Source organism: Streptomyces sp. 549 (genome assembly GCF_030124175.1).
GTDB lineage: Bacteria > Actinomycetota > Actinomycetes > Streptomycetales > Streptomycetaceae > Streptomyces.
This window is the reverse complement of the sequence record NZ_JASKMT010000031.1, coordinates 1-56,273: the sequence shown is the minus strand read 5'-3', so window position 1 is coordinate 56,273 and position 56,273 is coordinate 1. Positions and strand designations below refer to the sequence as shown.

The 56,273-nt window shown below is 71.7% G+C and carries 51 protein-coding genes, 1 tRNA gene and 3 pseudogenes (1 of these 55 running past the window's edge); 26 read left to right on the top strand and 29 right to left on the bottom strand.

Annotated features, from left to right (window positions below):
• On the top strand, positions 1–203 hold the end of the coding sequence (locus tag QNO07_RS24410; RefSeq protein WP_283994522.1) for a hypothetical protein. The gene continues 259 nt to the left of window position 1, outside the view; 203 of the gene's 462 nt are visible here — the last part of the coding sequence; the start codon falls outside the window, past its left edge; it ends in the stop codon at positions 201–203.
• A gap of 146 nt (positions 204–349) precedes the next feature.
• Here QNO07_RS24410 and QNO07_RS24405 read toward each other — a convergent pair whose 3' ends face one another.
• From QNO07_RS24405 to QNO07_RS24385, 5 genes are all read right to left on the bottom strand, one after another.
• A complete protein-coding gene (locus QNO07_RS24405; protein WP_502961925.1) occupies positions 350–1,438 on the bottom strand; it encodes an RNA polymerase sigma factor SigF in 1,089 nt (362 codons plus the stop codon).
• The gene (locus QNO07_RS24400) at positions 1,327–1,734 is read right to left on the bottom strand and encodes an ATP-binding protein (RefSeq protein WP_283994521.1); all 408 of its coding nucleotides are present in this window, start codon (positions 1,732–1,734) and stop codon (positions 1,327–1,329) included. Before QNO07_RS24400 ends, QNO07_RS24405 begins: the two co-directional genes overlap by 112 nt.
• Positions 1,735–1,971: 237 nt before the next feature.
• Complete coding sequence (locus QNO07_RS24395) at positions 1,972–2,463, bottom strand: GNAT family N-acetyltransferase (RefSeq protein WP_283994520.1); 492 nt, start codon at positions 2,461–2,463, stop codon at positions 1,972–1,974.
• A 9-nt stretch (positions 2,464–2,472) separates the two neighbouring features.
• The gene (locus tag QNO07_RS24390) at positions 2,473–3,435 is read right to left on the bottom strand and encodes a 1-aminocyclopropane-1-carboxylate deaminase/D-cysteine desulfhydrase (RefSeq protein ID WP_283994519.1); all 963 of its coding nucleotides are present in this window, start codon (positions 3,433–3,435) and stop codon (positions 2,473–2,475) included.
• Between the two features lie 10 nt (positions 3,436–3,445).
• On the bottom strand, positions 3,446–4,036 hold the full coding sequence (locus QNO07_RS24385) for an N-acetylmuramoyl-L-alanine amidase (protein WP_283994517.1): 591 nt from the start codon (positions 4,034–4,036) through the stop codon (positions 3,446–3,448).
• 180 nt (positions 4,037–4,216) lie between these two features.
• On the opposite strand from QNO07_RS24385, the gene QNO07_RS24380 reads away from it, so the two are divergent.
• Positions 4,217–5,341, top strand: coding sequence for a 50S ribosomal protein L11 methyltransferase (locus QNO07_RS24380; RefSeq protein WP_283994516.1), 1,125 nt, complete (start codon positions 4,217–4,219; stop codon positions 5,339–5,341).
• Positions 5,342–5,445: 104 nt separating this feature from the next.
• On the opposite strand, the gene QNO07_RS24375 is transcribed toward QNO07_RS24380, so the two are convergent.
• Positions 5,446–5,910 carry an NUDIX domain-containing protein gene (locus QNO07_RS24375; RefSeq protein WP_283994515.1) on the bottom strand — a complete coding sequence of 155 codons (465 nt, stop codon included), beginning with the start codon at positions 5,908–5,910 and terminating at the stop codon, positions 5,446–5,448.
• 113 nt (positions 5,911–6,023) lie between these two features.
• Positions 6,024–6,746 (bottom strand): snapalysin family zinc-dependent metalloprotease, encoded by a 723-nt coding sequence (locus QNO07_RS24370; RefSeq protein WP_283994514.1) that lies wholly within the window; start codon positions 6,744–6,746, stop codon positions 6,024–6,026.
• Between the two features lie 270 nt (positions 6,747–7,016).
• Between QNO07_RS24370 and QNO07_RS24365 the strand changes: the two genes are divergently transcribed.
• Positions 7,017–7,979, top strand: coding sequence for a LysR family transcriptional regulator (locus QNO07_RS24365; protein WP_283994513.1), 963 nt, complete (start codon positions 7,017–7,019; stop codon positions 7,977–7,979).
• Between the two features lie 108 nt (positions 7,980–8,087).
• Here QNO07_RS24365 and QNO07_RS24360 read toward each other — a convergent pair whose 3' ends face one another.
• Positions 8,088–8,579, bottom strand: coding sequence for an SRPBCC family protein (locus QNO07_RS24360; protein WP_283994511.1), 492 nt, complete (start codon positions 8,577–8,579; stop codon positions 8,088–8,090).
• A 361-nt stretch (positions 8,580–8,940) separates the two neighbouring features.
• Here QNO07_RS24360 and QNO07_RS24355 point away from each other — a divergent pair, with 361 nt between their 5' ends.
• Together QNO07_RS24355 and QNO07_RS27615 are read left to right on the top strand one after the other, a co-directional pair.
• Positions 8,941–10,335, top strand: coding sequence for an amidohydrolase family protein (locus QNO07_RS24355; protein WP_283994509.1), 1,395 nt, complete (start codon positions 8,941–8,943; stop codon positions 10,333–10,335).
• A 97-nt stretch (positions 10,336–10,432) separates the two neighbouring features.
• A pseudogene (locus tag QNO07_RS27615) lies at positions 10,433–10,639 on the top strand (tyrosine-type recombinase/integrase); the annotation flags it as partial.
• 10 nt (positions 10,640–10,649) lie between these two features.
• Here QNO07_RS27615 and sodN read toward each other — a convergent pair.
• Positions 10,650–11,045: a superoxide dismutase, Ni gene (gene sodN / locus QNO07_RS24350; RefSeq protein ID WP_283994507.1), complete on the bottom strand. Its 396-nt coding sequence runs from the start codon at positions 11,043–11,045 to the stop codon at positions 10,650–10,652.
• A gap of 141 nt (positions 11,046–11,186) precedes the next feature.
• On the opposite strand from sodN, the gene sodX reads away from it, so the two are divergent.
• Positions 11,187–11,567, top strand: coding sequence for a nickel-type superoxide dismutase maturation protease (sodX, locus tag QNO07_RS24345; RefSeq protein ID WP_349636875.1), 381 nt, complete (start codon positions 11,187–11,189; stop codon positions 11,565–11,567).
• On the opposite strand, the gene QNO07_RS24340 is transcribed toward sodX, so the two are convergent.
• The gene (locus QNO07_RS24340) at positions 11,489–12,100 is read right to left on the bottom strand and encodes a CGNR zinc finger domain-containing protein (protein ID WP_283994506.1); all 612 of its coding nucleotides are present in this window, start codon (positions 12,098–12,100) and stop codon (positions 11,489–11,491) included. The genes sodX and QNO07_RS24340 overlap by 79 nt on opposite strands.
• Positions 12,101–12,190: 90 nt before the next feature.
• Here QNO07_RS24340 and QNO07_RS24335 point away from each other — a divergent pair, with 90 nt between their 5' ends.
• Complete coding sequence (locus tag QNO07_RS24335; RefSeq protein ID WP_283994505.1) at positions 12,191–12,967, top strand: class I SAM-dependent methyltransferase; 777 nt, start codon at positions 12,191–12,193, stop codon at positions 12,965–12,967.
• A 102-nt stretch (positions 12,968–13,069) separates the two neighbouring features.
• Here QNO07_RS24335 and QNO07_RS24330 read toward each other — a convergent pair whose 3' ends face one another.
• Positions 13,070–14,266 carry an NAD(P)-dependent malic enzyme gene (locus QNO07_RS24330; protein WP_283994503.1) on the bottom strand — a complete coding sequence of 399 codons (1,197 nt, stop codon included), beginning with the start codon at positions 14,264–14,266 and terminating at the stop codon, positions 13,070–13,072.
• A 533-nt stretch (positions 14,267–14,799) separates the two neighbouring features.
• Here QNO07_RS24330 and QNO07_RS24325 point away from each other — a divergent pair.
• From QNO07_RS24325 to QNO07_RS24295, 7 genes are all read left to right on the top strand, one after another.
• On the top strand, positions 14,800–15,750 hold the full coding sequence (locus QNO07_RS24325) for an ABC transporter substrate-binding protein (RefSeq protein WP_283994501.1): 951 nt from the start codon (positions 14,800–14,802) through the stop codon (positions 15,748–15,750).
• A gap of 44 nt (positions 15,751–15,794) precedes the next feature.
• Positions 15,795–16,775, top strand: a complete 981-nt coding sequence (locus tag QNO07_RS24320; RefSeq protein WP_502961923.1) for an amino acid ABC transporter permease — start codon at positions 15,795–15,797, stop codon at positions 16,773–16,775.
• Entirely contained in the window at positions 16,772–17,533 is a 762-nt protein-coding gene (locus tag QNO07_RS24315; protein WP_283994499.1) for an amino acid ABC transporter ATP-binding protein, read from the top strand. Before QNO07_RS24320 ends, QNO07_RS24315 begins: the two co-directional genes overlap by 4 nt.
• A gap of 281 nt (positions 17,534–17,814) precedes the next feature.
• Entirely contained in the window at positions 17,815–18,384 is a 570-nt protein-coding gene (locus QNO07_RS24310) for a phosphoesterase (protein WP_283994497.1), read from the top strand.
• The gene (locus tag QNO07_RS24305) at positions 18,381–19,940 is read left to right on the top strand and encodes an alkaline phosphatase D family protein (protein ID WP_283994496.1); all 1,560 of its coding nucleotides are present in this window, start codon (positions 18,381–18,383) and stop codon (positions 19,938–19,940) included. Before QNO07_RS24310 ends, QNO07_RS24305 begins: the two co-directional genes overlap by 4 nt.
• A 119-nt stretch (positions 19,941–20,059) precedes the next feature.
• The gene (locus QNO07_RS24300) at positions 20,060–21,022 is read left to right on the top strand and encodes a zinc-binding dehydrogenase (protein ID WP_283994494.1); all 963 of its coding nucleotides are present in this window, start codon (positions 20,060–20,062) and stop codon (positions 21,020–21,022) included.
• 177 nt (positions 21,023–21,199) lie between these two features.
• Positions 21,200–23,902, top strand: a complete 2,703-nt coding sequence (locus QNO07_RS24295; RefSeq protein ID WP_283994493.1) for a type 1 periplasmic-binding domain-containing protein — start codon at positions 21,200–21,202, stop codon at positions 23,900–23,902.
• 114 nt (positions 23,903–24,016) lie between these two features.
• Here the strand turns inward: QNO07_RS24295 and QNO07_RS27610 are convergent, their stop codons facing one another.
• The gene (locus QNO07_RS27610; RefSeq protein ID WP_349636874.1) at positions 24,017–24,238 is read right to left on the bottom strand and encodes a hypothetical protein; all 222 of its coding nucleotides are present in this window, start codon (positions 24,236–24,238) and stop codon (positions 24,017–24,019) included.
• Positions 24,238–24,390 (bottom strand): hypothetical protein, encoded by a 153-nt coding sequence (locus tag QNO07_RS27605; protein WP_349636873.1) that lies wholly within the window; start codon positions 24,388–24,390, stop codon positions 24,238–24,240. The genes QNO07_RS27610 and QNO07_RS27605 overlap by 1 nt, the downstream gene beginning before the upstream one ends.
• Before the next feature lie 279 nt (positions 24,391–24,669).
• On the opposite strand from QNO07_RS27605, the gene QNO07_RS24285 reads away from it, so the two are divergent.
• Positions 24,670–25,161 carry a GNAT family N-acetyltransferase gene (locus tag QNO07_RS24285; protein ID WP_283994492.1) on the top strand — a complete coding sequence of 164 codons (492 nt, stop codon included), beginning with the start codon at positions 24,670–24,672 and terminating at the stop codon, positions 25,159–25,161.
• 189 nt (positions 25,162–25,350) lie between these two features.
• Here the strand turns inward: QNO07_RS24285 and QNO07_RS24280 are convergent, their stop codons facing one another.
• The 7 genes from QNO07_RS24280 to QNO07_RS24250 all read right to left on the bottom strand — a co-directional run bounded on the left by QNO07_RS24280 (position 25,351) and on the right by QNO07_RS24250 (position 34,920).
• Positions 25,351–26,523 (bottom strand): PadR family transcriptional regulator, encoded by a 1,173-nt coding sequence (locus QNO07_RS24280; protein WP_283994491.1) that lies wholly within the window; start codon positions 26,521–26,523, stop codon positions 25,351–25,353.
• A gap of 1 nt (position 26,524) precedes the next feature.
• Positions 26,525–27,520: a DUF4097 family beta strand repeat-containing protein gene (locus QNO07_RS24275; RefSeq protein WP_283994490.1), complete on the bottom strand. Its 996-nt coding sequence runs from the start codon at positions 27,518–27,520 to the stop codon at positions 26,525–26,527.
• Between the two features lie 145 nt (positions 27,521–27,665).
• Positions 27,666–27,851 carry a DUF6104 family protein gene (locus QNO07_RS24270; RefSeq protein ID WP_283994489.1) on the bottom strand — a complete coding sequence of 62 codons (186 nt, stop codon included), beginning with the start codon at positions 27,849–27,851 and terminating at the stop codon, positions 27,666–27,668.
• A gap of 240 nt (positions 27,852–28,091) precedes the next feature.
• A complete protein-coding gene (locus QNO07_RS24265; RefSeq protein ID WP_283994488.1) occupies positions 28,092–31,907 on the bottom strand; it encodes a multifunctional oxoglutarate decarboxylase/oxoglutarate dehydrogenase thiamine pyrophosphate-binding subunit/dihydrolipoyllysine-residue succinyltransferase subunit in 3,816 nt (1,271 codons plus the stop codon).
• 280 nt (positions 31,908–32,187) lie between these two features.
• Positions 32,188–33,288 (bottom strand): sensor histidine kinase, encoded by a 1,101-nt coding sequence (locus QNO07_RS24260; protein WP_502961922.1) that lies wholly within the window; start codon positions 33,286–33,288, stop codon positions 32,188–32,190.
• On the bottom strand, positions 33,285–34,046 hold the full coding sequence (locus QNO07_RS24255) for a response regulator transcription factor (RefSeq protein ID WP_283994486.1): 762 nt from the start codon (positions 34,044–34,046) through the stop codon (positions 33,285–33,287). Before QNO07_RS24255 ends, QNO07_RS24260 begins: the two co-directional genes overlap by 4 nt.
• 187 nt (positions 34,047–34,233) lie before the next feature.
• Entirely contained in the window at positions 34,234–34,920 is a 687-nt protein-coding gene (locus QNO07_RS24250; protein WP_283994485.1) for a spermidine synthase family protein, read from the bottom strand.
• A 162-nt stretch (positions 34,921–35,082) separates the two neighbouring features.
• Between QNO07_RS24250 and QNO07_RS24245 the strand changes: the two genes are divergently transcribed.
• The gene (locus tag QNO07_RS24245; RefSeq protein WP_283994484.1) at positions 35,083–35,862 is read left to right on the top strand and encodes a rhomboid-like protein; all 780 of its coding nucleotides are present in this window, start codon (positions 35,083–35,085) and stop codon (positions 35,860–35,862) included.
• A gap of 124 nt (positions 35,863–35,986) precedes the next feature.
• On the opposite strand, the gene QNO07_RS24240 is transcribed toward QNO07_RS24245, so the two are convergent.
• Positions 35,987–36,733 (bottom strand): SAM-dependent methyltransferase, encoded by a 747-nt coding sequence (locus QNO07_RS24240; RefSeq protein ID WP_283994482.1) that lies wholly within the window; start codon positions 36,731–36,733, stop codon positions 35,987–35,989.
• A 213-nt stretch (positions 36,734–36,946) separates the two neighbouring features.
• Between QNO07_RS24240 and lon the strand changes: the two genes are divergently transcribed.
• Together lon and QNO07_RS24230 are read left to right on the top strand one after the other, a co-directional pair.
• Positions 36,947–39,388: an endopeptidase La gene (lon, locus tag QNO07_RS24235; RefSeq protein WP_283994480.1), complete on the top strand. Its 2,442-nt coding sequence runs from the start codon at positions 36,947–36,949 to the stop codon at positions 39,386–39,388.
• A gap of 365 nt (positions 39,389–39,753) precedes the next feature.
• The gene (locus tag QNO07_RS24230; protein WP_283994526.1) at positions 39,754–40,194 is read left to right on the top strand and encodes a MarR family winged helix-turn-helix transcriptional regulator; all 441 of its coding nucleotides are present in this window, start codon (positions 39,754–39,756) and stop codon (positions 40,192–40,194) included.
• A gap of 288 nt (positions 40,195–40,482) precedes the next feature.
• On the opposite strand, the gene QNO07_RS24225 is transcribed toward QNO07_RS24230, so the two are convergent.
• On the bottom strand, positions 40,483–41,286 hold the full coding sequence (locus tag QNO07_RS24225) for a protein phosphatase 2C domain-containing protein (RefSeq protein ID WP_283994479.1): 804 nt from the start codon (positions 41,284–41,286) through the stop codon (positions 40,483–40,485).
• A gap of 419 nt (positions 41,287–41,705) precedes the next feature.
• Here QNO07_RS24225 and QNO07_RS24220 point away from each other — a divergent pair, with 419 nt between their 5' ends.
• The 5 genes from QNO07_RS24220 (at position 41,706) to QNO07_RS24200 (ending at position 47,579) form a co-directional block, all read left to right on the top strand.
• Positions 41,706–44,717, top strand: a complete 3,012-nt coding sequence (locus QNO07_RS24220) for a nitrate- and nitrite sensing domain-containing protein (RefSeq protein ID WP_283994477.1) — start codon at positions 41,706–41,708, stop codon at positions 44,715–44,717.
• Positions 44,714–45,196 carry a roadblock/LC7 domain-containing protein gene (locus QNO07_RS24215; protein WP_283994476.1) on the top strand — a complete coding sequence of 161 codons (483 nt, stop codon included), beginning with the start codon at positions 44,714–44,716 and terminating at the stop codon, positions 45,194–45,196. The genes QNO07_RS24220 and QNO07_RS24215 overlap by 4 nt, the downstream gene beginning before the upstream one ends.
• Positions 45,193–45,621: a DUF742 domain-containing protein gene (locus tag QNO07_RS24210; RefSeq protein ID WP_283994474.1), complete on the top strand. Its 429-nt coding sequence runs from the start codon at positions 45,193–45,195 to the stop codon at positions 45,619–45,621. Before QNO07_RS24215 ends, QNO07_RS24210 begins: the two co-directional genes overlap by 4 nt.
• A complete protein-coding gene (locus tag QNO07_RS24205) occupies positions 45,602–46,237 on the top strand; it encodes a GTP-binding protein (RefSeq protein WP_502961921.1) in 636 nt (211 codons plus the stop codon). The genes QNO07_RS24210 and QNO07_RS24205 overlap by 20 nt, the downstream gene beginning before the upstream one ends.
• Before the next feature lie 106 nt (positions 46,238–46,343).
• A complete protein-coding gene (locus QNO07_RS24200) occupies positions 46,344–47,579 on the top strand; it encodes a styrene monooxygenase/indole monooxygenase family protein (RefSeq protein ID WP_283994473.1) in 1,236 nt (411 codons plus the stop codon).
• 45 nt (positions 47,580–47,624) lie between these two features.
• On the opposite strand, the gene QNO07_RS24195 is transcribed toward QNO07_RS24200, so the two are convergent.
• The 4 genes from QNO07_RS24195 to QNO07_RS24180 form a co-directional block, all read right to left on the bottom strand.
• Positions 47,625–48,827, bottom strand: a complete 1,203-nt coding sequence (locus QNO07_RS24195) for a C40 family peptidase (protein ID WP_283994472.1) — start codon at positions 48,825–48,827, stop codon at positions 47,625–47,627.
• 750 nt (positions 48,828–49,577) lie between these two features.
• A complete protein-coding gene (locus tag QNO07_RS24190; RefSeq protein ID WP_283994471.1) occupies positions 49,578–49,841 on the bottom strand; it encodes a DUF8847 domain-containing protein in 264 nt (87 codons plus the stop codon).
• A 22-nt stretch (positions 49,842–49,863) separates the two neighbouring features.
• Entirely contained in the window at positions 49,864–50,586 is a 723-nt protein-coding gene (locus QNO07_RS24185) for a TetR/AcrR family transcriptional regulator (protein WP_283994470.1), read from the bottom strand.
• Positions 50,587–50,698: 112 nt separating this feature from the next.
• A complete protein-coding gene (locus QNO07_RS24180) occupies positions 50,699–51,652 on the bottom strand; it encodes an AurF N-oxygenase family protein (RefSeq protein WP_283994469.1) in 954 nt (317 codons plus the stop codon).
• 211 nt (positions 51,653–51,863) lie between these two features.
• Between QNO07_RS24180 and QNO07_RS24175 the strand changes: the two genes are divergently transcribed.
• Together QNO07_RS24175 and QNO07_RS24170 are read left to right on the top strand one after the other, a co-directional pair.
• A complete protein-coding gene (locus QNO07_RS24175) occupies positions 51,864–52,982 on the top strand; it encodes a ferritin-like domain-containing protein (RefSeq protein ID WP_283994467.1) in 1,119 nt (372 codons plus the stop codon).
• 216 nt (positions 52,983–53,198) lie between these two features.
• Positions 53,199–53,270, top strand: a tRNA-Arg gene (locus QNO07_RS24170).
• A gap of 376 nt (positions 53,271–53,646) precedes the next feature.
• Here QNO07_RS24170 and QNO07_RS24165 read toward each other — a convergent pair.
• Positions 53,647–54,123, bottom strand: coding sequence for a hypothetical protein (locus QNO07_RS24165; RefSeq protein ID WP_283994465.1), 477 nt, complete (start codon positions 54,121–54,123; stop codon positions 53,647–53,649).
• 25 nt (positions 54,124–54,148) lie between these two features.
• On the bottom strand, positions 54,149–54,883 hold the full coding sequence (locus tag QNO07_RS27765; RefSeq protein WP_502961924.1) for a helix-turn-helix domain-containing protein: 735 nt from the start codon (positions 54,881–54,883) through the stop codon (positions 54,149–54,151).
• 509 nt (positions 54,884–55,392) lie between these two features.
• On the opposite strand from QNO07_RS27765, the pseudogene QNO07_RS24155 reads away from it, so the two are divergent.
• A pseudogene (locus tag QNO07_RS24155) lies at positions 55,393–55,764 on the top strand (transposase family protein); the annotation flags it as partial.
• Between the two features lie 33 nt (positions 55,765–55,797).
• On the opposite strand, the pseudogene QNO07_RS24150 reads toward QNO07_RS24155, so the two are convergent.
• Positions 55,798–56,208 (bottom strand): annotated as a pseudogene (locus tag QNO07_RS24150) (transposase); the annotation flags it as partial.
• Between the last annotated feature and the right edge of the window lie 65 nt (positions 56,209–56,273).

The following is a 56,273-nucleotide window of genomic DNA, read 5'->3' as shown; positions in this document are numbered from 1 at the left end:
GGCGGCTGCGCCGCTGGAGCCGCAGCCCGGCGGTCTTCGTGCAGCTGCTGGCACTGCCGGTGGGTTGGACGATGGGCAACGGCCAGGGCGCCTGGGTCGCGGGCGGGCTCGCGCTGGCCGCCGTGGCCATCACCGTGCTGGTGTGCCTCTTCCACCCGCGCAGCAACGCGGCACTCGGCGCGACCGGCGCCCCGGACGCCTGACGTCCCCTTGCGGGGCGCAGTCCCTCTGCCGGAGGCGGGAGGAGGGGGCCGGAGGCGGGAGGACGGGGGCCGGAGGGGGACGTGGGAACGAGGGCGGCCGCAGGCTCCGGAAGGGGGCCTGCGGCCGGTGTCTCACTCCCGGTGTCTCACTCCTCGACGAGCAGCCGGTCGCGCAGCTGCGCCAGGGTGCGGGCGAGCAGCCGGGAGACGTGCATCTGCGAGATGCCGACCTCCTGGGCGATCTGCGACTGGGTCATGTTGCCGAAGAAGCGCAGAAGAAGGATCTTCTTCTCACGCGGGGGCAGCTCCTCCAGCAGAGGCTTCAGCGACTCGCGGTACTCCACGCCCTCCAGGGCGTCGTCCTCCGCGCCGAGGGTGTCGGCGACGGCCGGGGACTCGTCGTCGGTGTCCGGCACGTCCAGCGAGAGGGTGCTGTAGGCGTTGGCCGACTCCAGCCCCTCCAGCACGTCCTCGTCGGAGATGGCCAGCCGCTCGGCCAGCTCGTGCACGGTCGGGGCCCGGCCGTGCTGCTGGGACAGCTCGGCCGTCGCCGTGGACAGTGACAGCCGCAGCTCCTGCAGCCTGCGCGGGACCCGGACCGCCCAGCCCTTGTCCCTGAAGTGACGTTTGATCTCACCGACCACGGTGGGGGTGGCGTAGGTGGAGAACTCCACGCCCCGGTCCGGGTCGAAGCGGTCCACCGACTTGATCAGGCCGATGGTGGCCACCTGGGTCAGGTCGTCCAGCGGCTCGCCGCGGTTTCGGAAGCGCCGGGCCAGGTGCTCCACGAGGGGTAGGTGCATGCGCACCAGGGTGTTGCGCAGCTCGGCCCGCTCCACCGAGCCGACGGGCAGGTCGCGCAGCTCGTAGAAGAGGGCCCGCGCCCCGCTGCGGTCCTGCGGGTCGGCGGGGTGCCGGCCGTTCCGGTTCTGCGTGGGGTGCTGGTCCATTGCCTCCGCCCGCTCCGGCTGCTCCACTCGCTGACTGGGGTCGGCCGGGTGCGGCCGGGCATTCTGCTCCGGGATCGCCGAGTCCGCCGCCATCTCGTGACGGCCGACCGGCGCCTCGTGCCCCAGGTCGTTCATACCGGCCCCCTCGTCCCGTGCCGGCCCCTCGGCATCCGTCACGATGCCCCGGGGCCAGCGCCGCGCTTCTTGTGCAGGCTGATGCTGACCGTGCGGTCCTCGGCGACCGTGGAGTCGACCTCCCCCGCGAGGGCGGAGAGCACCGTCCAGGCGAACGTGTCACGCTCGGGCGCGCGGCCATCTGTGGTCGGTGCCGAAACGGTCACTCTCAGTGAGTCTCCGACCAGTTTGAAGACGCAGCTGAGCACACTGCCCGGCACCGCTTGCTGGAGCAGGATCGCGCAGGCCTCGTCGACCGCGATGCGCAGATCCTCGATCTCGTCGAGGGTGAAGTCCAAGCGGGCCGCGAGACCGGCCGTGGCCGTTCGCAGCACCGAAAGATAGGCACCCGCCGCGGGCAGCCGAACCTCGACGAAGTCCTGCTCCCCACCTACGATCTGGGACACCCTCACCTCCAAGGTGGCACAATCTGGTTGAGCTGCCACGAATACCGGATCACCACCCCCCTGAGTGCCGGGGGCGGCCGTCCGAAAGCGGCAGACGTTTCGCCTGCGACGCTATCGCGATCCGTGGCATGCTGTCGCCTGGACGGAAGCACGCCACCTCATACCGTGAGCGTCACCCATAGTAAACATACGAGTACTGTGTGTGGCTACCCTTTTCGGGTACCAATTCCGGCAGTATCACGCAGCGTTGCCGTCGGCGTCCGCCGCGAGTCTGCGCAGCGGCTCACCCGTCATCCGGAACACCGTCCACTCGTCCATCGGCTCCGCCCCGAGCGAGCGGTAGAAGTCGATCGACGGCTTGTTCCAGTCCAGCACCCACCACTCGAAGCGCTCGTAGCCGCGCTCCACGCACAGCGCGGCGAGCGCCGCCAGCAGCGCCCGGCCGTGGCCGGCGCCCCGGGCCGCGGGCCGCACGTACAGGTCTTCCAGGTACACGCCGTGCGTGCCCGTCCAGGTGGAGAAGTTGCGGAACCAGCAGGCAAAACCCACCGGCTCGCCCGCCTCGTCCTCCGCGACCAGGGCGTAGACGGCCGGCTCCGATCCGAACAGCGCGTCGTGCAGCTGCTGCTCGCCGGCCCTGGCGTGCTCCACCGCACGCTCGTACTCCGCGAGTTCGCGGATCATCTGCCGGATGACCGGGACGTCGGCTGGCGTGGCTGCTCTGATCATGGCAGGAGGCTATCCGGTGACGACGGCGGCGATCGTGCCGCCCGGCGGAAGGGCCCCCTCCTCGGCCAGCGCGGTCAGACCGAACAGCATCTTCGCCACGTACACGGGCTCGGCCGCCAGCCCGTGGCGGCGGTGGAAGTCCACTGTGAACTCCTCCAGCTCCGGAGTGCCGCGCGCGTAACCACCGCAGTGGAAGCGCTCGTCCAGCCGCCACTGACCGCGGACCCCGCCGAAAGCCGCCCGCTGCAGTGCGGTCACCTCGGTGGCGAGGAAACCGCCCCGCAGCACGGGGAAGCCCACCGCGGGCGGGCCGCCCGCGGCCAGCCCGGCCAGCGTGCCGCCGGTGCCGCAGGCCACCGCCACGAGATCGGCCCGGCCCAGCAGCTCCGCGCCCAGCTCCGCGCAGCCGTGCACCGCGGCGGCGTTGCTGCCGCCCTCGGGGACCAGGTGGAAGGCGCCGAACAGCCGGTGCAGCTCCTCGGCGAGCCCGGGGTCGGCACGGCGCCGGTACTGGGCGCGGGAGACGAAGTGCAGCCGCATCCCGTCGGCCCGGCAGCGGGCCAGGGACGGGTTCAGCGGCCGGTCGGCCAGCTCGTCGCCGCGGACCACGCCGACGGTGTCGAACCCCAGCAGCCGTCCGGCGGCGGCGGTGGCCCGCAGGTGGTTGGAGTACGCGCCGCCGAAGGTGAGCAGCGTGCGGTGGCCCGCGCGCACGGCGGCGTACAGGTTGGGCACCAGCTTGCGCCACTTGTTGCCCGGCAGCGCCGGATGCACCAGGTCGTCCCGCTTCAGCAGCAGCCGCAGGCCGCGCCGAGCGAAGCGCTCGTCCCTGACCTCCTCCAGCGGGGAGGGCAGCCGCGCGCCCAGGCCGTCCAGCACGGACGCGAGCGCCGACTCGGGCCCGGTGGCCGGCTCGGGGCTGGTGGCCGGCTCGGGCCCGGGACTCGGCTCGTGGCGGCGGGCGGCGGTCATGCCCCGATTGTCACCGCAACCGCTTCCCGATGCGCTCCCGCATGGCGTCCATGGTGAAGCCGCGCGGGTCGATCTTCTGGTTCGTCCACTCCAGGTGCCCGATCACGGACCGCTCGTTCCAGCCGTGGCGCCGGCAGATGGCCGCCGAGGCCCGTTCGATCGCCTCCAGCTGCGCCGCCGGCCACGGGTCGCGGCCGTCGCCGAGGTTCTCGCACTCGAAGCCGTAGAAGCGGCTGTTCCCGTCGGTGTCCCGCCGGGCCGGCGGCGGGGTGCGGCGCTCGGCGATGACCGCGCGCAGCACGTCGGAGTCGCCCAGGCCGGCGTGGTTGGCCCGGCCGTGGCCGACGAGGTGCACGCGCCCGTCCTTGGTGATGACGCCGTGGCACAGCGGCCCCGGCAGCCCCGGGTGACCGTCCCGGCAGAGCTGCACGGTGCGCTGCGCGCCGCTGGTGACGGTGTGGTGGATCATGACGCCGTGGACCGGGCCCCAGGCGCCCTTGTGGTTGCGGTGGTGGGTGCGCCAGTTCCCGGACTCGACCACGTGCAGGCCGCTCGCCCGCAGGATCGTCAGCATGGTGTTCGCGGTGATGGGGGTAGCCATGTTCTGCTTGTACCGAAACGTCTGATCTCTCGCCAGGTCCGCACCGCGGACGGCACGCGCGGGGCGCGTGAGCCGGTACGCACCGGGCCGGACGTTTCCGGCCGCCGTGCCACGCGTCCACGCAGGCCGGAGCGGGCTCGGTGGCGCCGGGCCGCCCGCCGGGTGACTAGAGTCGTCCGTATGGACGTGCTTCCCCTTGACCCTTCGGTGCCACCGCTGCACTGGCGTTCGGTGTCGAAGAACCCGGTGCCCAAGCGGGTGGTCGAGGCCGACGACCGGATGACCGCCGACGCCGCCTTCAAGAGCGTGTGCGAGGGCACCGCGCTGCTCTGGCGCGGCGACTACCCCGGCGCCCGGCAACTGCTGGCGGCCATGGGCCGCCGCGCGGACCGCAGCACCCCGGTCGCCGCCGACGACGCCCGGGAGGCGTTCCACCTGCACCGGCGTGCCCAGGGCCGCCGGGCCAGGCTGCTCGGCATGCTGCTGGTCCCCGTCGACGCGGACCACCGCGTGCCGCTGAAGCGGGCCCCCGACGTGCGCGCGGCGTGCGCCGACGCCTACGGCCCGCCGGACGCGGACGACCCGGCCTTCGCGGTGTCGCTGCGCGAACTGCTCGGGGTGGTCGGCGCCCACGAGTGGCGCCGCAAGGGTGTGCCGGTACACGCCCTGGGCGACGACCGGGTCCACCCGCACTACGGCGTCTTCGCGCCCGTCCGCGACGAGTACGTGGACCTGGTGGCCCGCGCCCCGCTTCCCGACGACCACTCCGCGGCCTACGACGTCGGCACCGGCACCGGCGTGCTCGCCGTGCTGCTGGCGCGGCGCGGCGTGCGGCACGTCATCGCCACGGACCTGGACGAGCGGGCGCTGGCCTGCGCACGGGAGAACGTCGAGCGGCTCGGCGCGGCGGACCGGGTATCGGTGGTCGAGGCCGACCTGTTCCCCGAGGGACGGGCCCCGCTGGTGGTGTGCAACCCGCCATGGCTGCCGGCCAAACCCGCGTCCGCCGTCGACCACGCCGTGTACGACCCCGGCAGCCGCATGCTGCGCGGCTTCCTCGGCGGCCTGGCCGGGCGGCTGGCACCCGGCGGCGAGGGCTGGCTGGTGCTCTCCGACCTCGCCGAGCACCTGGGGCTGCGCACCCGTCAGGAACTGCTCGACCTGGTCGACGCGGCCGGACTTCGGGTGCTGGACCGGCTGGACGCCCGTCCCACACACCCGCGCGCCACCGACATCGCGGACCCGCTGCACGCCGCGCGGGCAGCCGAGACCACCTCCCTGTGGCGCCTCGCGGCCGCACACTGACCCGTCGGCGGACTGACCCCGCCCGCACACCCCGCCCCGCTCACCCCGCCGCGCACCCGCCCGACGTGCCCGGGCTCGCGGGCGTGCGGCGGGGCCGGGCCGCCTCACCAGCCGGTCAGCAGCACCTCCTGCCGCCCGGCCCGGTAGCCGGCGACGGCCTCGGCGGTCGGGGCGACGGCGTCGGCCGGGACCGCGTCCAGCGGTACCCAGGCCACCCGGGCGTGCTTCTGCGGTTCCGCGTTGTGCGGCTCGCCCGTCCACCGGTCGGCGGCGAACACCACGGTCAGGTAGCCGCCGGGTGCCTCGACGCCCCGCGCGCCGTGCACCACGTGGGCGAGCCGCAGGTCCGCCGGATCGACCCGCACACCGGTCTCCTCCAGCAGCTCGCGCACCGCGGCGTCCGTCACCGCTTCACCGGGCTCGCACTTGCCGACCGGCAGGTCCCAGCGGCCCTGGGCGAACTTCGCCCGCGGTCCGCGCTGCAGGAGCAGCACCCGGTCGGTCGCGCGGTCGTGCAGCAGCACCGCCGCGACCAGCAGGGACAGCGAGCGGTCAGTGGGCGTCGGCATGGCGGGCCTCTCCAGGCGGTCTCACGGGGATCTGCGGCGGACCCACCCTGCCACCCCGACGCCAGGCGCCGCCGCCGGTTCTCCACTGGTGCGGCCCCCGGCGAACGCCCGGCTCAGTGGGCCGTGCCGAGCGTGCCCGCCAGGTCGAGGACGCTCGGCTCACTCGCCCACAGCCGGTCGACCCGGGCGATCTCCGCCCTGTCGGGGACGGCGTTGGTGCAGGAGGTGCCGGCGCCGCCCCCGGACATCAACTCCGAGCAGGGCCCCCCGTAGTTGTCCGTCAGCCCGAGCACATGGCCGGTCTCGTGCGCGGTGATCCGGGTCGCGTCGTAGCGCCGCGTCTGCCGGTGGTCGAGGAGGATCCAGCCGGTGCCCCGGCCGTCGGTGTAGGCGTACGAGCCGCGCGCACTGTCGCCCTGGCGGTACCGGAAGTCGGCGTTGCCGCCCTCCTGGAGCCGCACGCTGCTCACCGAGGAGTTCCAGATCCGGGCGCTCGCCGCGATCTGCGAGCGGTAGCGCGGCGCGAGGGCGGTGTCGTAGGTGACGGTGACGACCGGCGTCCGCGGGCGGGCCGCGTGCTTCTCCCGCGCCGAGTCCATCACGGTTTCGAAGAACGCCCGGTTGGCGGACCGGTCCTCGGCGTCCGGCCCCGCGAACCGGGCGTGGCCGTCAGCGCCGGGAGCCGCCGCGGCGCTGTTGGGCGGGACGGCCGAGCGGGCGGGCGCGGAGGCGGAGCGGTGCTCCGGCCCCGGGGCGGCCGTCGCGGGCGCGATGGCCGCGCTCGCCACCAGGACCAGGCCCAGCACGGCCGAGAGGGCCGTTCCGGCGTAGGGCATGGGGGATCTCCTTCCTCCGGCGGCCGCCGCCGGACGCCCTGAGGTGGGGGCGGCGGCCGTGGAGGCACCGGACGGGCGTGTGGTCCGAGCCGGGCGCCGGACAGGCCCGGGGCCCGGCGGACGACGTCGGTCGGCGGTGGCTTGCGGCTATACCCCGCGGAGGCCTCCCGGTAATCAGCGGTCCGCGGGTAATGCCCCTGGCAGGCGCCCGTTCGGCGCAACCCCGCCGCACTCTGGTGTACATGTCAGGACGCCGCTTATGCTCCCGGCGTGGAGCTCGAGGTCAGGCATCTCCGGGCGCTGTGCGCCATCGCCGACGCCGGCAGTGTGCGCAAGGCCGCCCGCCGGCTCGGTATGAGCCAGCCCTCCCTCACCACCCAGCTGCGGCGGATCGAGAACGCGCTCGGCGGCCAGCTGTTCGTCCGGGAGCGCACCGGCTGCCGCCCCACGCCGCTGGGGCGGTCGGTGCTCAGCCGGGCCCGGCCGATCCTCGCCGACATGACGGCGCTGGTCGCCGAGGCCAGGGACGACGCGGGGCACGGCGGCGGGCAGCGGCTGCGGATCGGCAGCACGGGAACCACCGGCAGCCGTGCCGTCGCGGGCTGGCTCCGCCTGCTGCACGACCGGTGCCCCGAATGGGACACCACGATCCACATCGACGTCTCCGCCAACACACTGCTGGGCATGGTCGCGGCCGGTCAGCTCGACGCCGCCTTCGTGCACGAGGTCGAGGGCTGCCCGCTGCGGGTGCCACCGGGGGTCGCCAACCGGGTGCTCGTGGAACGCGAACCGCAGTTCGTCGCCCTTCCCGTGGACCATCCGGCAGCCGCCAAGCGCGAGCTGCGGCTCGCCGACCTGGCGCAGGACCGGTGGATGGTCGACCCGACGGCCGACGGCGAATGGGACGGCCTACGGCGGATCTTCGCCGCCGCAGGCGTCAACCCGCGGGTGGAACTGGGCGACTACCTGACCGCGGGCGACCTCGTCGCGGCCGGGCAGGTGGTCATCGCCTGCCAGCCGACGGCCCGCGCGCGGCCCGGCATGGCCATCCGGCCGCTGCTCGGCGACCCGCTGGCGGTGCGCCTGCTGATGGCCGTGCGCAGCGGCCCCACGCAGAGCAACCGGCTCGACGTGGTCTTCGCCGCGCTGCGGGACGCCTACATCGAGGTGGCGCGGGCCAACGACGCCTACAGCGGCTGGCTGGAGCGCCACGCCAGCCCGCTGGTGGCCTGAGCCCGGCACCGGTCGTAGTCCGGCAGCCGGTCGCAGTCCGGCAGTGGCGGCCCGACGCGTCCCGGGCACGCCCCCGCCGCTGCCCTGGGACCGCCCGGCCCGGCGCGTTCAGTCCTTGCCGAACTGCACGGCGTACTCCTTCAGCAGCTGCGTCTGCCGCCTGCCCACCTGCGTCTTCGGCTGCTCGCCGGCCAGCGCCGACTTCAGCATGTCCAGGCAGATGTGCCATCCGGCGGCGTTGCGCACGGCCCAGTCGGCGTCGGTGAAGCTGTTGGTGAAGACGAGCCGGCAGCGGTCCTCGTGCTCCTCGTCCACGGACAGCTCGATGCGGATCGGGTCGCCGTCCCAGGTGAACGCGAACACCTGCTCCGGCACCACCTCGGTGATCGTGCCGGTGGTGGGCGGGTCCTCGTCACCCTCGAAGGTGAACGTCAGGCCCTGACCGGGTGCCAGCTCCTCGTACGCCACCCGGGCCGGGAACCAGCCGGCCAGCCTGTCGGGGTGCGACACCGCCTCCCAGACGTCCGCCACGGAATGGCGGTAACCGCGCTCGAAACGCAGTGTGTGCAGGTCCCCTTCGGTGTGCAGCGTTGTCGCCACGTGCTCTGTCCCGCCCTCTTCGTCGCCTTGTCCTACCGGATCGGCCAGCCTATCCGCCACCCGTTGCCCGTCCACTCGCCCACCTGCGGCCCACCCGATCGAGGGTCCACCGCGGCCGTCGGCGGACGTGCCGCAGCACCCGGCTCCGGACACGGCGGGTCGCCGTTCGGGCCGGACCAGGCCTTCTTGGTCTCCTGGTGCTCGGCCGGGTCCGCCAGGTCGACCCGGACCGAGCGTGAGCCGGGGTGTGCTGTACCTGGGCGAACGGGGGCCTGGTTGCCGCTGCCGGACGGGCCGAGGCTGGGGGCACCACCTACCCGCCCGGGCGCGTCGCCCGGGCCCGAGGAACAGGACCTCTCCGTTGATCCCCTACGACACCACCAGTCCGGTTGCGCTCGAACAGCTCCGGCGGCGGGCCGACGACCCGAAGCGGCGAGTCCTCCTCACCGCCGCGACCATCGTCACCATGGACCCCGAGCTGGGTGTTCTTCCCGGCGCAGATCTGCTCGTGGAGGGAGACACGATCACCGCGATCGGCTCCGACCTCAGCCGGGACGGCGCGGTGGTCATAGAGGCTGCCGGCACGATCCTCGCGCCGGGCTTCGTCGACACGCACCGGCACGCCTGGGAGACGCAGCTGCGCCGCATCATGCCGGACGTCGACGACCTCGGCGCCTACGTGATGTCCACCCTTGCCGGCCATGCCACCGTCTACCGGCCCCACGACATGTACGTGGGCACCAGGCTGGCCGCCCTGACGGCGATCGACAGCGGCATCACGACCATGCTCGACTTCTCGCACAACTCCCGCACCGCCGAGCACTGCGACGCCGCGGTCCAGGGCCTCATCGACACCGGAATCCGCGGGGTGCACGCCTCCATGGGCCCGCACTTCGGCGACTGGGACAGGCAGTGGCCCGCTGACCTGGCGCGTCTCAAGGACAACTACTTCACCGGCGGCGACCGGCTGCTGACCCTGCGCCTGGCAGCCCTGGCCACCGACGAGATCGCCGGGCCTGCCCTCGCCTACGGCGTCGAACTCGCCCGTACGGCCGAGGAGCTGGGCATCGGTGTCAGCGTCGACGCCGTCTTCGGCGCCTCCTCCTCCCGGGCCGTTCTGGACTGGGCGAAGGACGGCATCCTCGGTCCGGACCTCACCCTGATCCACGCCACCGGCCTGACCCCAGAGGCATGGAAGGCGATCGGGGAGAGCGGCACCACCATCGCCCTGGCCCCCACCTCCGATGCCCAGATCGGGCTGGAGACCGCCATCCCCGCGATCGACGAGGCCCTGTCCGTCGGGGTCCGGCCCGGTTTGAGCATCGACGTCGAGGTGGCACTGGCCAGCGACATGTTCACCCAGATGCGGGCCCTGCTCGCCATCCAGCGGATGCGCGCGGTCAACGCCGCCCACGGCACCGACCGGCAGCCGTCGCGCATCACCACCCACGACGTCCTGGACTTCGCCACCCTTCAGGGCGCCCGAACCAACGGCCTTGCAGACGTCACCGGTTCACTCACCCCTGGCAAGAAAGCCGACCTGCTGGTCATCCAGGCCGAGGACCTCAACAACATGCCGCTCAACGATGCCGTCGGCACCGTCGTCCTCGGCTCCGACACCCGCAACATCAGTGCCGTTCTCATCAACGGCAAGCCCCGCAAATGGAACGGCAAGGTCCTCGATGTCGACCTGGCCGTCCTGCGCGAAGAGGTCCACGCCTCCCGCGAACACATCCTCAACGCTCCCGCCGCCTGACCCCGGCCGCCTTCCCGCTCCCGAAGTGGCGAGCCCCCTCCCGCTCCCGAGGTGGCGCAGCCGTTCCGGCGAACCTGCGGCACCTCCACGTCACTGCGCGCTCATCGCCCGCGGTGCGAGCGCCAGGCAGGTCCAGCTCGTGGTCGGCCAGGCGTCCGCCGTCATCACGCTGCGGATCCACGCGCATCTGTGGCCGGGCGAAGAAGACCGCACCCGGTCCGTGATGGACGCCGTTCTCGGCGGCCTGCGGACCGGGTGCGGACAGATAGCCGACATGACCAGCGAAACCGCAGGTCAGACGGCCCAATCGAAGATCAGGCCTTCTTCGTCTCCCAGAAGATCTTGTCGATCTGGGCGATGTAGTCCAGCGCCTTCTGGCCGGTCGCCGGGTCGGTGCTGCCCTTGGCGGCGGACAGCGCCTTGAGCGCGTCGTTCACCAGCTGGTGCAGCTCCGGGTACTTCTCGAAGTGCGGCGGCTTGAAGTAGTCGCTCCACAGCACCGACACGTGGTGCTTGGCGAGCTCCGCGCGCTCCTCCTTGATGACCGTGGCACGGGCCCGGAAGTGCGGGTCGTCGTTGGCCTGGTACTTCTCCTGGACGGCCTTGACCGACTCCGCCTCGATGCGGGCCTGCGCCGGGTCGTAGACACCGCACGGAAGGTCGCAGTGCGCGCTGACCTTCACCGTGGGCGCGAACAAGCGGGAAAGCATAGGGCTGTCCTTCCTCGTGATCGTCTTCTCCCGTGCGACATTACTCCTTACGGTGGCGGTTTTTGCGGTGGGCCCCGGGGGACCAGGACCAAAGTCGGAGGCCGTTCGCACGGACGGTGGAGCGAACAGAGGGGGCTGAGCGTGCTGCGGCGAATCGGGCTGGCCGAGGTCTACAACCCGTCGATGCTGCCGACCCTGCGACCGGGCGACCGCCTGGTGCTGCGCTACGGCGGCCGGGTGCGCTCGGGGCGCGTGGTGGTGCTCAGGCACCCCTTCCAGCACGACCTGCTGGTGGTGAAGCGCGTGGTGGGCCGCCGTTCCGCCGGCTGGTGGGTCCAGGGCGACAACCCGGCGGTGGTCAATGACAGCCGTGAGTTCGGTGCGGTGCCGGACGACCTGGTGGTCGCCACCGCGCTGGTGCGGTTCCGTCCGCCGGCGGGGCTTCAGCGAACGCCGGGCTCACTCGCGGGCTGGTTGCTGTCCGCGGTGCGTCCGCTCCCGCGCCGCTTGCGGGCGCGGTAGGCCGCGACGTTCGCGCGGGTCGCGCAGCGGTCCGAGCAGTACCGCCTCGACCGGTTGGTGGACGTGTCCAGGTAGGCGTTCCGGCAGGGTTCGGCCTCGCAGACGCCCAGACGGTCGACGCCCAGGTCGGTGAGGCTGAACGCGAGTCCCATACAGGCGATGGCGGCGTAGCCCGCGCCGGCGTTGGCCGGGCTCTCGGCGAGGTGCATGTGCCACTTCGGGTTGCCCTCGTCGTCGCGGTACTCGTGCCCGGCGATCTGCGGGCTCGCCGGGTACTCCATGAGCAGCGCGTTCAGCAGGTCCACCGCGCGGATCTCGTCGCCCTCGGCCGCCGCCGTGAAGACGGCCCGCAGCCGGGTGCGGACCGCGCGCAGCCGCGCCACGTCGGAGTCGGTGGCGCGGCGGGCGGCCTGCCGGCTCTCGCCGAACAGGTCCCGTACGGACTCGACGTCGGTCAGGTGCTCCTCGCCGCGCTGCGGCTGCTCGGAGTTCACCAACCGCACGGCGAAGTCCGCGTAATGGGTCAGCTCCACTTGTGATCCTTACGGCCTGCTACTAGGGTCGGGCGAAAGACTGAGTAAGGGTCGTTCTTCAGTCCAGCCTATTACGCATCGGAGAATCTGATGACGGACACCGTCGCACACCCCGACTGGGCGGCATGGCAGAACAGCTGGGACCGCCAGCAGGAGTGGTACATGCCCGACCGCGAGCAGCGGTTCATCACCATGCTCGACGCGGTCGAGGCGCTGGTCGGCCCCGAGCCGCGGATCCTCGACCTCGCCTGCGGCACCGGCAGCATCACCGGCCGGACGCTGTCCCGCTTCCCCGGGGCCCGCAGCACCGGGGTGGACCTGGACCCAGCGCTGCTGGCCATGGCCCGCGGCCACCACTCCGGCGACGAGCGCGCCACGTTTGTCACCGCCGATCTGCGCGACCCCGACTGGCCGCAGCGGCTGCCGCACCGCGACTACGACGCCGTGCTCACCGCCACCGCGCTGCACTGGCTGCGTACCGACGAGCTGGCCGTGCTGTACGGGCAGCTCGCCGGGGTGGTGCGGGAGGGCGGGGTCTTCCTGAACGCGGACAGCATGCCCGACCCCGACACGCCGCTCATCAACAAGGCCGTGCACGCCTACGACAAGGCCCGCAGGACCCGGGAGAAGGAGGCCGGGGCCGAGGACTGGACGGACTGGTGGCAGCGGGCCGCAGCCGACCCGCACCTGGCGCGGGCCGTCGCCGAGCGGTTCGCCCTCTTCGGCGACCCGGCCGACGGCGACCACGCCGACGGGCAGATGCAGCCACCCCGGTGGCACGCGCGCACGCTGGTGGCGTCCGGCTTCAGCGAGGCCCGCACGGTCTGGGCCTCGCCGCGCGACTCCATGGTCCTGGCCCTGCGCTGAGCGCCCCGCGCTGACTGCCCTGCGAGCTGCTGCGGACGCACGAAGGCGGTGCGCGGCCCCCGGGGGCCGCGCACCGCCTTCGTCATGCCTGGAGACCGGCCGTCAGCGGCGGGCGACGCCCTCCGCGCGGGCGGCGGCGGCCACCGCCGCGGTCACCGCCGGGGCGACCCGCTCGTCGAACGGCGACGGGATGACCCGGTCCGCGCTGAGCTCGTCCGCGACGACCGCGGCCAGCGCCTCGGCGGCGGCGATCTTCATGCCCTCCGTGATGCGGGAGGCCCGCACCTGGAGGGCGCCGGCGAAGATGCCGGGGAAGGCCAGCACGTTGTTGATCTGGTTGGGGTAGTCGCTGCGCCCGGTGGCCACCACGGAGGCGTACTTGCGAGCCACGTCGGGGTGGATCTCCGGCGTCGGGTTGGCCATGGCGAAGATGAACGACCCCGGCGCCATCCTGGCGACGGCCTCCTCGGGCACGGTGCCGCCGCTGACCCCGATGAACACGTCGGCGCCGTCCATCGCGGACTCCAGCGACCCGGTCCGGCCGCCCTTGTTGGTGAAGCCGGCCAGTCGGCGCTTGACGTCGGTGAGGTCCTCGCGGTCCGCGGAGACGATGCCCTTGCGGTCGCACACCGCGACGTCGCCGATACCGGCCTCGACCAGGATCTTGGCGATGGCGACACCCGCGGCACCCGCTCCGGAGATCACCGCACGCAGCTCGCCCAGCGGGCGTCCGCTCAGCAGCGAGGCGTTGCGCAGCGCGGCCAGCGTCACCACGGCCGTGCCGTGCTGGTCGTCGTGGAAGACGGGGATGTCCAGCCGCTCCTGGAGCCGCTGCTCGATCTCGAAGCAGCGCGGTGCCGAGATGTCCTCCAGGTTCACCCCACCGAAGGAGGGCGCCATCCGGACCACGGTGTCGATGATCTCGTCGGTGTCCTGCGTGGCGAGCGCGATGGGGACCGCGTCCACGCCGCCGAACTGCTTGAAGAGGATCGCCTTGCCCTCCATCACCGGCAGGGACGCCTCCGGGCCGATGTCGCCCAGTCCGAGCACCGCGCTGCCGTCCGTGACGACCGCGACGACCTGGGACTTCCAGGTGTAGTCGTGCACGAGTTCGGGCTGTTCGGCGATGGCGGTGCACACCTTGGCGACGCCGGGTGTGTAGGCCAGGGACAGGTCGTCCGCGTCACGCACGGGCACTGTCGCCTGGACCGCCATCTTGCCGCCACGATGCAGAGCGAAAGCCGGATCAATGGCCTCCTCGTCCAGATCACTCTGCGGATTGACGATCTCCGCTGCCACTTTTTGACCCCTTTTATGTCGAAATGCCGAGGGTACCGCTGCCTGGTTGGGGAGCGGGCGGGCACTGCGTCCGCTGCCTGTCCGGCGGATATCCACCGTCAAGGGGGAGGTGCGAACGCCGGGCGCGCCGCACACGCGCCCTGTGTCCCCGGGTGAGGGGTGTAACTGACCTTTGTACCGGATGCCCACCGCTGCGGACGAGTGACTTCCAGGACTCCGTCCGGGGAGCGGCCGACGTGCCGCCGCCGACGCATCGGGCAATGCTGCACATAGCCCCTACAGGTCGGTCGAGTATCCACTCTGTGACACTCTGGAACGTGATGAAGCTCTCATTACGGTCACGGAGGGCCAGGAAAGGGCCGCTCATGACCGTCCGCTGTCCGATGCCCGATCTCCGTTATCCGATTTTGACATCTTCTACCCCCTGAGGTGCGGTGTCCGGATGGCAAGATTCCCCCCATTACGCAGGGTCGCGACGTTCGCTCGTGTGCCCCGGCCCACCGGCCGCCCCTCGTTCCGCAGGAGGACCCACCATGACCGCACGTACCACCCGCCGCCCGTCCGCTCGCCGCAGGCTCGGTGCGGCCGGAGCCATCGCGGTCACGGGCGCTCTGCTGCTGACCGGCTGCGGCGACCAGACCGAGGGCGGCGGTAGCGGCGACGGCGGCAAGACGGAGACCAAGGCCTCCGACGCCCCGCTGTTCGACAAGCTGCCGAAGAAGATCCAGGACGCGGGCGTCATCAAGGTCGGCTCCGACATCGCCTACGCGCCGATGGAGTTCGACGACGGCGGCGAGGCCGTCGGCGTGGACGTCGACATCGCCAAGGCGCTCGGTGAGCAGCTCGGCGTCGAGGTGAAGTTCCAGAACAGCACCTTCGACAACCTCATCCCGGCCACCCAGACCGGCCGCTTCGACATGATCATGTCGGCCATGACGGACACCAAGGACCGCCAGGAGGGTCTGGACGACGGCAAGAAGGTCAGCGACGGACTGGACTTCGTCGACTACTTCAACGCCGGTGTCTCCATCCTCGTCCAGAAGGGCAACCCCAAGGGCGTCGAGAAGCTCGACGACCTCTGCGGTCAGACGGTCGCCATGCAGCGCGGCACGGTCAGCGAGGCCATCGCGGAGGAGCAGAACAAGAGCTGCGACAAGCCGATGAAGGTCCTCAAGTTCGACAAGGACACCGAGGCGCTGCTCCAGGTCAAGCAGGGCCGTGCGGTGGCGGACCTCAACGACTTCCCCGTGGCGGCCTACAACGCCAAGACCGCCGGCGGCGGCAACGACTTCGAGGTCGTCGGCGAGCAGATCGACGAGGCCCCCTACGGCATCGCCGTCACCAAGAAGAACACCGAGCTGCGCGACGCACTCAAGGAAGCCCTCGACGCCATCATCGAGAACGGCGAGTACGAGAAGGTCCTCAAGGAGTGGGAGGTCGAGCAGGGCGCAGTCGACAAGGCCGTCATCAACGGCGGCAAGTGACCCTCCGCCCCCTCCACCCGTACCCGCAGCAAAGGTAGTCTCCCGTGCCCGACCCTCACGACAAGCGCCCAAAGGCGGTGTCCGTCCGCAAGTCCGGCGGCGCCGCGGCGGACCAGGGCGGCGGCTCCGTCCCGCCCGAAGCGATCAAAGCCATCCCGATCCGCCACTACGGGCGCTGGGTCAGCGGAGTCGTCGTCCTGGGCCTGCTCGGCCTGATCGGGGTGGCGTTCTCCAACGCCCAGATCAACTGGAGCATCATCCCGGACTACGTCTTCGCCGAGCGCTTCGTGGAGGGCGCCGGCAAGACCCTGGGCCTCACGGTGCTCTCGATGGTCATCGGCGTGGTGCTCGGCATCGTGCTCGCGATCATGCGGATGTCGAAGAACCCCGTCACCTCGGCCGTGGCCAACGGTTACATCTGGATCTTCCGCGGCACGCCCGTGCTGCTGCAGCTCCTGCTCTGGTACAACCTCGCCCTGATCTTCCCGATCATCAACCTCGGGTTCTACCGGGACGAGATGACCGACTTCATGACGCCGTTCATGGCGGCCCTGCTCGGTCTCGCGCTGAACGAGGCCGCCTACATGGCCGAGATCGTGCGAGCGGGCATCCAGTCGGTCGACGAGGGCCAGACCGAGGCCTCCCAGGCGCTCGGTATGAGCCGGGCGCGGACGCTGCGGCGGATCATCCTGCCGCAGGCCATGCGGGTGATCATCCCGCCGACGGGCAACGAGTTCATCAACATGCTGAAGACCTCGTCGCTCGCCTACGTGATCACCTTCGGTGAGGTGACCCGGGTGGCCATCGACGTCTCGTCCTCCTCGCTGGCCGTGATGGAGATGCTGTTCGTGGCGGCGATCTGGTACCTGATCATGACCACGGTGTTCAGCATCGTCCAGTTCTACATCGAGCGGCACTACGCGAAGGGCTCCCTCCGCCAGCTGCCACCGACCCCGTTGCAGAAAGTCAGAGCGCAGCTTCTCTCGCTGCGCGCTCCTAACCAGGTTGGAGGGACCGGCGCATGAATCCGATGGTGAAGGCGGAGAGCGTCCACAAGTCCTTCGGCCCGGTCGAGGTGCTCAAGGGCATCGACCTGGAGGTGGCGCCGCGTGAGGTCTTCTGCCTGGTCGGCCCCTCCGGCTCCGGAAAGTCGACCTTCCTGCGGTGCATCAACCACCTGGAGCAGGTCAACGCCGGCCGCCTGTACGTCGACGGCACGCTGGTCGGCTACCGGCAGAAGGGCGACAAGCTCTACGAGCTGAAGGACCGCGAGGTCGCCGCGCAGCGCAAGGACATCGGCATGGTGTTCCAGCGCTTCAACCTGTTCCCGCACATGACGGCGCTGGAGAACGTCATGGAGGCGCCGATCCAGGTCAAGCGCGAGTCGAAGGCCGTCGCCCGGGAGCGGGCGCGCAAGCTCCTCGACCGGGTCGGCCTCGGCGACAAGACGGGCAACTACCCGACGCAGCTCTCCGGCGGCCAGCAGCAGCGTGTCGCCATCGCCCGCGCGCTGGCGATGGAGCCGAAGCTGATGCTCTTCGACGAGCCCACCTCGGCGCTCGACCCGGAGCTCGTCGGTGAGGTGCTCGACGTGATGCGCGACCTCGCCGAGTCCGGCATGACGATGATCGTCGTCACCCACGAGATGGGCTTCGCCCGCGAGGTCGGCGACTCGCTGGTGTTCATGGACGACGGCGTGGTCGTCGAGTACGGCAACCCGCGTGACGTGCTCGGCAACCCGCAGCACGAGCGGACCAAGAGCTTCCTCTCCAAGGTGCTCTGACCCCGGGCGCAGAAGCGCGGCGTTTCGAGACGCGGAAGTCGAGGCGTGGCATTCGAGGCGCGCCAAGGGGCGGTACCCGGCGGACAGCCGGGTACCGCCCCTTACCGCTGCCGGTTCCGGTATCCGCAAGCGCTGCCGGGCCCGTAAGTTGTCTGTACAAGTGAGGCTGGTCCTCCGAACTTCACCCCGCGTTCAAGGGGTTCTGCTGTGCTGAGCCGCGCACAGGTGACACGTTCGTGTCACTCGGCTCACTCCCTTGGGGGCTCGACACAGTGAACCTCGTGGTCAACGGAGACGCAGAACAGGGACCCGGCGGGACGGCACAGCCCGTCACGTCCGTAGCGGGCTGGACCCTCGCCGAGGGCGCACCCGCGCTGCTCGGATACGACCTCGGCCAGGGCTACCCCACCCGGACCGACCCCGGCCCGCCGCAGCGCGGCAGCCGCTTCTTCGGCGGGGGCGATTCGCCGCGCACCGTGCTGCTGCAGGACGTCGCGCTGCCCGAGCGGGGCGCGACCGGCAGGCAGGCCGTAGACGCCGGACGGGTGCGGTTCGCCGTCGAGGCGTGGCTCGGCGGCTACGCGCCGCAGCAGGACGGTGCCCGGCTGTCCGTGGAGTTCCGCGACGGGCAGGGCACCCCGCTGGCACTGGCCGTGCTCGGCCCGGTCACCGCCCAGGAGCGTTCCCACACCACGGGGTTGTTCCGCCGCACGGCCGAGGCGGCCCTCCCGCCGCGGTCCCGCACCGCCCGGCTGCAACTCGTGCTGACCCGCGCCGGCGGCGGCACGTCCAACGACGGTTACGCCGACGCACTCTCCCTCACCCTGCGCCAGGCAGGAGGCCGGGCATGAAGCTGAACCGCCGCGACCTGCTCAAGGCCGCCGGGGCCGCCGGAGCCCTCAACGCGGCCTGGCCGCTGAGCGCCGGCCTGTCCCCGGCGGCAGCCCGCAGCGCCGCCGAGGCGCTCGGCGCCGACTGGGACCCGGCGCCCTTCACCCTCGGCGTCGCCTCCGGCGACCCGCTGCCGCACGGCGTCGTGCTGTGGACGCGGCTGGCCCCGGAACCGCTCGCCGCCGAACAGGCACTGCCGGACGTGGTGGAGGTCGGCTGGGTGGTCGCCGAGGATTCCGCGCTGCGGCGGGTGGTGGCCCGCGGTACCACGTCGGCGTCGTCCACCCTCGGGCACAGCGTGCACGTCCCCGTCAGCGGGCTCCAGGCCGGGCGCCACTACTGGTACGCCTTCACCGCACGCGGCCGGACCAGCCGCACCGGCCGCACCAGGACGGCCGCCACCGGCGGCACGGCCGTGCGTTTCGCCGCGGCCAACTGCCAGGCCTTCCACGACGGCTACTACGCCGCGTTCCGCGGCATCGCCCGCGAGCAGCTGGACTTCGTCGTCCACCTGGGCGACTACATCTACGAGCACGGTCCCGTCGGCGGTGACCACGTTCGCGACCACGACGGCCCGCAGACCCTCACGCTGGCCGACTACCGCAGGCGGCACGCCCTCTACAAGGGCGACGCCTCGCTGCGCGACGCCCACGCCGCCCACCCCTGGTTCCTGACCTGGGACGACCACGAGGTCGTCAACGACTACAGCGGCACCGGTGGCGGAGCACCGTTCCTCCAGCGCCGCGCCGCCGCGTACCAGGCCTGGTACGAGCACATGCCGCACCGCGACGACCGGGACGGCCCGGCCGCCGCGCTGCCCGACCCCGTGATCCACCGCACCAGGCGCTTCGGCTCGCTGCTGGAACTGACCGTGCTGGACCTGCGGTCCCACCGGTCCGCGCAGAACCTGCCCGACGGCACGATCCTCGGCGCCCAGCAGAAGGACTGGCTGGTGCGCGGCGTGGAGCGCGCGCCCGACACCTGGCACTGCTGGGCCAACTCGATCATGCTCAGCCAGCTGCGGGGCCGGCCGGGCGGCCCGTTCATGTTCACCGACCAGTGGGACGGCTTCCTGAACGAGCGCCGGGAGGTGCTCGGCCGGGTGCACGACGCCGGCCTGGAGGACCTGGTCGTCGTCACCGGCGACTGGCACTCCGCGTTCGTCGACGACGTCCGGGTGGACTTCGACGACCCGGACTCGCCCGTACTGGGCACCGAGTTCACCGCTCACTCCGTCTCCTCCTCCGCCTACAGCCCGACGTGGAACGCCGCCAACGGGCCGTTGATGGGACGTGCCAACCCGCACCTGCAGTACTTCGAGGGCAACCGCTACGGCTACGACGTGCACGAGGTGACCGCGGCGCACTGGACCACGCGGATGCGGGTCGTCGCCGACCGGCGCGACCCGCACTCGCCCGTCACCACGCTCACCTCCTTCCGGGTGCGGCGCGGCACCGCAGGAGCGGTGGAGGACCCGGCGACGGCCGGGTCACCCGCCCAGTACCGAAGGGACTGAGCCCCGCCGGTGCCCACCGGTGGTGCGTGCCGCGCCCGCCCGGCGGCCGGGCCGGGCGCGGCGCGTGTCACACGGGTGCCTGGTTCCGTCGCGCGGACGGGCGGCGTAGCTTGAGGATCATGTTTGCTGCCTACGCCGCCCGCATCGACCCGCACGAGCCGCTGAACGGCCTGGAGCTGGGGGAGCGGCCGGAACCTGACGTGCCGCCGGGCTGGACCACCGTGAACGTGAAGGCCGCCTCACTCAACCATCACGACCTGTGGTCGCTGCGCGGGGTCGGGCTGGGCGAGGAGTCGCTGCCGATGATCCTCGGCTGCGACGCCGCCGGGGTGGACGCCGATGGCAACGAGGTCGTCCTGCACTCGGTCATCGGGCAGACGGGCCACGGCGTGGGACCGCGCGAACCGCGTTCCATCCTGACCGAGAAGTACCAGGGCACGTTCGCCGAGCGGGTCGCCGTGCCGCAGTGGAACGTGCTGCCGAAGCCGAAGGAGCTGTCCTTCGCCGAGGCCGCCTGCCTGCCGACGGCCTGGCTCACCGCCTACCGCATGCTCTTCACCAACGCCGGGGTGCGTCCGGGGGACAGTGTGCTGGTACAGGGCGCCGGCGGCGGTGTCGCCACGGCGGCGATCGTGCTGGGCGCGGCGGCCGGTCTGCGGGTGTTCGCCACCAGCCGCGACAAGGCGAAGCGCGCCCGGGCCGAGGAACTCGGCGCGGAGGCCGCGTTCGAGAGCGGCGCCCGGCTTCCGCAGCGGGTGGACGCCGTCATCGAGACGGTCGGAGCCGCGACCTGGTCCCACTCGGTGAAGTCGCTCAAGCCCGGCGGCACCCTCGTCATCTCCGGTGCGACCAGCGGACCCAACCCGCCGGCGGCCGAGCTGAACCGGGTGTTCTTCCTGGAACTGAAGATCGTCGGCTCCACGATGGGAGACAAGGACGAACTGGCCGGGCTGCTGAGCTTCTGCGCGGCCAAGGGCGTGCGGCCGATCATCGACTCCACCCTGCCGCTGGACCGGGCACCGGAGGGCTTCGCGAAGATGGCCGCCGGGGACCTCTTCGGCAAGGTGGTGCTCACGGTCTGAGCACGGCCCGACTCCTCCCGTCTTCTGTGTCACCAGTGTGCAACAGGTGATGACTCTGCGCTTGGTGGTCATGAGCAGAGGGTAAAAAGGGTGAACCGCGGCGCTCCTGGGGGCAGGTGAGGCGCCCACGGCTTACCGGTGGACGCACCCGTGTGGTGGTCGTCCGCCACGGGGGAGATGACCATCGACGTGAGAGCCACGCCCGAAAACGCGATTCCGCCGCTACGGCAACTGGACGCCCTGCTGGACGCGTTCGACTCGCTGGTGGTCGAACCGCCCAGGAGCCGCACCGCCGCCGTCCTGCTGCTGCTCGCCCAGCAGGACCAGGGGGACGCCGCCCGCTCGGTGGTGCAGGGCCTCAGGGACCGGTGCATCGACAGCGCGTCCCGGCCGCTCGCACCCGTCGCGCTGTGGCCGCCGGACCACGTGCCGTCCGCCGCCGACCGGGTCCAGTTCTACGACGACCTGGCAGCCGGACTGCGGGAGACCCGCCCGGCCGACACCGGACGGCTGGCCTTCCGCGACTACGACGTGATGCGTGTCGTGGTCGAGGCGTCGCTGCCCGGCCGCGGCGGCGACGCCAAAGCCGTCGAACTGCGCCGCCAGTTGCACCGCGCCCGCTACCCCGGGCACCCCGGCGGGCCGCCTCCCCTGGTGGACGTGCTGCCGTGGTTCGGTGGGCTGCTTCTGTGGCTGTGGGGAGTACTGGTGCAGCCGCTGTACGGCTGGCGGTTGGAACGGCGCATGATGCGCGGATGGTTCGCCGGCTGGGCTCAGGTCGCCCTCCGCGCCCGCCAGAACGGGTTCCTGGAGTGTGCGGTGCACCTGGCCGGCAGCGGCCGGCTGCACACCCCCGAACACATCGACGCGGTCCTCACCCGGGCGCTGCTCGCGGACCTGGAACGGGCGTTCCGCGGACGCTGGTGGTCGCCCTGGCGGCGTCGCCGCACCACCCGTTTCGTCATCCTGCTGTCGGAGGCCGCCGAACCCGGGCCCCCTGGCGGCCGGCGGCCGGGTCGCCCGGCCGCCGCCGCGGGCGATCCGGTGCCCGGCTTCCTGGCCGCCTACCTCTCGGCGGTCGAGCACCTCGCCACCACCGGGACCGTGGTGGTGGCCGCGACCGGCCCCGGCCGGCCGGACGCCCTCCGGATCGGCATCGCGACGTCGCCCGCGGCGGCGGCCCACACCCTCACCGAGGACGGCGGGCCGCTGCGCGCGGCGGCCGTCCAGGTCAGCGATCCGGGCGCCACCCCCGCGGACGGGGTGCCCGAGTGGCTCGACGAGCACCCGAAGATCCCCGACCGGCAGGGCCCGACCGGTTCGCCGCGCATCGCCGCCGCGCTGCAGTCCGTCACCGTGGTGGTGGCGCTGGGTCTGGTGTACAGCGGCCTCGGTGCCGCCGGGGTACCACTTCCGACGTTCGCGGGCGGCGCGCAGCAGTGCCCCGCGATGCAGTTCCCCTCCCGCAACGGCCATGGCTGCCTGGGTCTGAGCGACGGAACGGAACCGTTCTCCGGCATGGCTGAGCAGTACGAGCCGCTGTTGGCGATGATCGCCCGCAACAACGCGGACGTGGACACACTCGCCGCCCACGGGCACGAGGTGCGGACGGTCGTCCACCTGGCGCCGTTCACCGCGGGGGCGACGTTCTCGGAGCTGGTCGAGGGCGGGGTGCTGCCCGAACTGCGCGGTGTCGCGCTGCAGCAGCGTGAGCTGATCAAGGAAGCCCGCAACAACAGCCGCAAGGTCGGCATCCGGGTACTGCTGGCCAACGCCGGACCGCTCTTCGGGTACGCCGAGGAGGTCGCCGAGCACATCCGGGACCGCGCGGCGGACGAGAAGATCGTCGGTGTCATCGGCCTCGGCCAGAGCCGGCCCGGCACCAAGAAGGCCATCAAGGCCCTCGACGGCGCGAGCCTGCCGATGGTCGGCACCTCGGCCACGGCTGACGAGATGATCGAGCAGTCGCCGCAGTACTACCAGGTCGCACCGATCAACCGCCGTGCGGCACAGGCGGCGGTCTCCTTCCTCCGCCACGAGGACTCCGTGGCGCTGCCGGACGGCCGCCTCGGCACGGCGAAGTCGGTGGTCGTGGTCAACGACCCGGACGACCCCTACAGCAGCAACCTCGGCGAGGACTTCGTCGCCGCGTTCCGGCAGGAGATCGGCGACTCGGTCAGCGTGCTGGGCTACTCGCCGGAGGGCGGCCGGATACCCGTCAGCGCCAACGACCTGGCGACGCAGGCCTGTGCGGCCCTGGCGAAGGAACCGGCCACCGTGGTCTTCTGGGCCGCGCGGGCACGGGAGATGCTCGCCTTCCTCGACGAGTTCCGGAAGGTACCGGCCTGCGGGGGAAGGATCACCGTGCTAGGTGGCGACGACCTCACCAACTCGCTGATCCAGGAGGAGAACCCGGTCGCCCGCTACCCCGGGCTGACCCTGCACCACGTCGCTCACGCCGTGCCCGGCATCGACCGTCCCACCCTGGAGGTCGAGACGTTCGTGTCCCGCTACCAGGACGCTTTCGGCCGCGACGACATCATGCTCAACGACGGCCACCCGGCACTGGGCTGGGACGCGTTGAAGGTCCTGGCACACGCCGTCAACCTGGCCCGGGGAACCTCGAACAACCCCGACTTCGACCGGGCCACCGTCTCGGCCAAGCTCCGCAGTTCCGACAACAGCGTGCAGGGCAGCACCGGCGTGCTGGACTTCACGCGCGACAAGCGCCCGGTGGCGGTTCCGGTGGACAAGCCGGTCTACGTGATCAAGGACGAGGTGTCGGGGCCGGTGGTCGTTCTCAAGTGCGGCAACTTCGGCGCCGGGCAGTACCGCAAGCGGTGGGGTGACGCGGACGCTCACCGCTGCCCGTCGGACTGACGGACTCGCGGGCTGACGGCGGCCAGGGGAGAAGAGGCGGCGGCTGCCGGCCGGCGGGCGAAGGCGGCCGGCAGCCGGGTCCTCAGGCGGCGCGGCTCGGTGCGGCGACGGGCGTCAGCACTCGCCGCGCCACCGGGCGCTCTTGATGACCACGCCGGACGTGAAGTTGATCTTGTACTGGCCCGGTCCGGGGTTGTAGTGCAGGCACCGCGTCCAGGTGCTGCCGTTGTAGGTCCAGGTCAGCTGGATGTGGTCCGCGCCCGGGTAGGGCACGCCGTTGTTGAACACGGAGCCGACAGCGGCGCTGCCGGACCAGCCGCCCGCCGATCGGACCATCAGCGTCCGGTCTGGTTCTGGCCCGTGTAGGCGCAGAAGTTGCCCTTGCCACAGCCGGGCGGGTTGGGCTCGGCGGCAGCCGTGGGCGCGGTCGCCACAACGGTCGCGAATGCGGCGGCGGACGCGAGGACCGCGAACGTGCGTGTGCGCATGGGTGGTTCCCTCTTGTCAGCCCGTGCTTGGTCGACGCCCGGTGAGTGCCCGTTGGCGCTTGGTCGGTGCGGCAGCAACGTAGTACCGGGAACGGCTGAATGCGAGCATTCCGTAAGATCATCCGTGGAACGACCGAAAAGGTGCGGCTCGGGTGATCCGGAACGTGGTCCCGCCCCGCCTCTGCGGCGTCCCTGCGTCCGAGGTCACCGGGCATCCTCTGGCCCAGGCAGCTGCGCGCGCCGGGAAAAGGCGCTTGCGTCCCTCGCGACAATGGCCGGATGGAATGGAACGTGCACTCTGCACCTGTCGACGGGTCGGCGGCCGTCTCGCTGCTGCGCGCCTACTACACGGAGATCGTCGGTCGCTACCACGGTCGACCGGCCGAACCGCACGAGGTGAGCGCGGCGATGGCCGACGAGCCCAGTACGGATCTGGCACCACCGCAGGGGGAGTTCCTGGTGGCGTACCGGGGTGAGCAACCGGTCGGCTGTGCCGGGGTGCGGCGGCTGGAACCCGGAGTGGTGGAACTGGCCCGTCTGTTCGTCCGCCCCGAACATCGCGGATGCGGCGGCGGCGCGGTACTGCTGGCCGCCGTGGAACGTGCCGCTCACCGGTTCGGTGCGCGGGCGGTACGGCTCGACACACGACGGGACCTGGTGGAGGCCCGTGCGCTCTACGCCCGGAACGGATACGTGGAGATCCCGGCCTACCACCACGGCCCCTACGCGGACCACTGGTTCGAGAAGCGCCTTGAGGCGCAAGCGCCCTGAGGTGGCTCCCGGGGTGGTCGGGCATGCGGCGGTGGGGCCTTGGGGTGGTCGGGGCCGAGGTGGCTGGGACCGCCATTCCCGCCTCTGACCCCGCCCGTGACTCTGCCCGTGACCCCTCGCTCACCGCTTCCTTTCGGGACTGCGAGAGAGCGGGCGGGTGGGCGGTGGGGCGAGCGGGAGTGGGCGGCCTCAGTGGGCGTGCGGTGGGCGCAGCACCACGCCGATGTGGGCGGCGGCGGTGGAGAGGTGGCGACGGGCCTCCCGCAACTGCTCCTGGTCGACGCCGTGATCGCGGGAGGCGTCCCGGATGTCGTCCCGGAACCGGTCAAGCAGGCGGGTCAGCTCGCGTGCCGGGTCGGACACCCCGGCGGCGGGCTCCGCCGCCCAGTCCGGAGCGGCGTAGACACCGGCCGGGCCAGAATGCCACTCGGCCTGTGCGCCTGCCGTGGTTCCGCTCCCAGCCGCCGGGTGCTCGGGCGCGGTGTGCTCGGTCGTGCCGTGTTCCGAGGGCGCGTGCTCGGCCGGATCCGCGGTGCCGGCGGCGCCGGCCGGACCCGAGGCGTCGGCAGCGTCGTCGGACGGGCGCGTGTCGGTGCCGGTGCGGCCGTACGGCGGCCAGCTCCCGGTGAGTCGGCCCAGGGTGCCCATCTCCTTGCTGAGTTCGGCCATGCCCTCCCGCACCGCCCGCTGCCAGTCGCCCTCCTGGGCGTACGACTGGACGTGGTCCTGCACCTGCCGGGCGATCCGCCGCACCTCCTCCTGGGCGTCGCGCTGGGCGTCCCTGCGGGCCTGTGCCGCGTCCTCCTTGGCCTTGCGGCTCTCCGCCCGGGCCCGGCGCGCCTGTTCCTTCCACTCGTGTGTGGCGCGGCGCATCTCCTCCTTCGCCTGCCGCCACGCGTCGCTGTCCCCCCAGGCGCCCCCGGACGCACCCTCCTGCGGGTCCGTGCCCTCGCCGCCGGCGTGCTCGCCGGCGGCCCGGGCCTCACGTGCGGCCTCGCGCATCTCGCGGCGCACGTCGTTCGCGGTACCGCGAACGTCCTCGCGGATCTCACGGGCCAGTGCGGCCAGCGACTCGTGGATCTCCATCTCCAACTCGGCGAGTTCGGCCTGCCGGTCCGCGAGTTCGCGGCGGCCGGTGTCGGTGATGGAGTACACCTTCCGTCCGCCCTCGGTGGCGTGGCTGACCAGCCCTTCGGCGGACAGCTTGGCCAGCCGGGGGTAGACCGTGCCGGCGGAGGGCGCGTAGAGGCCCTCGAAGCGCTCCTCCAGGAGGCGGATGACCTCGTAGCCGTGCCGGGGCGCTTCGTCGAGCAGCTTCAGCAGGTACAGGCGCAGGCGGCCGTGGGCGAAGACGGGAGGCATGTCAGACGTCCTTACGCAGGGAGGCGGCACCGGTCGGGGGCTTGGACTCGTCGTCCGCGGGCGGACGCCGCAGCAGGGCGACCGCACCGGAGACGGTGGCGGCCTTGAGGGTGCCGCGGCCGGAGCCGAGGGTTCCGCTCACCCGTCTGGCACCCCACTGGCCGTCCACCCGCAGGTTGTCGAACGCGCAGGAGACCGTGCCGCCCTTGGTGCTGGCGTCCACCACGGCGTCGGCGGGGTCGGGCAGCCGGACGGCGATGTCACCGGAGACGGTGTTCAGGGTGAGGTCGGCCTCCGGATACGGCCCGGCGGTGGGATCGGGGGCGGTGGGATCAGGGGCGGCGAGATCCACCACGACGTCGCCGCTGACGGAGTCCGCCCGCACCGCGGCGGCGCCGCCGTCGATCACCGTGAGGTCACCGGAGACGGAGGTGAAGCGGAGGCGCCCGGTGAGGGCCTGGGCCGCCACGTTCCCGGAGACCGTGTCGGCCCGCACGTAGTTGCCGAGCCCGACGAGTGTGGTGTCGCCCGTCACGCCGCGGATCTCGGTGCTGCCCTCCACGCCGGAGACCACGGCCGCCGCGTCCACCACACCGACGCGGACGTCGGCGCCGACGGGCACCGCCAGGGTGATGTCGGCGCTGCGGCGCTGCTCGGGGCCTTCCAGCCACTTGAGCAGGTTGTGCCAGGTGATGTCCTCGTACGCCACGGTCAGCGTGCCGTCCTCGAACGTGACGATCAGCGGGGGACCCTTGATCGCCGAGACCTCCACAGTGGCCGACGTCAAACCGGACCCGGACGAAGTACCCGTCGCAGCCTCGAACTCGGCCGCCGCCGGGGCCTTCTCCGAAGGCCCCGGCCCCGGTCCTGCTCCCGGGGTGTCGGTACCGACGATGTTCACCGTCCCGGCGGAGACGCGCACTCTGACCCGTTCGACGGGTTCGCCGAAGGTGAGCTTCTGCGGTGTGCCGACGGACCACTCGGACCGGTGGGACATGCGGCCTCCCAGGCTGGCGCACGACGCAACATATCGCGTCTCGTAGAGAACACGATACATCGCGTCTGCGGTCCGTCAAGGCCCGCCTGTCGACGCGACGGTGAGCGGCCGCCCGGTGGCGCGCCGGGCAGGCGTCCGGCGCGGCCTACTCGTCCTCGGCGTCCTCGTCGTCCAGGCGGGCCAGCCAGGTGGCGAGGCGCTCCACGGGTACCTCGAAGTCCGGGTGCAGGTCGACGAAGGTGCGCAGCTGCTCGGCGAGCCAGGCAAGGGAGACCTCCTCCTCGCCGCGACGGCTCTCCAGCTCCTCGATACCGCGGTCGGTGAAGTACAACGTGCTCTCCAGAAACGTGTCAGTGACGTGCCAGCGACGTGCCAGTGACGTGCCGGCGATGTGCCGGCGACGTGTCGGGCCGGTGGGCCGGTGCGGTGCGGCGGCCCGCGCAGCGCGGTGCCCGTGCGGACCCGGCTGCCGCCGGCCCCACGGGGACGGGGACCCCGCCGCGGCGCGGCAGGGTCCCCGTGAGGTGCCGCGCCGCCACCGGGCGGGCCCGGTGGCGGCGCGGCGTCCGCCCTACAGGTCGAAGACCTGGTTGACGAGCTCCTGCTGCTCCTGCTGGTGGCGCTTGGCCGAGCCCACCGCCGGGGACGACGACGACGGGCGCGACACCCGCCGCAGCCGGTCGGCGTTCGGCACCGGCTCCGAACCGATGATCAGGTCCAGGTGGTCCACCAGGTTCAGCGCGATGAACGGCCACGCGCCCTGGTTCGCCGGCTCCTCCTGGGCCCACACGAACTTCTCGGCACCGCTGTACTTGGCCATCTCGGCCTGGATCTCCGTGCTGGGCAGCGGGTACAGCCGCTCCAGGCGGACGATGGCGGTGTCCTTGACGCCGCGCTTCTTCCGCTCGGCGTCCAGGTCGTAGTAGACCTTGCCGGAGCAGAAGACGACCTTGCGGATCTGCGCGGCGTCCACCTCGCCGGACTCCACGGGCAGGTCGCCGATGACCGGGCGGAAGCCGCCGGTGGTGAACTCCTCCGTCTTGGAGGCCGCCGCCTTGAGCCGCAGCATCGACTTCGGGGTGAAGACGACCAGCGGCTTGTGGTGCGGGTTGTGCACCTGCCAGCGCAGCAGGTGGAAGTAGTTCGACGGCAGCGACGGCGCGGCGACGGTCATGCTGTTCTGCGCGCACAGCGCGAGGAACCGCTCGATCCGGGCCGAGGAGTGGTCCGGGCCCTGGCCCTCGTAGCCGTGCGGCAGCAGCAGCGTGACGCCGGAGGTCTGGGCCCACTTCTGCTCGGCCGAGGTGATGAACTCGTCCACCACGATCTGAGCGCCGTTGACGAAGTCGCCGAACTGCGCCTCCCACATCACCAGTGCCTCGGGGCGGGCCAGCGAGTAGCCGTACTCGAAGCCCATCGCCGCGTACTCGCTGAGCAGCGAGTCGTAGACGTTGTAGCGGGCCTGGTCGTCGGAGAGGTACAGCAGGGGCGTGTAGTCGTCACCGGTGTTCTGGTCCAGCAGCACCGCGTGCCGCTGGCCGAACGTGCCGCGCCGCGAGTCCTGGCCGGCGAGGCGCACCGGGGTGCCCTCCATCAGCAGCGAACCGATGGCCAGCGTCTCGCCCATGCCCCAGTCGATGGTGCCGTCCTCGACCATCGCCATGCGGCGCTGGAGCTGCGGCATCAGCCGCGGGTGCACTGCGACGCGGTCGGGGATGTTGACCTGCGACTCGGCGATCCGCTTGATCACCTCGGTGCTGACGGCCGTCTCCACGGCCACCGGGAACTCCGCGGTGGGCGGCGGCATCTCGACCGGGGTCTGCTCCACCGTGGCCTCGCGGACCTCGGTGAAGACCTTCTCCAGCTGCCCCTGGAAGTCCTGGAGCGCCTGCTCCGCCTCCTCCATGGTGATGTCGCCCCGGCCGATCAGCGACTCGGTGTACAGCTTGCGCACCGAGCGCTTCTTGTCGATCAGGTTGTACATCAGCGGCTGCGTGAAGTGCGGGTTGTCACCCTCGTTGTGACCGCGGCGGCGGTAGCAGATGAGGTCGATGACCACGTCCTTGTTGAACGCCTGGCGGTACTCGAAGGCGAGCCGCGCCACCCGCACGACGGCCTCGGGGTCGTCGCCGTTCACGTGGAAGATCGGTGCCTCGATCATCCGTGCCACGTCGGTGGAGTACATCGACGAGCGCGCCGACTCGGGCGCCGCGGTGAACCCGACCTGGTTGTTGATGACGATGTGCACGGTGCCGCCGGTGCGGTAGCCGCGCAGCTGCGACATGTTGAGCGTCTCCGCGACGACGCCCTGCCCGGCGAAGGCCGCGTCACCGTGGAGCTGCACGGGCAGCACGGTGAAGTCGGTGCCGCCCTTGCCGATGATGTCCTGCTTGGCGCGCGCCACACCCTCGACGACCGGGTCGACGGCCTCCAGGTGCGAGGGGTTGGCGGTGAGCGAGACCTTGACCTGCTCGCCGTCCAGACCCGTGAACGTGCCCTCGGCGCCCAGGTGGTACTTCACGTCGCCGGAGCCGTGCATCGACTTCGGGTCGAGGTTGCCCTCGAACTCGCGGAAGATCTGCGCGTAGGACTTGCCGACGATGTTCGCCAGCACGTTCAGCCGGCCCCGGTGGGCCATGCCGATGACGACCTCGTCCAGCCGCGACTCGGCCGCGGAGTCCAGCACCGCGTCCAGCAGCGGGATGACGGACTCGCCGCCCTCCAGCGAGAAGCGCTTCTGGCCGACGTACTTCGTCTGCAGGAAGATCTCGAACGCCTCGGCGGCGTTGACGCGGCGCAGGATGCGCAGCTGCTCCTCGCGCTCCGGCTTGGAGTGCGGGCGCTCGACCCGGTCCTGGATCCAGCGGCGCTGCTTGGGGTCCTGGATGTGCATGTACTCGATGCCGGTGGTGCGGCAGTACGAGTCGCGCAGCACGCCGAGGATGTCGCGCAGCTTGAGCATGGACTTGCCGGCGAAGCCGCCGACCGCGAACTCCCGCTCCAGGTCCCACAGGGTGAGGCCGTGCGAGGCGATGTCCAGGTCGGGGTGCTTGCGCTGCTTGTACTCCAGCGGGTCGGTGTCGGCCATGACGTGGCCGCGGACCCGGTAGGAGTGGATCAGGTCGAAGACCCGGGCGGCCTTGGTGACCTCGTCGTCGTGGCTGACGTCGATGTCCCGGTTCCAGCGCACCGGCTCGTACGGGATGCGCAGCGCTTCGAAGACGTCGTCGTAGAAGTTGTTCTCACCCAGCATCAGCTGGTGCATCTGGCGCAGGAACTCGCCGGACGCCGCACCCTGGATGACCCGGTGGTCGTAGGTGCTGGTGAGCGTCATGATCTTCGAGACGCCGAGCTTGTTCAGGGCGTCCTGCGAGGTGCCCTGGAACTCCGCCGGGTACTCCATGGCACCGACACCGACGATGAGGCCCTGACCGGGCATCAGCCGCGGCACCGAGTGCACGGTGCCGATACCGCCGGGGTTGGTCAGCGACGCGGTGACGCCGGTGAAGTCGTCCATCGTCAGCTTGCCGTTGCGGGCGCGGCGCACGATGTCCTCGTAGGCCTGCCAGAACTCGAAGAACGTGAGTTCCTCGGCCTTCTTGATGGCCGCGACGACCAGCTGGCGGTCGCCGTTGGACTTCACCAGGTCGATGGCGAGGCCCAGGTTGACGTGGTCGGGCTTGACCAGCGTCGGCTTGCCGTCCTTCTCGGTGAACGAGTGGTTCATCGAGGGCATGGCCTTGAGCGCCTGCACCATCGCGTAGCCGATGAGGTGCGTGAAGGAGACCTTGCCGCCCCGGGCCCGCTTGAGGTGGTTGTTGATGACGATGCGGTTGTCGAACAGCAGCTTCACCGGCACGGCACGGACCGACGTGGCGGTCGGCAGTTCCAGCGAGGCGTTCATGTTCTTGACGACCGCCGCGGACGGGCCGCGCAGCGTCACGTACTCGGGGCCGTCCTGCTTCTCGGCAGGCTCCTCGCTCCGGCTCGCGGCGGGCTTGGGAGCCGCCTTCGGCTGCTCCTTCTGCTCCGCCTTGGGCGCCTTCGCCGGAGCCGCCGCAGGGGTGACCTTCGGCTGGGCCTGCGGGGCGGCCTCGGGCGCTGCGGCCTTCGGCTGCACCGGGGTCCCGGCGGGCTTCTCGGCCTGCTCCGGTCCGGCCGGCGACTCAGCGGCGGGCTTCGGCGGCGCGGCGCTCGTCGTCTTCCCGGGCTTGTAGTCGGCGAAGAAGTCCCACCAGGCCCGGTCTACCGAGTTCGGGTCCTGGAGGTACTGCTGGTAGATCTCGTCGACGAGCCACTCGTTGGGACCGAAGCCGGCCACGGGATTCTTCCCTTGGCCGTCCTGGTCGGTCGAGATGCTCGAGGTATTCGGGGACTGAGACGACACGGCGGCAACCGCCCTCTTCCGCTTCACATCGTGGTGGACAGCGGGAATCAAGGCTACGCCCCCGAGGGCCTTCGGTGCAGTCCGCACCCGCTTCTCGTCGCGCAAGTCACATTCACGGGTGTGTTTGTGCGCTCACACAGACGGGAAACAAACGAGGTTCCGAGTCATCTGGACATGGCGGGGTACACGACGTCGCGGCTGCGGCGGCCTACTGCCGCAGCCGTCCGCGGTTCACCGGGAGGTCACCCGGCGGACCGGTGGCGTGCGCAACGAGCCTACGTCAATCACCCGTCTTGCCCGGACCCGGGAGAGTGACACGCATACGGCACCCGCGAGTGGACTCCGCCACCACGATGCGCCCCCCGTGCAGGTCGACCGCCCAGCTCGCGATCGCCAGCCCGAGACCCGTGCCGCCGTCCTGTGCGGAGTCCGCACCGGAGACCCGGCTGAACCGCTCGAAGACCCGGTCACGGTCACCCTGCGGTATGCCGGGGCCCTCGTCGTGCACCTCCAGTTCCAGCGACTGCGGCTGCTCGCCGGGCCGGGCCCGGACCGTCACCCGGCCGTGCGGCGGGCTGTGCTTCACCGCGTTGTCGATCAGGTTCGCCACCACCTGGTGCAGCCGCTCCACGTCGGCGTGCGCCACCAGCTCCGGCGGCGACACGTCCAGGTGCAGATGCACATCGGTACGGCTGTGTCCGGGGCCCTTGCTCATGTTGGCCTCCTTGAGCACGTTCGCCAGGTACGGCCACACCTCGAACCGGCGGGCCCGCAGCGGCACCACCCCGTGGTCCAGCCGTGACAGGTCCAGCAGATGCGTCACCAGCCCGGAGAGCCGCTCGGTCTGCCGCAGGGCGGTGCGCATCGTCTCCGGGTCGGGATCGGACACGCCGTCCACTACGTTCTCCAACACCGCCCGCAGGCCGGCGATGGGGGTGCGCAGCTCGTGGGAGACGTTGGCGACCAGCTCCTTGCGGTGCCGATCGACCGACTCCAGGTCCGCCGCCATCCGGTTGAACGTCGTCCCCAGCTGGCCCAGCTCGTCCCGCCGGTCGAAGCGCACCCGCCGCGAGTAGTCGCCGCCGGCCATGCCGCGTGCCGCGTCCGTCAGCTCGTCCAGCGGCGCCACCAGCCCGTGCGCCACGAACTGCGCGACGAGTAGCGAGGCGATCACCGCGAACACCGCGATCACCCGCAGCTCGATCGCCGAATGGAACGCCACGAAGATCAGAAAGGTGGTGATCGCCACCGAGGCGATCACCAGTGCGCCCAGCGCCGCCTTCACCGAGCGGTACGGGTCGACCGGCCGCAGCCACGACCACAGGCGGGCCCGCCACGACGGCCGGATGGGCCCGGCGCGTCCCGCGTCCAGCGCCCTCACCCGCCGTCGGTCGCCGGCGCGGGCGTCTCCAACGCGTACCCCACGCCGTGCACGGTCCTGATCCGCTCGGCGCCGATCTTGCGGCGCAGCGCCTTGATGTGGCTGTCCACGGTCCGGGTCCCCGAGGCGTCGGCCCAGTCCCAGACCTCCGCCAGCAACTGCTCCCGGGACAGCACCGCACGCGGCGAGTGCGCCAGGCACACCAGCAGGTCGAACTCGGTCGGCGTCAGGTGCACGTCCTGCCCCGAGACCCGCACCCGCCGCTGCGCGTGGTCGATCTCCAGCTCGCCGAAGCGCAGGATGCCCGACTGCGGGGACACGGCCGCCTGCGCCGCACGCTCCACCCGCCGCAACAGCACGTGCACCCGGGCCACCACCTCACGCATGGAGAACGGCTTCGTGATGTAGTCGTCGGCGCCCACGCCGAGCCCCACCAGCATGTCCGTCTCGTCGTCCCTGGCGGTCAGCATCAGCACCGGCACCGGCCGGCGTGCCTGCACCCGGCGGCACACCTCCAGACCGTCGAAGCCCGGCAGCATCACGTCCAGCACGAGCAGGTCCGGCTGCCACACCTCGGCCGTCTCCACCGCGGTCGGCCCGTCCCCGGCGGTCTCCACCAGGAAGCCCTCCGCGCGCAGCCGCGCCGCCAGCGCGTCGACGATCGTCGTGTCGTCCTCCACGACCAGCACCCGTCGCTGTGCGCCCGGTGTCGTCGCTGCCGGCGCGCCCTGCTGCTGCGCCGCGTCCCTCTGCTCCATACGTCCGCCCTGCCCGTCCCACGCCAGATGACTGATCAGCAGCGTAGAGCGCCGACACACGCGGCGGCTATGCCGGCCGCCGCGGAACCGCGCCGGTCACCGCGGAACCGGACCGGGGGCCGGCGGGGGCCGCCCCCGTGGCGGGCCGCATGCGCCCCCGGGCTGGAGGTGTCACTCGGGCCGGGGGTCACTCGGGCCGGACGGCCAGGTGCACCACGTCGGGGGCGCCGCGGGCCACGGCGACCTCCGCGGTCGTCACCGCCCGGAACCCGCCGAGCCGCAGCCTGTCCTCGAACTTCGGCGACGGCCGGGCCGACCAGACCGCCAGCACCCCGCCGGGCCGCAGCCGCGCCGCGCACGCCGCCAGACCGTCCGGCGAGTACAGCGACCGGTTGCCGTCGGTGACCGTCCAGTCAGGACCGTTGTCGACGTCCAGGCACAACGCGTCGTAGCGGCCGTCGCCGTCGAGGACGTGCGCGACGAGGTCGGCGTGCACGATCTCGGTGCGCGGGTCGGCCAGCGCGGCCCGGGAGATCTCCGCCAGCGGGCCCGCCCGGTGCCAGTCGATGACCGCCCGCTCCCGCTCGACGACCGTGATCCGCCCCCACCGCGGCTCGTCGGCCGCCTCGGCGAGGGAGAACCCCACGCCCAGCCCGCCGATGAGCACCGACGGCCGCTCCCGACCGTCCAGGGCCGCCAGCGCGTGCCGCATCAGCAGCCGCTCCGAGCGGCCGTCGGAGGTGTCCATCAGGAAGCACCCGTTGGAGATGATCTGCAGCAGCCGGCCGTGGCGGCGAAGCACCACTTCACCCCACGGCCCGTCCCGGCGGTCAAGCACCTGCGGTGCGTCGTCGACTTCGTACGAGTGGCGCATGCCGACATCCTCACCCATCCGGTTGACAGTCGGGCCCTCAACGACTGACATTGACGAAGGCCAGGTGTGCGAACGTGCACCGCACCTGCACACTCGGCCGCAGGACAGGGCACGGCCCCGTACGCGTCGGACGGCCGGAGCCCCACTCAGAAGGAGCCGGGCATGCGCACGTGGGCACGGTCGGAACGACCGACGGACCGCCGGACGACCGGCGCCGCCGTGCCCGATCAACCCGCCCCCTCCCGGCCCGATCAACCCGCCCTCTCCCGGCCCTCTCAACCGGAGCACGTTCCCGTCGCACCTCACCGCCAGGCCCTGCGCCTGCTGCCCACCCCCTTCGGAACCCCGTTCACCTTCTGCTTCGGCCTGCTGCTCATCGCGACGACGCTGCTGGTGGAGTTCGCCGACCCCTCGGCGGTGACGCGGCTGCTCGCCGGGTCCAGCGCCGACGTGGAGAACCTGAAGAACGAGCCGCTGTTCGTGCTCGTCGCCAGCGCGCTGTTCCACTCCGGCCCGCTGCTGTCGCCCTTCACCATCGGCTTCGTACTCGTGCTCACCGCCCTGGAGCGGCGCGTCGGCGGCTGGCGCACGGCGGCGGTGTTCGCCGTGGGCCACGTGCTGGCCACCCTCGCCACGCAGCTGACCGTGGCGGTCGCGGTGGCGCTCGACCACCTGCCGGAGTCCTCGCTGACCCGCTTCGACTACGGCATCAGCTACGGCGTGCTGGCCTGCACCGGAGCGCTGGCCGGGGTGCTGCGCGTGGTGTGGCTGCGCTGGGTGCTGCTGGCCGGCGTGGGCACGATGGTCGTCTCCGACCTCGTCTCGCTCACCGACCCGCTGACCAACTGGGGACACTTCCTCGCCCTGCTCATCGGCATCGCGCTCTGGCCGCTGCTGCGCCGCTACCAGCAGCGCGGCTCGGCCGCGCCCCGGCGCGCGTAGAGCACACGCGCCGCCGCCTGGACCGGCCCGGTGTGCACAGCGCCGAGCGCACCGGCGGCGCCCAGCCACACCACTGCCGGCAACCAGCTCAGGCGGGTACCGAGCAGCGCCGCCGCTCCTGCCCTCACCCCGGGGTCGGGCGCAGGAGCAGGGTGGTGAAGCCGAGTTCGCCACGGTATCCGTGCAGCCAGGTGTCCCGGTGGGTGCGGGCGAACCGTGCGGCGGCGGCGCTGTCGGGGTCGCCGGGGTGGTCAAGGGCCCAGGCCGCGAGCGTGCCGACCCAGTGCCACTCGTAGGCGTCCCACTCCGCGGGGGTGCTGACGTGGCCGTGCACCGGCGTCCAGCCGGACGCGGAGACGGCGTCAACAGTGTCGGCGAGGGAGGCGAACTCGTCTGCGGTGAAGCCGCCGCGCAGGGTGTTCTCGCCGGGCGGACGCTCCCAGAAGCCCTCGCCGACCAGTACCTGCCCGCCGGGTGCCAGGTGCGCGCGGGCCGCGTCGAGGGTGGGCAGCAGTCCGCCGAAGGCGTGGCTCGCGCCGATGCTGAGCACCAGGTCGTAGCGGTGCGGCGCGGTGAAGTCGGCGGCGGGGACGGCGTGCAGGGCCAGCCGTCCGGTCAGGCCGTCGCGTTCCGCGGCGGCGCGGGCGCGCCCGATCGTGCCGGTGTCGCTGTCGACGCCGTCGGCGAGCAGGTCGGGGTGCCCGGCCAGTGCCCGGCTGAGCCAGGCGGCTTCGCCGCAGCCCAGGTCCAGGAGGCGTCCAGACCCGGTGGGAAGAGCCCGTGCCAGCAGGGCGTTGACTGTGGCGTCGTCGAGCGGAGCGGCGATGGGGCGGCCGGTGTGCGCGAGAGCGCTGAGTCTGCGTCGGTCCATCGGGGCATGGTGTCGCCGGCCCGTGGCCCCTGTCGCCCGAATAAGCGTCGCCCCGAACAAGCGATGCCGGTGGTCCGGGGAGTGGGTGCGTCCTGCGGGGGCGGGCTGACGGCTCACGGATCGCTCACAGCGAACGCGGGCCGGGCGGGGAACAAGAGCGCGGCTGCATGCATTGAGTCGATACAGCTCAAGTTCATTGCCGAGGGAGACACCATGACTTTGTCGCAGGACACGCTCACTCTGCCCGTGCTGCCGCTTGACAACGAAGTGGTGCTGCCCGGCATGGTCGTGCCGCTGGACCTGTCGGACAGCGAGGTGCGGGCCGCCGTGGAGGCGGCCCAGGCCGCCGCAGCGAAGGGGGAGAAGCCGCAGGTACTGCTCGTGCCGAGGATCGACGGCACCTACGCCGCCACCGGGGTGCTCGGCCGGGTGGAGCAGGTGGGCCGGCTTGCCGACGGCGATCCCGGCGCGCTGATCCGCGGCATCGGCCGGGTCCGCATCGGCGCGGGCACCGGTGGCCCCGGCGCCGCGCTGTGGGTGCGGGGCACCCAGGTCACCGAGCAGGTGCCCGAGCCGCTGCCCGGAGCGGTCGCCGAACTCGCCAAGGAGTACAAGGCGCTGACCACCAGCTGGCTGCGCAAGCGCGGTGCCTGGCAGGTCGTCGACCGGGTGCAGCAGATCGAGGGCGTCGGCGCGCTCGCCGACAACGCCGGGTACTCCCCGTTCCTCTCCACGCCCCAGCGCGTCGAACTCCTGGAGACCGCCGACCCGGTGGCCCGCCTGCGCCTGGCGGTGCGCTTCCTCAGCGAGCACCTCGCCGAGGAGGAGGTCGCAGAGTCCATCGCCAAGGACGTGCAGGACGGCGTCGACAAGCAGCAGCGCGAGTTCCTGCTGCGCCGCCAGATGGAGGCCGTGCGCAAGGAACTGGCCGAGCTGAACGGCGACCCCGGTGACGAGGGCGAGGACTACCGGGCCCGCGTGGAGTCCGCCGACCTGCCCGGCAAGGTCCGCGAGGCCGCCCTCAAGGAGGTCGAGAAGCTGGAGCGCTCCTCCGACCAGAGCCCCGAAGGCGGTTGGATCCGCACCTGGCTGGACACCGTGCTGGAACTGCCGTGGAACGTGCGGACCGAGGACGCCTACGACGTGCCCGGCGCCAAGGCAGTGCTCGACGCGGACCACGCCGGACTCGACGACGTCAAGGAACGCATCACCGAGTACCTGGCCGTCCGCAGGCGCCGCGCCGCCCGCACCGCGCAGGCGCCCGCCAGCGGGGGCGCCGACGCCGCCCCGGCACCCGCCACCGGACGACGGGACGGCGGCGCGGTGCTCGCGCTGGTCGGCCCGCCCGGCGTCGGCAAGACGTCCCTGGGGGAGAGCGTCGCGCGGGCCATGGGCCGCGAGTTCGTGCGCGTCGCCCTCGGCGGAGTGCGCGACGAGGCCGAGATCCGCGGACACCGCCGCACCTACGTCGGCGCCCTGCCCGGCCGCATCGTGCGGGCGGTGAAGGAGGCCGGGTCGATGAACCCGGTGGTGCTGCTGGACGAGATCGACAAGGTCGGCTCCGACTTCCGCGGCGACCCCGCCGCGGCGCTGCTCGAAGTGCTCGACCCGGCACAGAACCACACCTTCCGCGACCACTACCTGGAGATCGAACTCGACCTCAGCGACGTCGTGTTCCTCGCCACCGCCAACGTGCTGGACACCGTTCCGCAGCCGCTGCTGGACCGGATGGACGTCGTGCGGCTCGACGGCTACACCGAGGACGAGAAGGTCACCATCGCCCGCGACCACCTGCTGCCGCGCCAGTTGGAGCGAGCCGGGCTCACCTCCGACGAGGTGACCGTCACCGAGGGCGCGATGCGCAGGCTCGCCGGCGAGTACACCCGCGAGGCCGGCGTCCGCTCGCTGGAACGCACCCTCGCCCGACTGCTTCGCAAGATCGTCGCCCGCACCGAACTCGGTGGGCAGGAACTCCCGTTCACGGTCGACGCGGACGGCCTGCGGGAGCTGGTGGGACGGCCGCACCACACGCCGGAGGCCGCCCACGACCCGGCCGAGCGCCGCACCGCCGTACCGGGTGTGGCCACCGGGCTCGCCGTGACCGGCGCCGGCGGCGACGTGCTCTACATCGAGGCCTCACTCGCCGACCCCGAGACCGGCGGCGCGGGGCTCACTCTCACCGGGCAACTCGGCGACGTGATGAAGGAGTCCGGCCACATCGCGCTGTCCTACCTGCGCTCGCGCGGCGCCGAACTGGAACTCCCGGTCGGTGACCTGAAGGAGCGCGGCGTGCACCTGCACGTCCCGGCGGGAGCCGTGCCCAAGGACGGCCCCAGCGCCGGCATCACCATGACGACGGCACTCGCGTCGCTGCTCAGCGGACGGCAGGTCCGCCCCGACGTGGCGATGACCGGTGAGGTGTCCCTGACCGGGCGGGTGCTGCCGATCGGCGGCGTGAAGCAGAAGCTGCTCGCCGCCCACCGGGCCGGTGTCACCACCGTCATCATCCCCAAGCGCAACGAGCCCGACCTGGACGACGTGCCCGCCGAGGTGCTGAGGCACCTGACCGTGCACCCCGTCTCGGACGTGCGCACGGTGCTCGACCTGGCGCTCACCCCGGCCTCGGCCCCGGCGGACCTGCCACTGGCCGCCTGACCGGCAGCCCTGCGCGCCCCGCGAGGCGCCGCCCGCCCGCACCCCGGCCGGACGGCGCCTCGCGTCCTCCCCGGGGGGACGTCCGGCGCGGGGGAGGGGCGTCCGGGCCGGGCGGAACTGCGAAATACTGGTCCTGACCGGGCACGCGGGCCCGCAGCACGATCCTCGGTACGAGGATCCGAAGCCGGAAGGGCGCAGACGTGGACAAGGGCGGTACCGACCAGCCAGCCGAGGGCGATCACGCCCCGGCCCCCGCACATCCGGCACCCCTCGCACCCCCGGTGCCTCCCGCCGCCGCGCCCGGCGACGCCGCTCCCTCCGCCCCGCCCGTCCTCGACGCCCCGACCGTCCCCGATGCCCCGCCCGTGCGTCCCGGCCCGGAGCTGCTGGCGCTCGAACGGGAACTCTCCGTCTTCCTGCGCCGCGCCCGCGCCTCCTCGGGCGAGATGGCGCGAGCCGTGCACCCCGAGCTGGAACCGGCCGCCTACGGCCTGATGCAGCGGCTGGAGGACGCCGGAGCGCAGCGCGCCACGGACCTTGCCGGGTTCTTCGGCGTCGGCAAGGCCACCATGAGCCGCCAGCTGCGTGCACTGGAGTCACTGGGGCTGATCGCCCGGACGCCGGACCCGGTGGACGGCCGCGCCTCGCTCGTCGAGCTGACCTCCGTCGGCCGCGAGCGCTTCACCTGTGTGCGGCGGGCCCGGCGCCAGCGCTACATGCGCAAGCTCGCCGCCTGGGACCGCGGCGAGATCGCCGAACTCGCCCGCCTGCTGCACCGGCTCAACACCCCCACCCAGGAACCCTGACCCTCGTCAGCCGCCCGGGCGGGCTCGGTGGTGCCCGTGGGACGCGGTGCGGAGGACGGGTGCGGCGCGGCGGACGGGTTCAGCATGATCCAGCGCGGAGCCGCGGGTGTTCACCCTCGGGAGGAAGCGCTTCTTGACGTTGCCGCGGGCGCCGGGCGGACGGCGCCGGGCGCCCGCGGGGCGTGAGTCACGCGCCCCTGCCACCCCGCAACGGGGCGTCTGGACGGAGGAGCCCACCCCAGCAGCCAGCTGGGCGCCACCTCCGAGCCCGGTCCTTCCAGGACCGGGTCAAGTTGACAACTCGACCAGTACCGCGGAGGCGTCGTCCCGGACCTTGCCGCGGGGGAAGGCCGTGCCGTCGGGGTCGGCGGCCTCGGCCGCCCTGACCCGCGCCACCAGTGCCCGCGGCCCCTCCTTGTGCACGGTCGCCAGCAGCGCCTGCCAGTCGCCCTGCGCGAACACCTCCGTCCAGCGCGTCGCGCCGTCCGTCAGCGCCAGCAGGGCCCGCACCTGGTCGCGCGGCAGGCTGCCGGTCACGGCCTGCCCGGCCACCGCGGGGTCGGCGGCGGCGGTGTGGAAGCCACCCGCCGTGTTGCGCAGCGCCTCGATTCCCGCGATCCGTTCGGCGCGCGGCAGGCCGCGGAAGGCGGGCAGCAGGTCGTCGAGCCGGGGGTCCAGCACGGCCCGGACCCCTCCGGCGACCGGCTCGACGAGCAGCACCGAGTCCGACAGCACGAGGTACTCGACGGACGACGCGTCCCAGCGCGCGACGACGACGGTCGCCTGCGGCGTGCGCGGGTGAGAAAGATCACAGGTTGGGGCGTGCGCCGCGGAGGTACGGGAGACGGCGTCCGCCAGGCACTGCGCAAGGGTCAGATCCCGCCGCGAAGTGGACAGTTCGAGCAGCGCTCCGCCGAGACGGGCCGTGTACCAGGGCACTCCGTGCACGCAGCCGTCCTCGCCCGGTGGGGGAGTGACGCCGTCCAGTGCCACCAGGGCCCCGCCGTGTCCCGAAGCGGGCAACGCCGCCGCCACGTAGTCCTCGTTGGGGACGTCGGGGCTGCCCGGTTCGGTCACCATTTCGACACGCATGGGGGCAGTCTGCCCCAGCGCGCGTCACCGGGTGCCGGCGGGCCCGCGCTGGGGCCTTCGAACAGGCGGGTGGCGGAGCTGCCCGGACGGTCCCGTCATGCCCGGGGCGGGCGTCTCGGCCGGTCCGCCGGAGTTCTACCGGAATTGACGCGTCCGTGAAGCTGCGGGCGGGCATCCTTCCACGCCTCCATGGGGGATTCCAAGCCCCCTCAGCAGCGGGAACCGTGCACACGCGGAACCGGAGTTGTTTACGTCGTTCGGAGTGTTGTTCACTCCTTCGAGTGGCCCGGCAGGGGAAGGGTGTCCGCGTCGATGCGGCACTGGAATGGTCAGTTGCCGTCGACAGGGCGGTGTCTGAGCCTCTGCCACACATGTGAGGAGTCGCCGTCCGGGCAACCCCCCGGGCGCCGGAGACGAGAATGCGAGCGCGGGTGGGCAAGAAGCGACTTCGGGGCAGCGGGCAGCACGAGCCGGAGGCCGGCACCGGTTCCCCGGGACGCCGTGCCCGGGTGCGCAACCGACTCCTGGTGTCCGTGGTGCTGTGCGCCGCCGCTGTGGTCGCCGCAGGCGCCCCCGCGGTGCTGTCCGCCAGCCGCGCGGTGTCGGAGTCGCAGGAGCTGGTGGACCGGGCGGACGCCAGCAGGCGTGCCATATCCCTGGCCCACGTACTTGCCGACGAGCGCGACGAAGTGGTCCGCTACCTCGCCGCCCAGCGCGGAACCGGCGACGAACCGGAGACCCCGGAACCGGGCTTCGGTGAGGGACTGCCCGGCCAGGAGACCCCCGGCGTACCGGACGGCACCACCGGAGAACCGGGCGCCCAGGACGGCAGTGCCCAGGACGGCAGTGCGCAGGAGGGTGACGGCCAGGACCCGGCCGAGCCCGGCAATCAGGCCCAGCGTTCCCGGGTGGACCGCAAGGCCGCCGAACTGCGCGACGACGTACCCGCCGAGGTGCGCCGCACGCTCGACGCCCTTCCGGTCACCCGGCAGGAAGCCCTCGCCGGCGACAGCGGCCCGCTGGAGGCCTACGCCGCCTACACCGCCACCATCCAGGCGCTCGGTTCGCTCGCCGAGGCCAACACCCGGGCCCTGCCCGCCCGCTCGGGCGAGATGTCCACGGCGACCGCCGACGCCGAGACCGCCCACGCGCTGCCCTTCCTTGGACGTTCCGTCGAACAGGCCTCCGCCGCACGCGGCCTGCTGCTCGCCGCGCTGGAGACCGGCGGCAGCCAGCCGCGCATGACCGCCGCCGCCCAGCAGGCCCGCGCCCGCGAGCAGGCGTCCCTCGCCGACTTCGAGGACCTCGCCGGCGACGCTGCCCGCGACTCCTACAGCAAGACGGTCAACGGCAACGAGGTCGCCACCGCCGAGCGCTACCTGGAACGCCTCACTGACCAGCCGCGGCTGAGCACCGCCGACCAGAACCTGAAGCAGAGCCGCATCGAGTCCACGCTCTCCGCCCGCATCGACCGGATGCGCGGCGTGCAGTCCTCGCTCGCCACCGCCGAACTGGCCAGGCTGGAGCAGCTCCGCGACGAGGACGTGACCGCGCTGCAGCTCGCCCTGGCCCTGCTGGGCGGCTGCCTGCTGCTGGCCGTCGGCGCCGGAGTGCACGCCGCCCGCTCGATGGCCCGTCCGCTGGCCGTCGTCCGGCTCGGTGCGCAGCGGGTCGCCGCCGACCCCGTCGGTGAGGAACCCGTCCGCTACACCGGCCGCAACGACGAGTTCGCCGACGTGGTACGAGCCGTCAACACGCTGCAGGAGACCGCGGCGCGGCTCGACGAGCGCGCCGGTTCCGCCGAGACGCAGGCCGTCCGGCTCGCCGCGTCGAAGAAGACCCTCAACAGCGAGCGGGAGCGGCTGGGCCAGGAGAAGGAGGCCCTGCGGGAGCGCATCGACGCCCTCAACGGGGCCGTGCACGGCACTTTCGTGCAACTCGCCCTGCGCAACCTTGGGCTGGTGGAGCGTCAGCTCGCGCTGATCGAGTCGTTGGAGCAGAAGGAGGCCGAGCCCGAGCAGCTCGCCACCCTCTTCCGCCTCGACCACATGGCGACCCGGATGCGGCGGCACGGCGAGAACCTGCTGCTGCTCGCCGGCGCTGAACACGCCGGCGGCAACCACCCCGGTCCGGTCCCGCTGCTCGACGTGCTGCGCGCGGCGGTGAGCGAGATCGAGCGCTACGAGCGCGTCGAACTGGCGTCGCTGCCGCCGCACGCCCAGGTGTCAGGCTTCGCCGCCGACGACATCAGCCACCTCGTCGCCGAACTGCTCGACAACGCCACGGCGTTCTCCCCGCCGGACGCCGAAGTCCAGCTCTCCGGCTGGATGCTGGAGAACGGCGAGGTGATGCTCTCCGTCCAGGACGAGGGCATCGGCATGACGTCCGAGCGTCTGGCGGAGCTCAACGCGCGGCTCGACGACCCGACCGCGCAGGAACCGCCGTCCACCGAGGACGACGACGCACTCGGCATGGGCCTGTACGTCGTGGCCCGGCTGGCCGCGCGGCACGGCGTCCGGGTCCAGCTGCGCGAGCAGAAGCAGGGCGGCATCACAGCCGTCGTGGTCCTGCCCCGCGCGCTGCTGCCCGACCGCCCCTCCCCGGCCGTGGGCTCCACTGCGAAGGGCCAGGTCACCACGCTGCCCGGGTCGGTCGCCGAGGCCAACTCGCACACCCTCCCCGCCCGCGCCTCCCGCCCTGCGTCGGGCACACCCGACGCCGCCCCGGAGCCCCGGCAGCCGGCCCCTGCGACAGCTGTCGCGCCGGAGGCCGACCACACCGCCGAACCGGCCACCGCGCGACCGGTCACCGGTGAGGCGAGGGACGCAGAGGAAGAGGCAGAGGCAGAGGTCGAGTCGGCGGACACCCCTGAGGCGGCCGGCGCTCCCGAGCCGACCAGCGTGCAGGAGCCGGTCAGCGAGCCGGAACCGCCCACGCAGTCGGCTCCGGAGGCACCGGAGACTTCGGAGGCACCGCAGACGGCCGAGGCACCGCAGACGGCCGGGGCGGGCGGTGGTGTGCCGGCCCAGCCGGGGCCGCGGCGCGTCACCGACAAGGGGCTGCCCAAGCGCACCCCCCACCTGACGGCTCCGCCCGCGAGCGACGACCAGCGCCGGGAGGGCCGTACGAGTGGCGTCAACGCCGAGGAACTGCGTCGGCGGCTCGGTGGTTTCCACCAGGGCGCCAAGGACGGCCACCGTGAGGTGGCGGCACAGCTCGGTGCCGGCCCCGACCAGGCGTCACCGGCCGCCGACCGGGACGACCGGACCGACCCACCAGGGCCGGACGGACACCGCGTCTCGCACAGCCGTGCCGACTCGCACGACCAGAACGGCCACAGCGACGAGCACGACGAGCACGACCCGCACGACCAGCAGGGCAAACCGGGGGCGGATGACAAGGACGGATCCGTCGAGGAGGCACGTCAGTGAACGCGTCCACCACCGCGCACACCCCCAGCAGCGAGGCGAAGAACCTGCGCTGGCTGCTGTCCAACCTGGTCGACGAGGTGCCGGGAGTGAGATCCGTCGCCGTCGTCTCCTCGGACGGCCTGCTGCTGCTGTCCTCCGACCCCGCCCAGGGAGCGGAGCAGCCGCAGCCGGCGCGCCGCGGGCCGAAGGGCTCCAGCGCGGACCTCGCCACCATCGTCTCGGGCCTCGGCTCACTCACCGTGGGTGCCGCGAAGCTCATCGACGGCGGCCAGGTCAGGCAGACCATGATCAGCATGGAGGAGGGGTCGGTCTTCGTGATGGCGATCAGCGACGGCTCGCTGCTCGGCGTGCACGCCACGCCGGACTGCGACATGAGCGTCGTCGGCTACCACATGGCGCTCTTCGTCGGCCGGGCCGGCCATGTCCTCACCCCCGAACTCCGCAGTGAGCTGCGCAAGTCGATGGAGTTGGACCAGTGACCTCGCATCCCCCCTTGCCGTCGCGCACCGAAGACCGCAAACCCGCACGGGTCCGCCCGTACTCGCTCACCGGCGGACGCACCCGTTTCGGCCACGTGCTGCTGGTGGAGACCTTCGTGGCGGCCGTCGAGCCGCCGGCCCTCACCGCGGGGCCGGAGCGGCGTGAACTGCCGCACGACAGCGCTGGGTTGCGTAGCGGCCGGGTGATGCCGGAGATGCAGGCGATCATCGAGCTGTGTCGCCGGATGCGTTCGGTCGCGGAGATCGCGGCGCTGCTGCGCATGCCGCTCGGCGTGGTGCGCGTCCTGCTCAGCGACCTCGCCGACCAGGGACGCATCCGCGTCTACGGAACCGGCCGGGAGTCGGCCGGGCGTCCCGACCGCGCACTGTTGGAAAGGGTGCTTGGTGGACTTCGCAGGCTCTGACACCGCGGGCTCTGACACCGCAGGTTCCGACACCGATCCGCTGCACGAGTGGCAGAAGGACACCGGGCGGGCCCCCATCGCCACCAAGATCGTGGTGGCGGGCGGTTTCGGTGTCGGCAAGACGACCTTCGTCGGGGCGGTCTCGGAGATCGAGCCGCTGACGACCGAGGCGCTGATGACGCAGGCGAGCGCCGAGACGGACGATCTCGCGGCCACGCCGGAGAAGACCACCACCACGGTGGCCATGGACTTCGGACGCATCACGCTCGACGCCGACCTGGTGCTGTACCTGTTCGGCACCCCCGGGCAGCAACGTTTCTGGTTCATGTGGGACGACCTGGTGCGCGGCGCGATCGGTGCCGTCGTGATGGCCGACACCCGCCGGCTGGAGGACTGCTTCCCGGCGCTCGACTACTTCGAGAGCTGCGGCCTGCCCTACGTCGTCGCCGTCAACCACTTCGAGGGCACGCCCGCGTACGAGGCGGAGGACGTGCGTGAGGCGCTGTCGGTGCCCGAGCGGGTGCCGGTGATCGTCATCGACGCCCGGAAGCGGGACACCGTCGTCGACGCGCTGCTCGCCCTGGTCGGACACGCGGTGGAACTCACCCCGGCGTGACCCGTTCCGGTGGAACACCCGCCGGGGGAAAGCTCGTCGGCGGGCCTCCCCACCGGCGTGGTGGCCTCCCGCCCCGCCCGACCGCCTGATCACGCAAGGAGACCGTATGCGGAAGATACTCATCGTCGGTGCCGGCCAGTCCGGGTTGCAGCTCGCCCTCGGGCTGCAGTCCCGCGGCTATGAGGTGACCGTGATGTCGAACCGGACCGCGGACGAGATCCGCGGCGGCCGGGTCATGTCGACCCAGTGCATGTTCCACACCGCGCTCCAGCACGAGCGCGACCTGGACCTCAACTTCTGGGAGAGCCAGGCGCCGCGCATCGAGGGGCTCGGCGTCTCCGTCGCCGCGCCCGACAGCAGCCGCGCGATCGACTGGCTGGGGCGCCTCGACGGCCACGCCCAGTCCGTCGACCAGCGCGTCAAGATGGCCGGCTGGATGGAGACCTTCGCCCAGCGCGGCGGCCAACTGGTCATCCACGGCGCCGCCGTGTCCGACCTGGACTTCTTCGCCCGCACCTACGACCTGGTGCTGGTCTCGGCCGGCAAGGGCGAGCTGGTGTCCATGTTCGAGCGGGACGCGGCCCGTTCGCCCTACGACGCCCCGCAGCGCGCCCTCGCCGTCTCCTACGTGCACGGCCTGGGACCCCGGCCGGAGCACCCCGGCACCGAGGCCGTCCGCTGCAACCTGGTCCCGGGTGTCGGCGAGCTGTTCGTCATGCCGAGCCTCACCACGTCGGGCCGCTGCGACATCCTGTTCTGGGAGGGTGTGCCCGGCGGGCCGCTGGACGCCTTCCAGGGCATCAAGGACCCGGCCGAGCACCTGGCCCGGACACTGGAACTGATGGAGAAGTTCACGCCCTGGGAGTACGCACGGGCGACGAACGTCGAACTCACCGACGCCAACGCCACGCTCGCCGGACGCTACGCCCCGACTGTGCGCAAGCCGATCGGCCGGCTGCCGGGCGGCGGCGCGGTGCTCGGCGTGGCGGACGTGGTCGTCGCCAACGACCCGATCACCGGGCAGGGTTCCAACTCGGCGTCCAAGTGCGCCGCCTCCTACCTCGACTCCATCGTGCGGCACGGCGACCGGCCGTTCGACGAGGAGTGGATGCAGACCACCTTCGACGGCTACTGGAACACCGCCCAGCACGTCACCAAGTGGACCAACGCGATGCTCGCCCCGCCGCCCGAGCACGTGCTCAACCTGATCGGCGCCGCCGGCCAACTCCAGCCGGTGGCGGACCGGTTCGCCAACGGGTTCAACAACCCGGCGGACTTCGAGGAGTGGTTCTACGACCCGGCGCTGGCCGACGCCTACCTCGCCGAGGTGGCTCCGGCCTGACCGGCACGCGTGCCGCGTCCCGGCCGTCGCCCTGGACCTGAGAGGTCAGGGGGCGGCCGGGAGACCGTCCCCGCTGCCGTCGCCACCTCTGCCGCTGCCGTCCCCGTCGCTGCTGTCCGCGTTGCCGTTGATGTCCGCATTGCCGTTGAACCCCGTGTCGTCGCCGGTCAGGGCGCCGGCCGGGAGCGGCGGGCGGTTCCACGCCGGCAGCGGGTCCACCGCCCGGTCGGGGCGGACCGCGCCCAGCACCGGGTTCGCCGCGATCGGCGACACCTTCACCCGGGCCCCGGGGCGCGGTGCGTGCACCACCTGCCCGTCGCCCAGGTACAGCGCCACATGGGTCGCGTCCTCGAAGTACACGACCAGGTCGCCCGGCCGCACCTCACGCAGCGGCACCCGCGGCAGACTGCGCCACTGCTCCTGGCTGGTGCGGGGCACGTCCCGCCCCGCCCGGTCCCACGCCCGGCCCGTCAGCCCGGAGCAGTCGAACGCGCCCGGCCCTTCGGCCCCCCAGCGGTACGGCTTGCCGACCTGGTCCAGCGCGTAGCGGACCGCGCGGGCGCCCTCCGCGGAGGGTGTGCGGGAGTCCTCGTCCTCGCCGAGCGCGCCCGACGCCAGCAGCGTGCGCTGCGAGTCGGCCGTCTGCTCGTCCTCCAGAGCGCGCAGCCGGGACAGGTCGTCCTCGTCCATCGAGGCGAGCAGCCGCGCCACCGCGTCCATGCGCTCCCGGACGCGCTCCTGCCGTTCCTGGCGGCGTTCGGCGAGCCGGCGCTGCCGCTCCAGCGCCCGGCGCGCAGCGGCGGCCGACCGGTCCAGTCGGCGCTCGCCACTGGTCAGCCGCCGCAGGGTCAGCGCCTGACCGTCGGCGACCCGGTTCAGCAGGTGGCTGTGGGCCAGGGCCTTCTCCGGGTCCCGGCTGAGCAGCAGCTTCAGGTACGGCGTGAGGCCGTCCGTGCCGCCGCGGTACTGCCGGCGCGCCAGCCGTCCGGCTGCGGCCCGCTCGGTGTCCAGGCGGGAGCGGGCACCGGCGAGCTGCCTCGTCAGCCGGGCCACCTCGGCGCGCTGCCGCTTCAGCTTCGAGTCGGCCGCGTTGTACTGCTGGGTCGCGGCGCCCGCCTGCCGGTACAGCGTGCGCAACTGCGTCAGCAGCTCGCTGACCGGCCGGTCAGCGGGGGCCGCGACGGCGACGGGCGCGGGGGCGGCGGGTGCGAGCGGCGACGCCACCAGGGCGAGCGCGACGACCGCCACCAGCCCCGCCGACCGCCCGACGCGCCGCCTCCGCCGTCCCGCCCGCCGCGACTCAGCCGGCGCACCCTGCGCAACCGGCGCGCGCTTCCTCCCACCCGGCTCACCCGATGCACGTCTCTCATGCGGCTCACCTGACACCTGATCACCTCCTGAACGTGCAGGAAGCGTGCCACCGTGCAGTCGTATTGTCCGAGGGGTGTTGGGCGACCTCGCCCAACAACGTCACCCGATGGGGGCGCCCGGCGTGCGGCCCGGCGCGGTGAGTGGTGACTGACGGTCAGATGTGCAGGGGCGCGGCGGTCGGGAGGTCCGCTGACCTCCGGACGCCGTCCGGTGGCCCCTGGGGCCTGCCCCCCGGGCACGCTCTCCCCGGACTCGGGGGGCAGGCGTAGGCGGTGCGGCAGTCCGGTGGCGGAGCCGGTGGGGACGGCCGCAGCACGGGCGGCCCGATCCGCCGCGCGGCTGCGGCACGACGACTCGGTGGCGGACGGCGCGCCCTGGGTGGGGGCCGCCCGCAGGGAAGAACCGAGCGGTGTCGGGAGGCGCGGATCGGAGCGGGCAGCCCCTGCAAGGCAGTGAATAGGACTAGACCAGCCATGTCAATGGTCCATACCAAGTCGGCCGGGTGGTTGCGCCCGGTTGCCCGTCCCCTTCCTGCTCTGCGTCCTGCCCCCACGATCTGTGCCCACGCCCCGTGCCTCGCGCTCCTGAGCCTCGTGCTCCTGAGCCTCCACGCCTGACCTTTCGCGCTCAGCCCGACTTCGTCCACGGCCACTTGGGGCTCCAGCGCGGCGCGCCGTCCGGCGCGTACACGTACTTCCAGCCACGCGGCAGGCCCAACCGGTTCACCCCGGCCGGCTCCAGGAGGTACACGTGCACCACGGAGGTGCCGCCGTCCGCGTCCGGTACCGGGATCTCGTATCGCTTCGGCGGCCGTCCCGTGGGCCCCAGCAGCACCGGCAGCGTGCGCCCGTCCATGGGCCCGCCGAAAAAGGGGGTCTCTTCGCTCTTCACCCCGCCAGTCTCACAGCTCGGCTCAGGCCTCGCCGAACAGGTGGCCGGCGTCCGCCACCAGCGGTGCCACCCGGCGCGCCAGATCACCCACCGGGCCGTCCGCCCGTTCCGCGGCCAGCGCTGCGCGCAGAGCCTGCGCGGTCTGCGGATCACGTGAAGCCGTGGCCACCAGGGCGGCGACGAAGTGGTCCAGCAGGCCGTCCCGCAGTTCGTCCAGGGACGGCTGCTTGCCCTCGTCCAGCCAGATCAGCGACGCCGCCTCCACCGCCGAGATCCACGTCCGCACCGTCAGCCGCAACCGCAGGCCCGGCTCCGACACACCCAGGTGCACCAGGATCTGGTCGGCGGCGGCCCGCCGCACCTCGTCGACGATCGCCGACGTCCGCGAGGTGCCCACCACGCTGCCGCCGCGCAGCAGTGCGGTGAACCCCGCGTCGTGCTCGTCGACGAACGACAGGTACCGGTCCAGGGCGTGACCGAGCCGGCAGGTCATCGCCCCGGCCATCGGCTCGGCGAACCGTTCCTCCAACGCGTCCGCAGCGGCCCGCAGCGCCGTCTCGTAGAGCTGCTGCTTGCCGCCGGGGAAGTAGCGGTACACCAGCGGCCGCGAGACGCCCGCCGCCGCCGCCACGTCGTCCAGCGACACGTCCTCCGGGGGGCGCCGCGCGAAGAGGCCGAGCGCGCTGAGGATCAGCTGCGAACGGCGAGCCTCCACACTCATGCGTCGATACGCCGGAACCGTCATGCCAGGCAGGGTATCCGCCGCGCCGGCCCGCATGCCCGCCCCGGGCCCGCCGGGGTCAGGGGCCTGCCTGCCTGGCCGCCTGCCTACCTGTCCTGCCCTGCCTGCCCTGGGCTCAGGCCAGCAGGCCGGAGCTGCGCCACAGCCGGCGCCCGACACCCTGAAGCACGCCGATCTCGTCCAGGAAGTCCGTCAGCCGCTTCGCGCCGCTCTGCATCACCTCACGACGGTGCGCGCTCGCCTTGACCTGCGCCAGCGCCGCGCGCCGGTCCAGGCCGACGTTGGTGTAGACGTCCGGGTTGACGAAGGCCAGTGAGAACACCCGCGCCGCCTCACCCGAGCTGACCCGCGTCAACTGCCGCTCCCAGCGCGGCGCCGTCAGCATCTGCCGCCGCAACTCCTCGCGCGCGTAACGGACATGGCGTGCCTCCTCGACGACGTGGATGCGCGTCACGCCGCGGACCAGCGGCTGCACGCGCTCGTCGGGGAACGTCAGCCGCTGCATCCAGTCCAGGATCTCCTCGCCCAGCAGGGTGCAGGCGAACGAACCCGGAGTCGTCGAGATCGTCTTCAGCACCCGTGCCATGTTGTGGTGGAACCGGCTCACCGGGTACGCGGGTGCCCCACCGGTGGTGATCATGCGGGCGAACATCATCGAGTGCCGGCACTCGTCGGCGATCTCCGTCAGCGCGTACCGCACGTGCGAGCTGGTCAGCGACTTGTCGTAGATGTGCCGGACCAGCAGCTGCATCAGGATGATCTCGAACCAGATGCCCAGCGAGGCGAGCGCCGCCGCTTCGTGCCGGGCGAGGTCCATGCGCTGCTCCTCCGACATGCGCTTCCACATCGGGGTGTCGTAGAGCGAGACCAGCTCCGGCGGCCAGAACCACTTGCCCTCCTCGAAGGGCGCGTCCCAGTCCAGCTCGGTGTCCGGGTCGAAGGAGTGCTTGCGGGAGGACTCCAGCAGGCGTTCGGCCACCTGCTCCCTGTCCTTGAGCGCGCCGAGTGCGTCCCGCAGCACGGCGGCATCGGTGGCGGCTTCCGCGGCGGCGTCGGGGGCTGTGGTCATGGCTGAGGCACCTCACTGGTGGGGGTTACCGATGGTTGTCTCTGGCGCTCCCTCTTATGAGACTCCTTGTCAGCAAGGTCGTCAATCCCTCCCGCGCGACTTGTTGACCGCGTGGTAACCGCCGTGTGAGCCTGCCAACAAGCCACCACCAGGCCCCCAACAAGCCACGCACCTCACGGGATTCGTCAAGTCAGCGGAGCCAGGAGGCCCCATGCCGACGCACGAGCTCTACACGTACGCCGCCGGTGACCCCCAGTGGCAGGTGCCCGCCACCGGCGCCGCCCGCTTCAGCTGGGAGTACGACGACGGCCGCGAACGACTGCTCGCCCTCTACCAGAAGGGCAAGGACAAGCAGTGGGACGGCGCCACCCGCATCGACTGGCACCTCGACGTCGACCCCGACGACCCGCTCGGCGTGCCCGACGAGGCGCTGGCCCTCCACGGCACGCCGTACTGGGCCAAGATGTCCGCACGCGACAAGGCCGAACTGCACCGGCACTACGCGTCCTGGCAGTTCAGCCAGTTCCTGCACGGAGAACAGGGCGCGCTGGTCTGCGCCTCGCGCATCGTCGAGTCCGTGCCCGACCTCGACGCCAAGTTCTACTCCGCGACCCAGGCCATGGACGAGGCGCGGCACGCAGAGATCTACAGCAGGTTCCTGCACGAGAAGGTCGGGATGCTCTACCCGGTCAACCCCAACCTGCAGTCCCTGCTCGGCGACACCCTCCGCGACTCCCGCTGGGACATGCCCTACCTCGGCATGCAGGTCCTCATCGAAGGCCTCGCGCTGGCCGCCTTCGGCATGATCCGCGACACCACCAGCAAGCCCCTGCCCAAGCAGATCCTCACCTACGTGATGCAGGACGAGGCCCGGCACGTCGCGTTCGGCCGGATGGCGCTGCGCGACTACTACGCGCAGCTCAGCGAGGCCGAGCTGCGCGAGCGCGAGGACTTCGTCATCGAGGGCTGCTACCTCATGCGCGACCGCCTCAAGGGCACGGAAGTCCTCACGAACTTCGGCATCTCCGCAGCCGAGGCCGAGACCTTCAGCGAGCAGTCCGAGTTCCTCCACCTCTTCCGCAAGCTGCTCTTCAGCCGCATCGTGCCCTGCGTCAAGGACATCGGCCTGTGGGGCGAACGCCTCCAGCAGGCCTACGTCGACATGGGCGTCTACGAACTAGGCGACGCCAACCTCGACCAGCTGATGGCCCAGGACGAGGAGATCGCCGAACAGCTCGACGCCGAACGCTTCGCCGCCGAGGAAGCCGCCCGCACGAAGGAGGTGGCCGACGCCATCGCGCAGGGGGAGGGCGCGGCGGGGGAGCGGTGAGAGTGAGGGCGCGGCGGGCCCGTGGGGCTGGGCCAGAGGGGCCCGGTACCGCTCGCCCGAGAGCCTCCGCTGAGGACGCGAACCGGCCGTTCGCCCAGCTCCCGGCGCCTGGCCGGCCGCCCTCCCCCGACGCCTCCTGCCATCCCGAAACCCGTGCGGGGGCACCCCCTGGGAGCTGGTAATGTTCTACACGTCGCCGCCGAGAGCGGCGGCAGCGCCCCCGTAGCTCAGGGGATAGAGCAACGGCCTCCGGAGCCGTGTGCGCAGGTTCGAATCCTGCCGGGGGCACAAGAGCCGGACCAGCACGATCAGCTCGCTGACCTGCAAATGTGCCAGACATCGAGAGTCGGACCCAGTCCCACTGGGTCCGACTCTTTGTCGTTGTGTGGCACTGATCGCGAGTGAGCGGCGACTAGCACTCAGGCAGGGGCCAGGAAGCGAAGCATGGCCTGCCCGTCAGCTTCAGCCTCGAGATCATCCAACTGCCGCCAAGCAGCATGAGCGGGGTCATGCAACGCACTGGCTGCCGCAAGCTTCCTGCGATCCCCCTTCTGCAGCTGACCCCTCATCGCGATCGGGTCACCAGGGAGCGAGAGCAAGAACGCCAAGTCCCGGTAGTGCTTGTCCTTCGGGGCAGTAGGGATGGTCAAGGCAGCAGCCTTCCCTACAATCGCCCCAACAAGTTGGGGCGGTAGATAACCCCAACCCGACCATCCAGCTGAACCGTCACAGCTTCAGTCCGATGCACAGCCTGCCGACCACCAGGCACCTCCAAAGTCGAACCCGGCGGCGTGGTTGTGAGATCGGCTCGCTCTCCGAGGTTGTCTGGAGCAAGGAGGTCAACCGCGAGCACCCCTTCGCCATCAACTCGCTTGTACCGGTGCGTCTTGCCTTCAGGCGAGACCCCTGTCGACTCGAAGCCCAACGCCTCTAGCGCGGCAACGAGCAGACGGAGGCTCTTCTGATTGGAAAGCACGTCAGCCAAGACGTCGAGATCAAGGCTCACGCCTGGCGGGGTTCTGCCGTGCTCCAACCCGTGAAGGAGCACCATCTGCCCGCCGATCAGGATCCAGTCACTAGACACCCTCTCAGACAGATCCAGGAGCGTGCTCCAAAGCCCGGCAACCGTTCCTGTCAGCAAGTCCGAGACGATGCGGACTCTCGGCTCACTCACCTCTGCGCCGACCACCCAACGCCGAGGACGCCAGCAAGCGCTCCAGAATGCCTTCCGCCGCGACGCTGGCTCGATCTTCCCGCGCGTCAAGCAAGTCCGCCGCCACCACAGAAGCGGGGGCGTCATGCCCCTCGCGCGATGCTCGAGAATCTGGCACCAGGAACGGCCAAGCACTGGCCGGCGGCACTCGAACGATCAGGTTTCCTCGCTGGGCATCCGCCACGAGGCCGAAGGCCTCCTCTAGCTCTCGAATTCGATCCGGGTGCACGTAAACTTCGGCTCGGCCTGGAGCCACGTAGGCAGCTCCCACTCGCGGTGCTGCACTCGCGCCAGCGCGCACGACGTCCCTATTTTCGATCAAGGCTGGCAGCAGGGACCGATGAACCCGGTAGCGCCTCACGTCAGCCCTTGAAGCAAGAAGCTTCTGGATCCGCGAGGCAGGGACTTCTCCGCTCTCGGCAAGACTCCGCAGCCGCGCGAGGAGACGGGAACGCTCCGAGTCCGACAAGCCTAGCGGGCGACAGCCAGACAGGATCGCCAAAGCCCCCCAAGCGTTGCGCGCAGACAACGGTCGCCCCGATTCAGGGGCAGCCCGCTTGCGATCCTGCAAGCTGTCGGCCTCTACAAGCCATCGGCCGCCCACTCGGGAACCTTGGAGCTTGCCAGCTTGCAGTAGCTGACGCACACGTGAGTCGTGCACTCCTAGCCCATCGGCAGCCTGCCTCACGGACACGTACTCCACGTTCCCACCTCCTTGCGACTTCCCTCTCGCATGCGAGAGAGAACACGCAACCAGTGTCACCCTTCCAAGGGCTTGCGTCAAACCTCTCGCTTTCGAGAGAGAAGTCGCAAGATTCGCTCGCTATTATTACGATTCGGTCAATTTTAGCTGTAGATACAGAGCGACCATGGCCCTCGCGGATACGCTCTGTGACCAAAGGTTAACGTAGCGACGGAGCGTCCACGAGGAACCAGCTGGACCCGCTCAGTGGTCACACTGGGTAGTGACCCATGTGGGCGCAACCACGGCTACCAGCCCATAGCCTTCTCGATGTGGCGGCACTACTCGCCGGCCAATACACCGAGTCGGTGGGTAGGGCACTCTTTGCGACGGTTGCCGAGTCGACGTTGCTTGCCGCTTGGATGTCCGAGGACGAAGTCCAGCTTGTCGTATTCCTTGAGCAGGTCGGTAAGACCTGTCCCGTAACTGCTGGCCAGGGGTGAGATGATCTTGTCGTGTCTGGTGTGATCACGGCGTCGGAGCCCTCCTGGATAGCCCCGTTCAGCGGGTTGAGCCCGCGACAGTTCGGCAAGCTGATCACCGCGCTCCGGCGCGAGGGTGCAGATCCGGTGCGCAAGGGCCGGCCGTGGAGCCTGCCGCTGGAGGACCGTGTCCTGCTGGTCGCCGCCTACTGGCGCACGAACCTGACACTGCGGCAACTGGCTCCACTCTTCGGGGTATCGAAGTCCGCCGCCGACCGCATCATCGACCACCTCGGACCTACGCTCGCTCTCCAGCAGCGCAAACGGTTCGCGAAGGACACCGTGCTGATCGTCGACGGCACCCTGGTCCCCACCCGCGACCACAGCATTGCCGAGCAGTCGAAGACATCTCATGTCGCTGGCGGGTCAAGTAGGCGCTCAGGCAGCAAGATCCATGGGTGGTGCGAAGGCACGGTCGGGGTCGAACAGCGTGCGGTGCTGTAGGCAGTGGAAGAGGCAGCCGAGCAGCTTGTTGAACAGGTTCCTGAGAGCTGCGGTATGCCGTTCTCCACCAGCACGCCGTCGGTCATAGTGGGCGCGTGGAGCCTGGCTGCGCAGGGCTGCGAAGGCCCACATGTGCCCGGCTGATGCCAATCGCTGGTTCTTGACGGTCCGGGCCACAACCACGTGGCTGCGCCCGGAGGCCCGTGTGACAGGAGCCGCGCCGGCGTATGCCTTCATCGCTCTGGCGTCCGCGAAGCGTTCGCGGTCGTCTCCGATCTCGGCGAGAACGCGGGCTCCAGAGAGCACGGAGAGCCCCGGGAAACTGGTGATGATCTCGGCATCCGGGTCAGGGCGGTTTCAAAGTCTTGTCGATCAACGATCCGTGCTGGTCACGGCATCGTGACGATGGG

Excerpts from the sequence above, each read along its gene's own strand:
- QNO07_RS24385 (WP_283994517.1), bottom strand. The coding sequence starts at position 4,036 with ATGGCTACCCCCATCACCGCGAACACCATGCTGACGATCCTGCGGGCG.
- QNO07_RS24240 (WP_283994482.1), bottom strand. The coding sequence starts at position 36,733 with ATGGACCGACGCAGACTCAGCGCTCTCGCGCACACCGGCCGCCCCATC.
- QNO07_RS24370 (WP_283994514.1), bottom strand. The coding sequence starts at position 6,746 with ATGCCCTACGCCGGAACGGCCCTCTCGGCCGTGCTGGGCCTGGTCCTG.
- QNO07_RS24185 (WP_283994470.1), bottom strand. The coding sequence starts at position 50,586 with ATGACGGTTCCGGCGTATCGACGCATGAGTGTGGAGGCTCGCCGTTCG.
- sodN (WP_283994507.1), bottom strand. The coding sequence starts at position 11,045 with ATGCTTTCCCGCTTGTTCGCGCCCACGGTGAAGGTCAGCGCGCACTGC.
- QNO07_RS24285 (WP_283994492.1), top strand. The coding sequence starts at position 24,670 with ATGGAATGGAACGTGCACTCTGCACCTGTCGACGGGTCGGCGGCCGTC.
- QNO07_RS24315 (WP_283994499.1), top strand. The coding sequence starts at position 16,772 with ATGAATCCGATGGTGAAGGCGGAGAGCGTCCACAAGTCCTTCGGCCCG.
- QNO07_RS24245 (WP_283994484.1), top strand. The coding sequence starts at position 35,083 with ATGCGCACGTGGGCACGGTCGGAACGACCGACGGACCGCCGGACGACC.
- QNO07_RS24375 (WP_283994515.1), bottom strand. The coding sequence starts at position 5,910 with ATGCCGACGCCCACTGACCGCTCGCTGTCCCTGCTGGTCGCGGCGGTG.
- QNO07_RS24175 (WP_283994467.1), top strand. The coding sequence starts at position 51,864 with ATGCCGACGCACGAGCTCTACACGTACGCCGCCGGTGACCCCCAGTGG.
- QNO07_RS24325 (WP_283994501.1), top strand. The coding sequence starts at position 14,800 with ATGACCGCACGTACCACCCGCCGCCCGTCCGCTCGCCGCAGGCTCGGT.
- QNO07_RS27610 (WP_349636874.1), bottom strand. The coding sequence starts at position 24,238 with ATGGTCCGATCGGCGGGCGGCTGGTCCGGCAGCGCCGCTGTCGGCTCC.
- QNO07_RS24255 (WP_283994486.1), bottom strand. The coding sequence starts at position 34,046 with ATGGAGCAGAGGGACGCGGCGCAGCAGCAGGGCGCGCCGGCAGCGACG.
- QNO07_RS24295 (WP_283994493.1), top strand. The coding sequence starts at position 21,200 with ATGACCATCGACGTGAGAGCCACGCCCGAAAACGCGATTCCGCCGCTA.
- QNO07_RS24335 (WP_283994505.1), top strand. The coding sequence starts at position 12,191 with ATGACGGACACCGTCGCACACCCCGACTGGGCGGCATGGCAGAACAGC.
- QNO07_RS24250 (WP_283994485.1), bottom strand. The coding sequence starts at position 34,920 with ATGCGCCACTCGTACGAAGTCGACGACGCACCGCAGGTGCTTGACCGC.
- QNO07_RS24200 (WP_283994473.1), top strand. The coding sequence starts at position 46,344 with ATGCGGAAGATACTCATCGTCGGTGCCGGCCAGTCCGGGTTGCAGCTC.
- QNO07_RS24280 (WP_283994491.1), bottom strand. The coding sequence starts at position 26,523 with ATGCCTCCCGTCTTCGCCCACGGCCGCCTGCGCCTGTACCTGCTGAAG.
- QNO07_RS24300 (WP_283994494.1), top strand. The coding sequence starts at position 20,060 with ATGTTTGCTGCCTACGCCGCCCGCATCGACCCGCACGAGCCGCTGAAC.
- QNO07_RS24225 (WP_283994479.1), bottom strand. The coding sequence starts at position 41,286 with ATGCGTGTCGAAATGGTGACCGAACCGGGCAGCCCCGACGTCCCCAAC.
- QNO07_RS24380 (WP_283994516.1), top strand. The coding sequence starts at position 4,217 with ATGGACGTGCTTCCCCTTGACCCTTCGGTGCCACCGCTGCACTGGCGT.
- QNO07_RS24395 (WP_283994520.1), bottom strand. The coding sequence starts at position 2,463 with ATGATCAGAGCAGCCACGCCAGCCGACGTCCCGGTCATCCGGCAGATG.
- QNO07_RS24180 (WP_283994469.1), bottom strand. The coding sequence starts at position 51,652 with ATGACCACAGCCCCCGACGCCGCCGCGGAAGCCGCCACCGATGCCGCC.
- lon (WP_283994480.1), top strand. The coding sequence starts at position 36,947 with ATGACTTTGTCGCAGGACACGCTCACTCTGCCCGTGCTGCCGCTTGAC.
- QNO07_RS24220 (WP_283994477.1), top strand. The coding sequence starts at position 41,706 with ATGCGAGCGCGGGTGGGCAAGAAGCGACTTCGGGGCAGCGGGCAGCAC.
- QNO07_RS27605 (WP_349636873.1), bottom strand. The coding sequence starts at position 24,390 with ATGCGCACACGCACGTTCGCGGTCCTCGCGTCCGCCGCCGCATTCGCG.
- QNO07_RS24390 (WP_283994519.1), bottom strand. The coding sequence starts at position 3,435 with ATGACCGCCGCCCGCCGCCACGAGCCGAGTCCCGGGCCCGAGCCGGCC.
- QNO07_RS24275 (WP_283994490.1), bottom strand. The coding sequence starts at position 27,520 with ATGTCCCACCGGTCCGAGTGGTCCGTCGGCACACCGCAGAAGCTCACC.
- QNO07_RS24305 (WP_283994496.1), top strand. The coding sequence starts at position 18,381 with ATGAAGCTGAACCGCCGCGACCTGCTCAAGGCCGCCGGGGCCGCCGGA.